Source organism: Mesorhizobium sp. YL-MeA3-2017 (genome assembly GCF_030814575.1).
Taxonomy (GTDB): domain Bacteria; phylum Pseudomonadota; class Alphaproteobacteria; order Rhizobiales; family Rhizobiaceae; genus Mesorhizobium; species Mesorhizobium terrae.
In genome coordinates this window covers 115,344-173,014 of the sequence record NZ_JAUSVH010000002.1, presented here as the reverse complement: position 1 = coordinate 173,014, position 57,671 = coordinate 115,344, and the positions used below count along the sequence as shown (strand labels likewise).

The window sequence follows — 57,671 nt, the reverse complement described above, 5'->3', positions numbered from 1 at the left end:
TATCCGCGGCTCGCGGTTTTGCCGCATCTGTATCCAATAGAGAGAGTTGGAAAGCAGGTTCTCTATGATCTGAATCACCATGCCCTTAACGAGCCGCACGCGGACGGGACTCTTGGGCTTTTTGATCTTGAGCACCACATTGTGACGCTTAAACTGCGCAACGTGGCCTTCTTGGATATCGTCGAAGAGTTCGGCAAGATCGAAGACTTCGGACCGCTGGCGGCCGGAAACGCTGAGTTGGTCAAGCACTCGTAGCCGCTTCGAGACGCTCTTCATTTCGGAGCGCAAAGTCTCGAGGCGTGCCCTGATTTCGGAAGGGAGATCCCTGCCTTTTAATGCTTCAAGCGCTTGCAGAGCGCCCTCGGTCGCGCGAGCAAGTTCGTGAGCCACGACCTCGACCATCAGCCCGACGCCAGCCATTTGAATCATTTGCTTACCGTCTGCCTCGACTTCTTCAATCCGTTTCTGGGCGCGGGCCGTAAGGTCTTGGAATTCGACGAGCGCGTGTTGGAGGTCGTCGACAACCTCTTGCTCTTCCTTGGGCACGAGACGTCGGACCCGCGCAATCGCGCCGGATGCGCGCGATTTCAGCTGCTCGATTTGCGATTTCATGTCGCCAAGTTCAATCGGGGTCCGTTTGTGGCGCCGATCCACGTCCTTGAAAAATCCCCAGAGCAGATCTTTGACCACATGACCAAGAATCTGAACAAAGGCCGTCTGTTCTGGGTTGACGCGGAGACCCTCACGATTGGTTTGATCGAGCAGATGCGGATTGCCCGCGCGCGTAATTTGAACGTGGCCGACAAACTGGTTCTTGTTCAGGATATAGCCGGTACGGCCGAGCGCGCGGCGATCGAGTCCGAGCCAGTCATCCTCCTCGTCGCCATAGGGAAAGACACGAAAGCCATCGCGAAACAGCAGAATCCCGCTCCAATTCTTCTGCAGATCGCGGACCTCGTTGCGATTCCCAATGCCGTCGATCGCCGTAAAATGCCGTCGATTGTACCAGTATCCTTCAAAGTTGAACGGCCCAACTGAGACGAGTGCACTCGACGGGATCTCGCCAGAGGTCCCGCTAAGGAGGCCCTCCAAGTCTGGCTCAGTGAGCGTAACAACGTCCGACTCTCTCGGATGGGTGTAGCCCAGATTGGTCGCATCCATTCGAACGAACAATTCCGGTCTCCCATCTTTGATTTCATAGCGGCCAGTGAACGAGGCGTGCGCGGCATCTAGGAGCGTCTTGTCCATGAAATCGATTGGGATACGAGTTCCGTTCCACGAGAGAACGATGCGGGGTCGCTTCTTAGGATCAAGGAAGGGATCCGTAAGTCGTGCAAAGTCATATTTAGCCAGCCTCTCGAGGCGCGCCTCGGTCCAGTCCTCCCGGAGGTCGCCTATCGTCAAGCGTGTGCCGCTCCACTCGGTATCGGGTTTTGGACCGCCGGGTTCGGGTTCAAACTTCACGTCTTCGATCATGGCATCCAGGTCGGCAAAGGCTCTCCAATCGATGTCAAGAACATTGATTGTCCGATCGCCGGACTTCGCGGTTTCAACCCGCAGCCGTTCACCCAGTCGCATAGCGGAGAGACGTCCAATCCCTTTCTCACCCAGATAGGGAGTAATCGTGTGGCCACTGGCGATCGAGCTATCGACCTTATGCTTGCGTGACGGGGTTCCGATCGTGAGGTAGTAGCGTGTCAGATCACCCATCGACATACCGTCGCCAGTATCGGCGACGATAATGGTGTTGGCGCGGGCGTAGCCGTCATCGAGGTTCGCAATGAAGTCTTCGATGGATTGGCTTGCTAGAGCCCGGTCAAAAGCGGCGCGAGCGTTGCCGGAGGTGGGGTCGAGGAGATTCTCCAGATCTGTCTGAAGTTCGCTGAGCACAGCATTGGTGGCTTGTATGGCGCGCGCTCGGATCTTGAGATAGGAGTTGCGTCGAAGCGCGATACCGAAAGCTAGCTCAACACCTTTCCGAGAGCGGGCGTCGATGGCGTTCTTGATCAGTTCGTAGAAGGCAATGATGTCCGAGCTAATCAACTCGGCGCCCAGTTCTAGGACTGTGCGGGCAGATATTTTGAACAAAACGCCCCCTCGGTCGGCAATAGTCAGGTAAAACGGACTGCTCTGAGCTCTGAGCAGCTTAGCAGTAAGACAAGGTGATACAAGAATGTGCCTCCGAGTTTCGCCCTGATCTTACCCGAACGTCTGCTTGGCGATGCGCACGCAACTGTCGTGGTCGCTGCTCCCACATAACACTCCTCACCCTATCACTTGTGGCAGATCACACAGCCTGCAGAGGCTTCTTCGATACCATAGACATCGTCGACGGTGAGCGCTTGGTTGCCGGCAAGGGGATTCATACGGCGACGCGCCAGCAGCCGAGTGCGACGCTGATCGAATTCGCGCTCGATCTGCTCGACCCGTGCCGGCGCGCTGAGTTCGTCCAGACCCTCGCCTTGACTCCAGGTGAAGGGGGACCCGTGGTCGCGCGCCGTCTTCTCGTAACTCTTCGCCTCGTCGAAGGCTTGGGGGTGCTCGCGCATCAGGCGGACCCACTCGATCTTCTGCTGAAAGAAGCAGAACGTGCAACCCGATCGGGTCCTCCAGCGATAGTACTCGGGTTCGCCAAGGCCGGCGCTCTCTAGAGTCTCGATCACTCCCGCCCGATTTATTCCATCGTCGCGTAGGGGGAAGTGAACCTGCATGTTGGCATGCGTCGCCTGATAACCCTCACGGCTTTGTTCGTCCGCGCGGATCGCCACGTAGGAATGCACGACGACCCCAGCATCGAGGTCGCTGCGCAGCCACTGTTCGAGCGGGCGGAGCTTGAGCTGCCGTGTGCACCAACGGGTCTTCGGTGAGGGCAGGAAGTGATTGTACTCCTTGAGCCAGAAGTCGAAGTCGCGATCGGGATTGAGCCGAGTGATTGGCTTGCCCAAGAAACCCTCGAGCTTGTCCAAAAACGAGTAGACCTCCGCCAACTCCTTTCCAGTGTCGGTGAAGAAGTATTCAAGATCGAGGTCCGGCCGGGTCTGCCGCATGTGCACGGCTAAGGCGGCACTGTCACGGCCGCCTGAAATCCCAAGGATGTGACGTTCGCGCACCGCAGCCGTCATGTTGGCTCCATCCCGTTACCGTCAGAAAGGCGTTCCACGATGCGTGCAAGGGCGGCTAGCTCGACGGCTGGCCTCATCCCTTTTCGCCGAAGCTGTGCCATCAAATCGTCCGCCGCTTTGTCTGCGTCCGCAAGCTCCTGCTTGGACACCTGGAACGCGTGGAAGAGCGGCTTTTCCTTCGGATTCAGGCCTACCATCACGGATATGGCCTGCGACGTAGGCGATCGGTCCCGCACCGCTGCAAACGTTTCAGCCTCTCGGAAGCGAAGGCATAGCTTGGCCAATTCGAACATGGCCTGTTCCTGCTCACGGTCCGACCAATTGCGCGGTGGCTTGTGCACAAGCAAGCTCGCCAAGCCTTCAACGTCGCCCCCGCCGCCCTCGAAAGCGCCGGCGCGCATGATGAATGCGTCGACGCGAAGCTCGGCCGACACTCCTGATGCGGTTGAAGATCGCGGACCGATGCCTTCAAACGTGCTGCCGTCGACGCCCAGATGCTCGGCAAGGCTCTTGCGAAGCGCGCCCAGCATTTTCGGATAGGCATACTCGGCGGTGTTGAGGGCCGCGACGACGGTCACGCCCGGGTCGGGATCGCCCTCGAGCGCCGATGCCAGGTCCGAGAATAGAAGTGCTTCCGGGTCACTTGCCTTGAGCACAATATCCCGGACCTTGCGGACTTTCTCGGGGAGCGTGTGGGTGCGCTGAGCCCACAAGGGCAGCGCATGGAACCGCTGATACAGCGCTGACGCTACAGGAAGCGCTTTCGCTTCAATGTGGACCGCTCTGTTCGAGAGAAGGGCCGCAAGCTGTTGAACGAAAGCTTCGTCGCGCTTTGAGCGCGATATTCGACGAAACTCGATTGCGGAAGGGTCTTGCAGGATCCGGTCGGCCACGATGTCGTCGATAGCCGGTTGGAAAACACCGTCGAGATAGACTGCGACCGAGTTGCGGTGGGCCAGCAGATACGACAAAACCAGGACCGGCATGACACCTCGTTTGATGCCGTATGGCCTGGCGGCCCACCTATCGAAAAGTTCTGCCAGGTTAACCCGCCGCTGGCCCAGCTCCGACCAGGCGGGCCGTAACTTTCGGCCGGCCTCATCGTTGCTTGGATCAGCGAAGCGCCACCCGCCCTTGTCGTCCTGCCGATGAAGGCCCAACGGCCGCACGATCGTGAGATAGAGCCCGCGCTCAACTGGATAGTTCTCAATCCCAAGGTCAGCGCTATCCGCCTTCGAGACCATGGCATGCATCAATGTCCGCAGGCCGGCCATCGCCGCTGTCGAAGGCTTGTCTCGGTATAGCAGCTCAGATTGGATAACAGGGGCGCTGCTGAAGGCCTCGCCTGCAAGCGCGGACGCAACGACTGTCAATTCCCGGCCATCGAGTTTCTTGCCGGCCGAGTCCTTTGCGCTGTCCCCGAACGCCCACCAACGTGCCGTCGAAAAGGCCTTCAAGAGATCGCTCCTCACAATCTCGGCGATCAATGCCTTGCGAGCCGACAATTCTCTGCGCGCGATCCGGTCGCCCTCCAGCTGTGGATGGGTCTCTTCGATCCGATCCAGTGCGTAGAGGTCTGACGCGTGGTCCCGCAGCACATATACCTGCTCGCTCGCCGCCACGCCGGCGAGCACTCCCAAGGCCTCAAGCTCGACGCTGAGCTGCTTGGCCGCGACTTTGGCCGGCGCCTCGAAGGTCCGAGCATCTGGTAGCAACATAACCAGCAGGCCGGCCGCGCGCCGCTTCGTCTTGGCCAGTGAAGCAGCGGTTCGCTTCGCCCAAGCGGCGGGGCTCTGCGGGCTGTCGTCGGCGAACTGGATGACGACATCGAAGGTGCGCAACGCCCCTGTCGAAAAGTAGTGGCTCTTGGCTGCGATCGGTCCTACACCCAATCGCGACGGCAAATCTGCGAGCACGTCCGCATCGAGCTTCAGCGCGGCTTTGGAGATGGCCTCGTCGAGGTCAAAGTCGCTGCCGGCGAACAGGGCGTAGCCGCCAAGCCGCGGTTGCCGGATAAGAATCGCTCGGTTGACCAATTCGTCGACGGCCGCAGTGACTTCAGTCTTCTTGGCTTCCGGGGCGCATAACGAAAGGATGTCGTCGGCAACCGCCAGTCCTGAGCCGTTCCGGAACAGCTCGACCACGGCTGCAGCTTTGGCGAGCTTTGCTGCCAATGGACCGAAGAGCGCCGCCTTCTCGACCGCCTCCATCGCCAATGTCATCCGATTGCTTTCGGGACCTACCGACAAGGCGCTACCGAAATTCGCGACGAGATAGTCCCAGAGCTGATCCGGGCCGTACCACGCGTTTCCGCTAAGATCGGTCCGTGCCAGATGCGCCTGAAACCCGTTTGGCTCGGAGGATGAAAGAAAGCCGAAAACACTCCGTTCGTTTTGCGCGAACCGCTGACGCGATACCGGTCCGAGCAACAGAGCCGAAACCGGGTGCAATGGCCAGGTTTGAGTCAGTACCTCGGTGAGCCCCGCAACGTCGACCGGCCGGCGATGCGAAATCGCTTCGGCGGTGCGAGCAGCGATGTCCTTGGCGCTTGCCGGCGCGTCGTCGCTGCCGATCGCCCGGGCTATGAGAGCCGCGACTTCGTCTGCCTGCGCAACGAAGGGCACGTTCTGGTATCGGCCCTGCACCTTCGCCCACTCGTTCCGACCTGTGCGGCTCAGCCGGTTGGCGTATTGTTCGAAGGATTGATGCAGGATCCCGACGACCACTAGCCGGCCGCTGGACCGGGCCGCCCGCTCCGCGAGATCCTGCAGAATATGGACGTCGCCGGCAGAACCCGTTGCATGCTCGAGGAACTTGCCGAGCTCGTCGATGACGACGAGCAGGCCGCCCTTGTTTCGAGCATGAGCCTCCAATTCGTCGATGAGCACTCGCTCGTCGCGGGCACCCTCGACGGTGGCCCAGGGCCAGTCAAATTGAGTGGCGGCCGCTTCCGCCAACGCACCCGTGAGGCTCGTACGTCGACCCGTCAGGGCGAGCACTTCCCACGCGCGGCCGCGCCCCGGAAAGGCCGACGAGAACTCCTCGCTCAGTTCGGGTCCGACGATCCCTTCTGCGAGCGTCCGTTGCTTCTTGTTGCCGGCAACCAAGTTAGCAACAAGCAGTGCAGCACAGGATTTGCCACCCCCGTAGGGACCCGTCCAAGTGAACGCATATTGCGAGCCCTCAGCGATGCCGGTCAGCATTGCCACCAATGACTTGCGCACGCTCGCCTGCAGCACGTAGCCGGTCAGCGGTGGCGTGCCATTGAGGTCGGTGTCGATCCTCGCTGAAAGCGCGAACCGGCGTTCGACCTTGACGATATCGGCGAGCTTGGTCATGCGGCCCTCGGTCGCCGATAGCCGGCCTTGATGAGTTCGAAGTCATCGATTGCGTCGAGACGACCGTTTAGAGCGACCTGACGGAGACCCGCCGTGTCGGTCCAAATCATCTTGCCGCCGGTGGGCTCGCCGATGGCCATCAGGCGCGCCACCAGGCTATCCTCGTCCAACTTGAAGACCCGCCCGGGTGAGCCGGGACCATACTGCACTTGTTCCACCGAGATGGTGGGTGACGAGTTGTGATGACGCTCCCAGAAACGCTTCAACACGAGAGCGAAGATGCTGTCCTCGAGCGAGGGTTTCTGTCCTCGAACGAATTCGAGCTGCCCGGTCGTCCGATGCTCGCGGAGAAGCCCAAGCTCGACGAGCAGGGGCTCGGCCGCGTCCTCTCCGGAGTCAGAATAGCGTGGCGCGTAGCTGCGCACGAACACTTCCACATCGCGCTTTAGCGTCTCTGGCGTCGCCCTAGCCGTGACACGGGCATCGACGATGGCGGCCATCGCTCTGACGAGGTCGTCGCGCGTAAAGGCGACCTGATTGAGCACGTTGAATGCGTAGTAGAACGTCGTTGCGGTCTGAGGCTCGCTCACGAGGTGGGCATGCATCAGCCAGAGGGTCGAGGGATGCTCCAGATACGGATCAAGCCCGGTCCGGTCCGCGAAGATCAGCCGCCCTAGGTCGGTCGCCCGAAGATGCGTCGGGCTGTCCTCGAGGACCTTCGTCGCAAGGGCCCAATGCCGCATCGAGAGGGCCATGTTCTTGCCAACGCCAAAAGTAGCGATTGCACTTTGTTCCTGAAATGTTCTACGGTCGACGCCGTCAGGGCCGGACGCAGCATCGAAAGCCTTCTTCAGCCATAGGAGCCGCAGCGCAAAGGTCTCGTGGCCCGACACGCGAATCGCGGTGGCCGGATCATAAAGGTCGTTCAACATGGGAATGAATGCTACTGGAGACCGTCGCCAGCGGCAATCCCTATCGGCGGACAATTTCGGACAAGACGATCGCCGCCTCTGCCGCTTCTGTAGGACTATTGTAGCGTCCGAAGTATAACCGCAAAGTTTCCGAAGCCTCACGTTGAGTGTATCCCATCGCGGTCAGAACGTGAGAGGCAGTAATCTGGCCGCTAGTACAGGCTGAGCCTTCAGAAATCGCAATACGATCACTTGCACGTCCGATGATCGACATCGCATCGTTACCAGGAAATCTCAGGCTGAGACTGCCCGGAACTCGCTCCTTCTCGGGAACATTTTCAAAGAATTGAACCTGCCTGCTGCGTATCTCTTCTAGAAACACCGCCGAGAGCGCCCGCGAATGTGCGGCATCCGCACCAAGCCGCGTCCTGGAGAGCTTGGCCGCGGCGCCAAAGCCGGCAACAAGCGGTGTCGGGACAGTCCCAGGACGGATGCCAGTCTCCTGTCCGCCGCCGAACAGCATCGGCAACGGCCTGACTGGAGCCGCGGACGAAACGAACAGCCCGCCGATTCCCATCGGACCGTACATCTTGTGCGATGAGAGGCTGGCTAGGTCGAATTCCGTGCAGTCGAGAGGTAGCTTCCCTAGGGCCTGCGCCGCGTCCACATGAACCAGAGCGCCTGCAGCGCGCGCGATGCGGACGACCTCGGCGAGCGGTTGAACAGAGCCCACCTCGTTGTTGACGGCCATCACCGAAACCAATAGCGTTTGCTCGCCGACCACCCGCTCCAGCACTGAAATGTCGATCACGCCATTTTCGTCGACCGGCGCTTCGATGATCCTGAAACCAGCGGTGCGAAGCGAGCTTGCCGATGAGAGAACGCTTTTGTGTTCGATGGCAGAAACGACGATCTCTCGCCGCTCGATGCTGCGCTCGACGGCTGAGAACGCTGTCCCCCTTATCGCGATGTTGTTTGCTTCCGTGGCCCCGGACGTGAAGACTACTTCCTGCGGATCGCAGCCGATAAGAGACGCCACATCGGAGCGTGCCCGTTCCACGGCCTGAGACGCTAGCATGCCGGCGAGGTGAGGGGAGTGTGGGTTGCCGACTTGCGCATGCCACCAAGGTGACATCGCTTCCAGGGCCTCGGGGGCCAAGGGAGTCGTCGAGTGGCCATCAAGATAGATCGGCGTGGGCATAAGGAACTCTGTGTCGTCGAATGGCGAGCCTAGTCAAGCCCGGCGGAAAATTCGAAGTGCGCCCCGGGTCGAGGCCGGCGCCATTTGTTGATAGATTCGCGGACAAGCGCGAGAGGAACTCATGGCGGACGGCAAGGACGTAAGCATCAACGAAATCTACAAGGAACAGTACGCTCACTTCAGGGCGATGAATGACATTCTCTATAAGATCCCCCCGCTGTTTTCGGCGGCGATCGGCGGCTTGTGGTACTTCGCGGCCTCCCAGCTCACATCGGACCGACTGATCGCGGTCGGCATCTTCGTGTTCGCGGCCGTCGTAAGCGTGTGCAGCGTCCTCATCATGGGACGCTTCAGCCTGGCGTTCAGCCGCTACATCACCAAACCTCAACAAGCTCGACGGCGACTATGCGGTTTCGCTCAGAGACCAGACGTGGCCGCCCTCGACCGTTAAAATCATCCAGTTCCTGCTGTGGGTCGCCATGGCGATTTCGTGTGCCGGTGTCATCTACGCCCTCGTCCTGCTGCTCAGCCCCGCGCCGCTTCCTACGCCGGCACCCTAAGCGTCTTGTGCCGCGATTGCCGACACGACGTCTTCAATGTCGTCATCGGATAGGAACGGCGCCTGCGCGAAGACGATGGAGGCTTCGCCGCTCAGTCGTGCCGCAAGGTGACCGAGGCCGAGGAGGTTCTCCGCGCCCTTCATGCCCAAGGCGATCTCGGAAGTGCCGACGCTTGCGACTTTCAAAATGAGCCGGTTGCCGAGATTGTCACGCAGCTGAACAGGCATCACCCCCGCATCAGGCCGCTGCGCAGCGAAGACCAAGTGGATGCCGGCCGCGCGCGCCTTCACGCCCAGCCGGGAAACGATCGATGTGACGGCACCCTTATAGTCCTCTGTCAACATCCACTCTGCGAACTCGTCGTGGACGAGGAACTTCATCGGCAGGCGTTCTTCCGGCGCCACCTTGATATTGAAAGACCTGATGTCACGGGCGCCACTCTGCCTGAATAGCTCGTAGCGGCGGTCCATCTCGACGACGAGACCATCCATCATTTCGATCGCGGCAGACTGATCGATCACGATACCGCCCTTCACATGCGGCAGGCGCTCGATCGCCGAGTAATCGACGCCCATCTTGGGATCGATCAGGTGGATGTGGACCAGCGCGCTCGGGTTGGTCGCCGCGATGTCGAGGATCAACGCTTGGATCAGAACCGACTTGCCGCTGCCCGTGGCGCCTGCGATCAACGTGTGGGGGTCGTGCTGAGACGCTCCGGCGAAGGGCCCCCCGAGATTAAGATAGAGGATCTCACCATCGAGTTCGCGCAGCCCAAGCAGGAAGCTCGTATTGAGCCCCGCGGCGTTGCGGTTCACAGCGCGCCGCGCCCAGAGGTCCCACATCGAGACGATCTGCCGCTTGGGTCGTGCGACGCCCACAACGATTTCGCCGGGCAGGGGAGAGACGGAAATCAGCCTCAGCCCATGCGTGGTCAGAAGCGCCGATTGCTTGGCCTCAATGTCCTCGACCCGAAGCCGGTCGCTACCCAAGAAACGGACGAGCGCGGCATTTGGCGTCAACCGCATGCCGGCGATCTTGGCTTGCAGATTGTATCCCATGAGCGCGGTGCGAAGACGGCTCGCGGTGGCCTCGAGCCATTGATCGTCCTCACCGGCTTCCGATTGTATCTGCCCTGCGCGGCGGGATACCAAGGCGGCAAAGCTCTCAGAACTTCCCGATGATAACTGGTCCGAGGTCTTCTCCGCAGTTTGCTCAGCAGGACCGGTGCTCGGAGGAGGTGCAACCCTGGTGTCTGCGACCGATGTTTTGACAGCGCCGCTTGGTGGCAACGGGGGCGACGAGGGCGTCGGGGGAGTCCCATTATCGTCAGATCCGGGACGGCCGGGCCCTTTCGACGGGCCGCCGTTCGTCGTCCACCGCAGACGCGGTGCCGGCACCCGGAAGTCCGCATTTTCCCATGGCCTGCGATCGCCGAGCGAACTCCTGATCGGCATCAACGGATTGGAGGCTTCATACGCCTTGATCAGCTGTCTAAGGCCTTCGCGGGTATAGACCTCCTGCAAACCATGGACCTCAGTGACTTCATCCTGATCGCCCGACGAACCCGTCGTCGCCTCAGCCGGTCCGGAGACAAAGACATGCGAATAGCCTTTAAGGTCGATCTCGACCGTCCCGTTTCGGATCCCGTTTCTGACCTCCTCGAGTGAGAAGTTGGAGCTTAGGGCCGACGGCTCATCAAGCAGGATGTCGGCAAGCCGCGAAAGCCAAAGATCGCGGTCAAGCCGTCCCGGATCTCCGAACAGCGCGTCCTCGATCCTTCGCATGGTCTGTCTTAGCTGCTGACCAGAATGGCGTTTAGCTTCGGAGAGCCCGCTCGCCTCGACATACTTTGCCTCCGTCACGATGGCACGGAGCCGCGGTCGCCCCTCCGGACCCGGATCAACGCTAAGCGCGAGGATGTCGGCGATACCTTCCTCTCGCTGGCCCAACCACTGCGCGTAATCGTCGAGCAGGAACCATGATGCAGGCCGTTTGAGAAATTCCTCGGCAACAAGCGCGCGACTAAGGACCAAGCCAATCAACTCACCAGCCGACACGCCCCGCTTAGCGGCACGCAGTATGATATCCCCGGAAATTGCCCTGGCATCGGCAATCATTCGGTCGGCCAAGGCCATCAGGCGATCGTCGCTCAGCCCCAGACTGAGCTGGTCCAGACGTCGGCGCACAAGTACCGGCAACACCCGCAGATCGGAGGTCGACGACACCACCATGTTGCGACCATGGGTACGCTCACGCCGGTATCGAATGACCTTGATTCCCTGAGCGGCAAGCTGCCGCTTGTCGAGGAGGTCGTCATAAGTGGCGACCCACTCTGCCAAGCCATGAACATCTTTGAACATGGCCTCGAGCCCATGGTCTTGCAGCGAAATCTGCCGGGCCGGCAGGTAGTGTTCGTTGTCGCGATGTGACTGTTTGCGGATCACAGCCGCCAGAGCGTCAAGATAGCACCAGCCGACGCGCGGCTGCCGCGGCGACACCAGATAGCTGGTTGCCGTGAGCTGCTCCTCGCCGATGACTCTGCGGTAGGACCAGCGGGGCGGAACGTGATCCAGGATCGAAGGGTCGGTGGCGTCGTTGCGAGGTACCGAGAACCAAGCCTCGCGCGCCTGTCTCGACACGACGTCATGCAGGAACGCGACATCGACACTGCGTTCGTCAGCGGCTCGTCGACCGGCACCACCCTCGAGCATAACCCCGATCCGCAGTTTCGACATGAAATTAAGCGACGTCTCGCTCACGACGACGGCGTCGGGATCGCTCCCGGATTGATCCAACAGGTCAGTATAGACCTTGTTGAGCTTCGAGCGATCTCGATGGCGCACGAGGACGTTGCAATGAACCTCGTCCTCATGCACGGATCCAAGCGCGTTCACGGTGGCAAGGGGCAGGCCCGCCGTGTCGCAGTTGTAGAGCATGATGCTGAGGTTAGCCCGCTCATGCGGCTGCAGATCGAGATAGCGGGCGATCAGACCGCGAATCTCGCGCGCGGCTTCGCCCGGGTCGACATCCGTGGAGGCTTCCGAGGGGTCACGAACCGGCCTTTCCATCAAGCTGTAGTCGTTGAGCGTGCTCGTCTCGGTCAGGAGAACTGCTTCGCCACCCGTGAAGCCCGTGACGGCCTCAGGATAATAGGCATGTTCGAACTCGGCGCGCAGGTCGGCAAAGAAGAGCCGCTGATCTCCGAAGTTGACCTCTTCGGCCTTGAGCAGGTGATCGAAAAGCCCACACAGAGCCCGCATCTTGACCGCGGTCGCCGCCATCCGCATAGGGTGCCAGGGCGCTACGATTGCGGCCGGCGCCGTGCCGGCGATCTGCACTGCGCCGATCCTCAGGATCGGCTCCCAAAGGTCGCGCCGGTTCAGGTCGCCCGGCGCCGACCTTCGAAGCTGCTCAAGAAGTTTGCCGTAAAGGTCGACCTGATCGAGCTGCGGCTGTCCTCCCATTCCATTGGAACGCCAGTCCTCGATGGCTGCCACGTAACTCTTGGCAAAAGCGGTCCAGGCCTCGCCAAGGTCTACTCCGGCAGGCGGAGCAATGCGACCGGCGGCGACCGCTGCCTTGATGGATCGGGGCAGCGTTTTGCCCAAGTCTTCGACATTAGTGGAACGCGGAACAAGCGATCCCGCATCCTGTCGAAACGACGGTTGTAGCGTACCAACATCGGCAAGCGAGACGGACTGCATCGCGCCCTTCTTGCTCACCAGCATGCGCGAGACTTCGGCGATGCCGAAGGGGTTCTTTCCAAGTCTGGCAAGGTCATCAGGAAGGGCAAGCCCGATTGCGTTGGGCTCACCGCGCCAAATCAGCTGAACGGTGTTTCTTTCCATCGACGAACCCTCTCCCACAGTGAGGGTCAGGTCGAACTTGATCTGGATGTTGGCGCGCGATGTCGAAACATTCTCGCGGAACTTTCGCCTCTTCCTTGCGGCCTCGAGCAGCGTCTCAAACTCGAATATGTGCGGCGTATCCCAACCGATCGCCTTTGGAAGCGTCCGAGGCAAGGCCTTGTATTTGAGGCTGAAGGCACGCGCGACATCCGCGTTCATGTCCAGCCATTGCGTCTTGGTGCGACGCGAGGATCGGATATCGATCCGGCGGGGCCTCTTGAGGGTGCCCAACTGCGCAAAGAGCCTCTCGATGCTGCGGACCAGTCCATCGAGGAAGTCTGTGCACTCGATCGGCCGCCCGTAGATGAACTTCTCCCATTTCGCCCGCAACTGTCGATTGGCGGCGAGATCTTCGCGGTGAGCCTCGAAGAACTCACGGTCATCCTCCCTCGACTCCTTGAGGGACCTGCTCTTGAGATCACCTAGATAAGACTTGTCGGCGTCACTCAGTCGATCGGGGCGCTCGTAGTCGAAGAACTGGATCGTCTCCTCTGGGAGTTTCAGTTTCTTCAGCTTCAGACCTGAGAAGACGAGCAGGATATTGTCCTGCTCCCACTCGAGCTCTGCGAGCTTTTCGGTCGCCTCCCGCCACCCGGCTGGTGATGCGATGAATGCCTCGATGGTCGGATGAAGAGCCGCTGCGATCTCATCGCGAACGGCGTCGAACTGGTCGTGCAGCTCCTCGGATTCGATGGGTTGGCGGTTAGGTCTCTGTTTAGAAAGTAGAGGTCTGCGATCGCTGATCAGCTTATCGTACAACCGGCGCCAACGGCTTTGCTGTTGCAGGTCCTTCGGCCGCTGCGATGCGAAGTATCCGGTGTCGCGCGGCAGCTGCAGTGCCGGCAATGCCCACCCGAGTGCGTCCGCGACTGGCAGGGACGTGTTCTCGATGGCATCTCGCGTCATTGCGACGTAGTTGCTGAGCTGCGCCAGCGGCCAATCGTCTACGCTGGACAACGCCTTTAGGGCGATCTGCCAGGCATCGACATGCTCCGGGGGCAACCCAAGACCGTCGGACGCGGGCAAAACCCAGTAATGCGGTCCCTCCTTGAGCTCCTTGGCGCCGATCAGCGCCACGTCGTGAAGAGATGCCCCTTGGTCGTCGTCGGTGTTGGCGATGAGCAGGGCAGGGCGGTCGCATTCGGCATGCCGCAAAGCAACCGTCCTCTCATCGGTCAGCACAGCTTCCGGCAGTCCCTGACCATCGACCAAGGTGCGAGGCACAGCGATTTTGACGCGAGACTGTATCGACGCATCCGAGACGAGCTCCCGCACGATCGCGGCGACCTGGGGGCCGGTAAGGCGATCGAGCATAAAGCGAGCTGTCCCGCTGTCAGGGCCGAGACCCTGCAAGCGCTCCTTGAGCGCAGCAGCGCCAGCCCTGCCGATGAGATCGAGCGCGTTCATGCCCTCACCTCGCGGCGAAATGGGTTTTCGACGTAGGCTGCGGAGTCCGAGAGTCGATTGAGCAGACCGAGGCTGATCAACCGTTCCTCCAATCGCCGGGCGTTGTCGGAAAAGTCCTCCTGATCGGCTTTGCCCGCGCCAATGATGCTTGCAGCTTGGTGATCCCCGATCACAAAGCCATAGCGGCCGTAGAGTTCGGCGAGGAAATCCTTGAATTCCATCCGTTCCCTGACGCAGCACACCACAAGCGTCTTGAGGAGGCGGTCTGTCGGCGCATACCGCACGCGCCGGCTTGAGCGTCGAGAGCTCAGGCCGATTTGCCGCGCCCAGGTTGAATGAACCTTGCCAACATGCTGTCCATGCCGGGTCTTCGCCCTGCTGACAAGTTCCTCAATAAGGTCCCGGGGACTGCTCATGCCGGAGGGGAGCTCGTCGGGATCCGGCCAATCGAATTGCCGGGCCAGAACCTCAGCCGCGCTGAGTATGGCATCGTCCGATGCGACGGCAACCTGCCATTCGTGAGATGCTTCGACGCTGCGCACATACTGCTCGATGGCGAGGCCCGGCAGTGCATTGTTTGCCTGAAAGGAATCCGCGGCAAGATCGCGCACCACCGTCTTTCGGGGCGAAACGATCTCGCAGATCATCGTGATAGGCACCGCGTCGAGCAGCTCACGCGCGCGGTCGAGCTGGTATCGCACCAAGTTGAGGCCCGTGATGTTCACGATGTGGGGGAGGGCATCAAAGACGGAGATCGGGCTGTCTAGAATTGCAATCCAATCCTCGGCGAGTTGATCGAAGATTGGGTGGGTCGAGCATGGTAGATACGAGCCAGGGCGGTCGCGTTCTGCCAGTTGCGCCTCGCCTTGCAGGGCAGCTACCAACCGGTCGTAGACCGTAGGCTGCTCGAACAGCTTTCCAACCAGCCGTTCCCTGAGATCAGCCGCTCGCTTGGATCGACAAAGCATGAGGTAGAGAACTTCGCCCGTTCGGGCAAAGAAGCGCCTGTCGGTCGAGACGCCGGACGCTGTCACGGCAGCATCTTCGTAGAGCGCGCTTGGTCCGAACGGGAAAACGAACTTGGAACTCCAGCGCTTGTTGCTCGCGCCCTCGATCGCCGAAGATTGCAGGAATCCGACCACCGATGCGAAGTCCTCGAAACTGTCGAAGCGGCTGCGAAGGTAACTGAAGTCGCGACTCTCCAGACCGCCAGCATTCTGTTCCATCAGATCCAACCACTTGGTCCAGGCAGCATCATCGGAGAGGCGCTCGGCTCCGATGGTCAGCAGGTACGGATTGTTGAATACAAGATTGCGCAGGCGAAGTTGGGTCTGCGGACGATAAGAGAGCGCGTTGAGCTCTTGTTCCGCCAAGGCGCGGCCGGCAAGTTGTTCCGACCTAAGCACCCCCAAGAACTCCAGCAGGATCAGCCACGGCGTCTGCTCATCGTGAAGGCGATGCCCCCAGATCGCTTCGTCGACCCAGAATGCCGGACCCGTGCGGTCCTCGTGCGAGATTGGGCGCTTCAGAATCTCCATCATTAGAGCCTCACCGTGACGCTGCGCGATGATGCTCTACCGTCAGGATTGAGGTCGATGAACTTGAGGACGATACCGTCGCTGCGATCGTCGCCATCGAGGTCGCGGCGCCGCTCCACGGCACTCAGGAGCCTCGCCTTAAACGCAAGAAGATCCTCATGACACTCGAGCGAAAAGCTCGTGGGCAGCGCACCTTCCGCCACTCTTCCCAAAAATTCGAACCGTGTCGTCGACAGCTGTAGCGTCACCGGGGGCGGGTCGTCGCGTGCGAGCTTGACCACGAGCTTCATGCCGCCGGCGCCATCACCGAGTAGGGCGACCTCCTCGCCGCCGCGGCGGCTGACTGACACAAACTCCTCAAGCAGCGGACTTGTCCGCGATTGCGATTGGCTTCCCGAACTCGCGAGAACCAACTCATCCTGGTTCTGGATCAGCATGCCGGTAAACACTCGATTGAGCCCGCGCATGAGCATGGGCATTACTTGCCGAGGCAATGCCCTTTTCTCGGATAGGGCGCGAGCGGTCTCGAGATAGAGGCCTGCGTAACGAAACACCGTCAGATCCCAAAGGTCCAAAGTGTCTGCCAGCTCGTCGGAGATGGTAAAGAAGAGGCGCTGGCGTTGGCCGCGGAGCAGCCCGAGAAAGCGCGAAACCGCGCTCGGATCGTCGCCTTCCAAATAAGACTGTTGCGCTCGCTTGTACGCCGGCGTCTCGCCATAGAGTTGGTCTGATTGGACCAATGCCCGGTAAGTCTCGACCAGTGCGGGATCGTCGGCCCCGTACACAAGCATGTTGTCGACTGTGTTGCTCGTTTCGGAACCGATTCCGAACAGGTTGAGCTTTCGAAAGGGTTCTGTTCTTTCCGCGCGGCTCGGCCGCAGATTGCCCCCGAAGACATTGCGATAGGGACTCGCGCGCTCGGCAGTCGCGGCGGAGGCCAAATCAGCGACGTCCGTGCACGACATCAGCCCGTCTCTTGCATCGGCATGGCCAAGAATGACGTTCGTGACGAGCGAGAGCACTTGGCGGATGGTGAAGTGTCCGCCGTTCTGTTCGCTGGCCTCAACGAGGGCACCTAGCCGACGCCGGAAAAGTCCGTTGTCGTTGGTCCCGATCAGCCGATCGCGGTTTTCTCGGATGGGACAGGTGCCTTCGCTCAATGCCGGACAGTCCAAGCATCCGTTCCATCCCGGATGTTGCGTGACGGCATCGATGACTTGGTCGATCATCACGGCGGCGGCCGATCGGCTAAGATCTCGCAAATCTAGCTTGATGGCGGGATTTCCGCTCCGGCCCGAGACCAAAAGGTTCTCTACGCACTCGACCAGAGCGGCCGTGGTCTCGTCGCTGCCAGCGGTCTTCAGCTTCTCCAGCAGCTGTCCATGGTTGGCGGCCAATAGATAAACTCGGGGTGAGTTTGGGTCTGCAACGTCCCATGCCATGCGCTCGATCAGCGGCTTGCTCTCATCGGAGCGAAGCTCGCTCAAATCTTTAACGACAATGAGTTGCCGGGCTCCCAAACCGAGCCTTTGGATCTTCTCTCCGCCGTTCCAGTCTTCGACGGTGCCGCCGAGCTCAAGCCAGACTCGCCGGCAATGATAGGTCTTTCCGTCACCAGCGGTGCCAGTGAGGATAATGGATAGGCACTCGTCCGACCTGAAATTGTTGACCAGCCATTCGAGATGCGGCGCAGGGAGCTCGATTGGCTGCATCTTCAACCGGGCGAGAGCCCGCTGGATGGTCTCGTCGTACATATTGTCGTTGGTGGGAATGGGCCCGTAATTCCGAAGGAATCGGATCCAATTGTTCGTCGGCATGCACTAAGCCCCCAAGACTGTCGTCCAGCGCTGACGACCGTCCTAGAATTCCAGCGCAGCCCCACGGAATCAGCAGAGGCAGACTACTTTAGAACGCGCGAAACGCAACAACACCGCGAAGCGGAAAATCCACAGCTAGGTCCCGACTGTTCCTGTGTAAAAAACTGCCCCGGGGTCGCTACATCCAGGCCGCCGATTGTGTGACTGATCGTCCGGCTCAGGACGCATGGGACATGAAAGACACTCCTACAATCGGAGTCGAAGGCAGGTCCTTGGAGCGCATTGTGGCAAGCTGTTCGTAAATGCCGGCCCATTCTCCAGCTGGCCCGATCGTAAGTCCCTCCGAAAGCTGCGTCGTCTTGTATCCGAATGAGCCTCGTCCGTCGTGGTCGTACTCGTAGATGTCCACCGTGGCAGGTTCGAGCGGGTTCCGCTCCAAGCCCCAGAAGTAGAGTGGGCTCAGGGCTAATGCGCGTCCGCCCGGCGGGTCGATGAGGTAGACGATCTCGTCCGAGAAGGGATGCTTCCCGCTGTAATCGAGCACGTCTACAAAGGTTTGAGATGGGCCGTGTAGTACGCGGAAAATTCCGGCATATGACCCCGCGTTAAATCGCTTGGCGACCACACCTTCAAAGACGCCCAGCCGTCTCGTCTCGAAAACGCGAGCGACTTGGTTGGCCAACAGGCTGAGGAAGCCAACCCAATCCACAGCTTGCCTGCGCCCGTGCTTTCCGGAATTGAGCCCAGCTATCCAACTGTCAATCTGTTCCATGTTCTCCGGCTTGATGAGGGTGGAGAGGGGGGAAGCGAAGTCAAGCCTTGCCTGGTTACCGCTTAGGCAGGTCTTTATAAGTCCCCAGAGAGGGCCGGCGGATCGCTGGGTGAAGCCCTTGAACAGTCCGCCTCCAGCTTTGCTGGAGCATAAGTCCATATAAGCGATGTAAGCAGCTAGCGTGAGGAGGGAGTCTGCGGCGTCACGACCTTTCTGCTGCCGTCGCTCCGAGTCCATTTCCGAAATGAAACGTGCCAGCGGGGCTGCCACCGGATACGGCAGGTCGGACAGCAGCTCTGAAAGTTCCCGCCAACTAGATGATCGACTCCGCTCTTGGATCATCTGCACGTCAGCACTGTCTACGAATGAACACGAGGACGCACTCGTGCCAAAGTCGAAACCGAGATACGTCGCGCTGCCCGCCTCTTCGGATGCGAACGTCATATCTATGTGAAAAGGCCTACCTTCTGCGACAACTCCATCCGAGCGATCGCTGCGGCCGTAAATGAAACGGGGGATTGCAGTGCCGTCGTCCCGCACCGTGAGTTCTACCTCGATGGCGGCTGCGAAGCGGGCATTCTTCGGGGTTACTGCGCGAGTGTCCACGATGTTGTGCCGCGCCTCAAGATCCTCCGGGTCGAAGGACGAGCGCATGAAGAAGTACTCGAGCACCTGCCTCGGCGGACTGTTCAGCCGGATCTTCCACAACAGCGGAGTGCCAACCAAGCCCCGCAAGCTAGTTGCGGATGGTAGCAAGACTCCAGCGTCCAGCCCATCAGTTGCTGCATCGGCAAGATCCGGCGTCATCGCGCGTGCTCGCCGTACCTCGACCTCGCCACCATCGGGCCGCAGTGAGAGACACAGCCGATTGTACGTAACGGCGCGGAAGTCTCCTTGGCCCTCGGTAAAGAACCGGCGGGCGCATTCCGTTGCCAAGCCTTTGGCAACGATCTCCTGGAAATTCTCGCTGAGCTGAAGAATTTGCGCGTGCGGAAGGTCGGTCTTGCCGACATCTCTTTCGAGAAGTTTGGCTAGCCATCGAATGTTAGATGAACCGCCAGATAGCAGTACGACGGATATGTCTTGGCCCTTCAGCTCCCTCGAAGCACGCTCGATCGTTTTTCTAACGGCGTCGCGCAACTTTGCCGTCCATATTCCCGACTCGAACGTTTGCCTCAACAGTCCGGCGTCGAGGTTTATATTGCCGATCCGCGATTCCGGGTCATATGGGTTCACCGGCACAGATATGGGGAATGGCGCCAAACCAGAAAGATCCGCCGCAAGGTTCCAGTTTGCTATCGAATTGCAAACGGAGAGCTTCGCAATTTCGACAGAATGCAAAAGACGTCTGTAGTGCCGATAAAAAACTTGCTGCCGTTCGGCAACCTCGGCCAAATCGTCAGGCGTCTTTATCCTATCGGCGATTTCTAGAGACTTCCTAACGTCGCCGCGGATGGTCCTGTCGACCGCCTTCATTAGGAGGTCGGCAGCGAGGAGCCGGTTGATGTAGAAGCCCCCGACCTGAACCGATTTTGCGCTGAGCGGGCGCGAATTTGTGCCAGACTGGCTGACGTCGCCAGCTTTCGTCGTTTCGATTACGGAAATGTCAAAGGTTCCGCCGCCAAAATCTAACACGAGAGCGATATGCTTGCGCTGTTCGGAGATGACCGGATGTCGGAGACCATATCGGTAATACTGGAACACTGCGAACGGCTCGGGCAAGAAGTCAATCTGATCGAAGCGCCCCTGAAGGACACGACGTATGGCGCGGCGGTAGTTGGAAAGCCAGTTCTCGTCAGCCATATTGATGCCGCTAAGAGCAAGTGGCTCTGCGATCAAAATGCTTTTTGGGAGCGGACGTCCTTGGCGCTCTAGCCAGCCATTCACTTTCGAAAGAAGCTCGCGAAAGAAATCCTGCGCTATGCCTACAACGGTCGTACGTGGAGCAAATGGCGAGTTGGCCGTGCGTCTGGTGACAGCGTCCGGATCGTGCTGACCGAGTTCGATCTTGAAATCTTCGAGGAGTTGCTCAGGTGCTTCGCACCGCTCCCGTGCATCGAAACCTATGTGCGGCCTCTTGTCCGAGCCGTAATAGATTGCAGTCGGCACAACAGTTCGGCCATCAATCTGGGCCAGGTTCACGGACGAAATAAAAGGAAGCTTCTTATTGGACAACCACTATCCCCTTGAGAATATTCGGCATTGATGAACGGACCTACTCCATCATGGGGGCCTTTGTCTTCAGAAAAAGCCCTGCAAGTTGTTTCACTCATGAGCCGAGCGTAGGCAGACGTCCCAAGCATATCGATCGCGTTCTGCATGTCGCGGCTCGCCTGCCGTCAAACGCATTCGTTGCAATAGCTAAGGACCTGCCCGTCTACTCCACGCACCGCCCAGTTTAATCCGGGTTCGGATGATTCTACCGTTGCATAAGATTGACAGCATGGGGGACGACAGTACGCCGCTAGCGGATGTTGAAGTTCTTCGAGTAGCTAATGCCATTCGGGATAGCGGGTTGCGGCACAGCTCATCCTTTAGCACGCGAGCTTTCGGCCGAGGCATGATGTTTGCTGATGCCGCCTGCCCAAGTGAAACTCTCTTTCAAACCGCAAAAGAAGGATGCTGTACCTGTCAGGTTCCGCCCTCAGCCGCCACGACCAGCGTGAGCGGGGTGCGCCGCATGACTTTCAGCGCGAGCAGCGAAAACAATGCGCTGACACCGCCACCGATGACGCGCAGGCGAGCACCAGCGGCCAGTCATGAGCGAACGCCACCGTGTCCTTGGCGACGCCGAGATAGGTGTAGCTGCCGGGCAGCTCGAGCGACTCGGGGCCGGCCAGGATATGCCGCCTTCAGCACCAGCCCGTTGGTGCGCGATTCGTAGGCGCGGTCCATCTCTTCGAAAACGATGCCGGCGAGCGGCGTGTTGAAGGTGGCGGCGAAGCCCGCCGGGATCAGGCCGCGCGCCTGCGCGATGCCGCCCCAGCACGCCGCCTGCAGCATCAGCGAAGCGCGGACCTGCACCGTGGGCCCTTCGCGGCCGATGAAGCGCCGCAGAACAGGCCGATGACGATCAGCGCGATCTCGCCCCCAACCAGCCTGAGCGGTCGGGCTCCAAGGGTCCGGTATCTCATCATTGCACGGTCGGCTTCTTCTTCGTGCGGAGACTGCGGCTGTAGCCAAACAGAATGACCATCAGGCTGAGGAGAACCACAGTAAGCAGAATGACCGCGGCGACCGCCAGCCTTGGCGTTCCGGCCGACCTGAGGGCCAGCCACATGAGAACCGGCAGGGTCTGCGTGTCCCGCGTCGTAAGAAAGAGCGCCATGTAGAATTCGTTGATCGAAATTACGAACGCAAAAAGTGCGCTCGATAGTAGCGCAACGCTTACTTCAGGGAGGACGATCTCGAAGAATGTGAGGTGCGGGCCAGCTCCGAGATCGGACGACGCTTCGAGCGTGCTCCGGTCCAGCGAAATGAAGGCGGTCTCCATCAGCATGAACACAAGCGGCATGCCCCACAACGCATGGCTCAATATAACGAGAAAGCGGGAGCCAAAAATGTCGTGGCCGAAAATCTGAACGTTCCCGAATGTAACGGCGACCCCAAGTCCCAACACCACGCCAGGCATGAAGAGCGGGAGCAAGATCAACAACGATAGAATCTTGCGCCCGGCCATGGAATGCTGAGTGATTGCCCATGCTGCGGCCGTCCCGGCAAGCGTGGAAAGGGCGGTGGCTCCAACGGCAATGACGACGCTGTTGAAGAGTGCATCAACGTATTGGGGGCTGCTGAAGAAATCGCGATACCAGCGGACCGACCAGGCTGTCACGGGAAACCGCAGCAGGTTGCCATCGCTGAAACTCGTGACGACTGCGATTACGATCGGAATGAGAACGTATATCGCCACACAAACGGCAAGGAGCACGCCGGCGGTCCAAAGCAGCTTTTGTTCCGCGCCGGTATGTTTTGTGATCCGTTCGGCTGCAACGCCCGCCTCAACCACGGCCGGGTTCCTTTCCGCCGAGCAAGCGCGCTCCTATCATCAATAGGAGAACCGCGAAGACCATCGCAACGGCCATCGCGGACGCCATGGGCCAGTTGGAACGGCCTATCATCTGTTCCTGGATCAGTTGTCCAACGGTCCACAGCGTGTCAGGACCAAGGGCGGAGGGGGTCGCGTAGATCCCCATCGCCCAGATGAAAGCCTGTGAAAGGGCCAGGACGATGCCGCGCCAAGTGAGGGGTAACAGCACCTCGCGGAAGGTGATAAGCGGAGAGGCTCCGAGATCGGACGAGGCCTCCAGCAATTGTTTGTCTTGCCGATCCATAACGGACAGCAAGATGAAAAACGAAAACGGGAGAATGACGTAAATCAGGCCGATGAAGGCGGCGCCTTCGGTGTACAGAAGGCTGATCTTTTCGTGCAAAAGACCGGTGGATACCAGCGCATAGGAGAGCAACCCGTTGCGAGGCAGGAATAACCACCAGCCGAAGATGATTGAAATCTCGGAGATCAGCAGCGGGCACAGCATCATGCCAATGATCGCTAGCCGCCATTTGGCGGGCTTCAGCCAAACAATCAACGCCAGCACGTACGCCAGAACCACCGATGCCACCGAGGCCACCACCGAGAGAACGAACGTGTTCCAGACAGCTTCCCGGATAACCGGATCGGTAACGAGGTGGGCGTAGTGCGTGGCGACGAAACCGTCGATGTAGAATTTTGGCGGAACCCAGTCGTTGAAGCTCATGCGAATGACTGAAAACATGGTCCTGCCGAAGACCAGGATGACAATCGCCAACGCCGGCGATATCAGGATCCAGGGGATGAGTTGCGGCAGAACAGAAGCTTTTGGAATTGCGCTCTTTGAAGACGAAATGCCTCTCACTGGAAGCACCTCATGTCTTCCTGAAGCCAGGATGCGACAGCGGCATCGCCCGGCCCGAAGCCAAGTTTGCTGGAACTGTCACACACCAGCGATAACCCGCTTGCCTGAACGTGGTAGCGGTAGCTGCCGCCCAGATATTCCACCATCTGGACCGTCGCCTTGAGCTGATTGGGCAGACCCTCAGAGGCCTTGGGGAGAAGACGGACGTGGCCGGGTCTGACATAGATCCGCCATTCGCCGGGGCCGGGCGGTGCACCCAAGGTCAGGGGGACAGGTTGGCCAGAGGAATCGAAGACCGCGCGACCGTCTATGCGAACGGGAAGGCGGCACGATTCTCCCATGAAGGTGAAAACGAACTCGTTTGCCGGGTGACGGTAAACCTCCTCGGGCCGGCCAATCTGTTCGATCTGCCCTTTGGCCATGACCGCAACGCGATCCGACATCGACATTGCTTCGCCCTGGTCATGTGTCACGAAAATTGCGGAAAAGCCCAATTCCTCGTGAAGCCGCTTGATTTCCGCCCGCAGTTGAAGGCGCAGCGCCAAATCGAGCGCCGACATCGGCTCATCGAACAGAAGCAGGGTCGGCCGAACCACCAATGAGCGCGCGAGCGCGACACGCTGTCTTTGCCCTCCTGACATCGCGGCCGGGTACCGGTCCTCATATCCAGAGAGAGCAACGATGGCGAGTATCTCGCGGACCCGCCTTTCGATCTCCGGCTGGGGCACCCTTCGCATGCGAAGACCATAGGCAATGTTCTGCGCAACGGTCTTATGCGGGAAGAGTGCACCATTCTGGAAAATGGTCGCGGTGTCGCGTCCGTAAGGCGGGCGATCGTTCACTGTTTCGCCGCCGATCCGGACGGTCCCGGAGGTAGGCTTTTCAAACCCGCCAACGACGCGAAGCGTGGAAGTTTTTCCCGATCCCGAAGGACCGAGGAGAGTAACGAACTCTCCCCGTTCGACCCTCAGCGACACGTCGTTGATAGCGACGATGGTTCCATATGTCAGGCTTATCCTGTCAAGCTCGAGCGCGGCATGGTTCATTTGTGGTGCTCATTCAGCCTGCGGTCGTCCTGCTGATGGTCTCCTTCATGCGGTTCGAATAGACATCCCAATTCGCACCGAAGACTTCCCAGCCCTTGAGGGTGAACAAGCTGAACGTCTTGCGTATCGCCTCGTCCGACGTCGGGTAGTCGGGCCAATGCTTGGGTGCCGTGAGGTCTCGCCTCGACATGAAGTCAGTGGAATTTTCAAGGAACCTCTGCTGGGTATCCTTTTGAAGAAGGTAGGCCTGGAATTTGTCGGCCAGGTCGGAGTGCTTGGTGCCGCGAACCTTCATGAACCAGTTGGTATACGAGGACGTGCCCTCTGCCGGGATCTTGATCTCGAAGTCGCTGCCAAATTCCTGCATGAAGCCGTAGGCGTCAGCCGAGTAAATGGAGGCGACCTGGGCCGTCTCCTGGACCAGCAGGTTCGAGAGTTCGGCGCCATCCTTGTACCACTTGGCGACCTTGAGCTTATCGAGTTCCTGAAACAGGGCCTCGACATCCGCCTGGCTGCCGAACAGTTCGTCGATGCCGGGCTTCTGTTTGGAAAGAAGGGCAGGAATGCACAGGTCCCAATAGAAGGACGCTGCATCAAGCGTGGTTTTTCCGCTCGCCGCCGGATCCCAGAAGCCCTTCCAGCTGTTTGCGTTGATGCCGGATGATTTCGCGACCGCCATCCACAGGGAGCCGCCGCCGAAAGGCACGCCGAATTTCTTGGCGTCGCCGCGGAACTCGTCAAACCATGGCAAGACTGCATCAAAGCCGGGAATTTTTGAGCGGTCTGTCTCAAGAAAGAGCTTTTCCGCCAGACCGGCAGCGGATGTATACTCATCGGCTATCGTCAGATCGAACGGCGGATTGTCGGCCGGCGCCGCCTTGATTTGCGCAACCATCTGGTCCCATCCGCCGGTGGTTTCGGCCTTTGTGCCGAACTGTTCGTTGAAAGGATCGATGACGCTTTCGCGGAAACTCCGCTCGTGATTGCCTGACCATGAGACGACAATCAGGGATTCGCCGGCGAATGCCGATTGCGCGGCCGCCGGCGACGCGCGACCGATCATGGCCGGTGCGGCCAGAGCGGTGGCGCAAACCAGTGTGCCCTGGAGTACACCGCGTCGTGTGACCTTTTGATCGAAGTCCATTATTTTCCTCCCTTGGAATTATCAAGGACACGCCCCACGCGAGCCCCGATTCACCGAACAGACATTGCGAGCGGGCGATCCTCCGCTTCACACGTCACTAAGCGGCCGCGGTCAAAGAGCTTCAGCCTCCTTGCCGGAGCCGCCTCTTGATCACGCCTAGAGCGCGGCCCCGATCTTAAGACCGTCATAGACAGCCTCCTCCGCGGTGCGTGGCGCCAGGCAATCCCCCGCCATGTGAACCTCGATTCCCAACCCCGCGAGATCCCGTTTGAGGCCGTCGACCGGCCGATGTCCAAGACACAGGATCAGCATGTCCATGTCTTCGAAGATGATCGGTTCACCGCTTGCGGTGTGCTGCATGTAGACGGTGCGGGTGTCGGCGCCATACACACGCGCATAAGGCGTGACCCGGACCTGCAGCTTGTGCAATTCGGCAGCGATGTTGTCGCGCACGTAGAGGGGAAGCATGGCGCCCGCGTTGGTCCCGTTCAGGGCCAACTCGACAATGCTGCCGTCCTTGGCCAGCATTTCCGCAAGCCCTGGGGCTATCCAGTCACCACGCCAATCCGCGATCACCACCCGTCGGCCCGGTTTGACTTCCTTCCTCAGGATTTGCCACGCATCGACAACCTGGATGGAATCGTCGACGGGAAGCTCCGGAACATAGGGCCTGGCGCCGGTGGCGAGGATGACGACGTCGGGGGCCTCTCGCGCGACCAATTCACGATCCACTTCGACGCCGCGGACGACGCGCACCTGCTGTTGTTCGAGTTCGCGACTAAGGTTGGTTATGATGCCTCCGAATTCGGCGCGGCGAGGAAGAAGCTGCGCCAATTTCGCCTGTCCGCCGAGCTGGCTCTCCGCTTCATACAATGTCACCTGGTGGCCGCGTTTAGCTGCCGTTATGGCTGCTTTCATTCCGGCCGGGCCACCGCCAACAATCATGACGTTTTTTGTCGGCCGGGCAGGCTCGAGCGATCCGAAACGAAGCTCCCGACCCGTCTCCGGGTGCTGGATGCATGAGATCGGGTAGCCTCGGTGAAAATGGCCGATACAGGCCTGGTTGCAGGCAATGCAGGCGCGGATATCATCCGGTCGGTTTTCGCGCGCCTTGTTTGGCATTTCCGGGTCGCAGATCAGTGCGCGGGTCATGCCGCACATATCTGCCGAGCCACTGGCAATGATCGCCTCCGCTTCGTGCGGCTGATTAATGCGACCGGCGACAAACACCGGTATCGTCAGCGCGTCCTTGATCCGCTTGGCGTCCGAGGAAAGGTAAGCGTTCTGATAGGCCATTGGCGGCACGATGTGGATCGCCCCTCCGACCGAGGCGGACGTGCCTGCCGTTACGTTGACATAGTCGAGCAAGGGCTCCAGATCGATGCAACATTCAAGGACCTCGTCGGCGACCAGGCCAGCCTCATCCCGTTCGTCCGCGCTGATGCGCATCCCGATCACGAAATCGTCGCCGGTTGCAGTTCGCATCGCGACCAAAGCCTGCCTGAAGAAGCGAAGCCGGTTGTCGAGGCTGCCTCCGTATTCGTCGGTGCGTAGGTTTACCCTGGGGTTCAGGAATTGCGCGGGCAAATAACCATGGCTGGCGACAAATTCGACCCCGTCCAGGCCTGCCTGGTACATGCGCCTGGCAGCCGATCCATAGCCATCGATAATGTCCTTGATGAGCTCCTGATCAAGCGCGCGAGGCATGACGTGGAACCGCTCATTGGGTGAGACCGACGGTGCATAGGCGACGGGAAGAAGGCCGTCGCTGCTTTCCATGATTTCGCGACCGGGATGAAAGAGCTGCGAGAAGACCGCACATCCCTCCGCATGGCAGGCATCCGCCAGCCTGCGATAGCCGTCGACGCATTCATCATCCGTCGCCATGAGCATGTGCGAGGTGTAGCGCGCCGTCTCATGCACGCCGGCGACCTGCGTGATGATAAGTCCCGCACCGCCCTTGGCTCGAGCCTTGTGATAGGCGATCAAAGCGTCATTGACAGTGGCATCGGTCGGCATCGTGGTATCGTGGCCGGTCGAAAGAATGCGATTTCGAATGACCTTTCCGCGAATTTCCAGCGGCGAGAAGAGGCCCGGAAAAAGCTGGTCAGCCATTGTCCGCTCTTTCGGCGCGCTGCCTCCAATCGACGGGAGAGAGCGCGTAGAAGACGGTCGCGCCGTCGCCCTCATAGTGAAGCGGAGTGTGAGCCGGAATCCACAGAACATCGCCGGGCGCACATTCGTGAACGGCATCGCCGACCCGAAGTCTGAATGTGCCTTCCAGGGTGACGATCAATTCATCGTAGAGAACCGTCCAGGCGATCGAGCAGCCATCGAAGCGGGCAACGCCGGCGCCCATGGATTTGCTCAGTCCTGGCCCAACCAGGCGGCTGATCGACGCCTTATCCGAGCTTTCCCCATACGGCTCGAAAACACGATCGCTGCTTTTGAAATGGACAACGGCGGACACGCCTAACTCCCAGCCCGACGATCAAACTTTTGGCATCTAACGTAGCTGAGAGTAAAAAATCAACAGAAATATTTACTAAACTGACAGATGCAGCAGGATGTGCGGAGGTGCGCATCGTGTCGGGACCGCGCTGCGCGTCACGCACTTTGAGATCGCTGACAAGGCAATCGCCCATCAGCCTGGCAAGGCTCTCAGAGCCGGAGTGCGGCCCAGCAGGCAGATCCATGGTGACGGACCTTGCTCGCCGCCGTATGTCTAACTCGATACAATGTCGCGATTCCGTACTTTGGATCAAAGCGCGATGGGGTCGCTTATGCGGGAAACGGGGATGCGCGCATGAAAGAAGAGTCCGAGCCGAGCGGCAATCCAATTCTCGGGGATCGCATCCGGGGATTGAGAAAGCGTCGTAAGCTGACCCTTTCCCAACTGGCCGAGCAGTCCAACCTTTCGCCCGGATATATCAGTCAAATCGAGCGAAGCCTCGCCTATCCGTCGATTCCCGCGCTCGTGAAAATCGCGTCGAGCTTGGGCGTGACGGTCCAGTGGTTTTTCTCCGGCTCCCTGGAAGTACCGGCAGCGGAACGCGGCTACGTTGTGCGTGCCCAAAACAGATTGAAAATAGAATATGAAAAAGGATTTGTTGACGAGCTCCTGACCCCGAAAATGAGCGCCCAAGTCGAGATGATCTACTGCCGAATGCCTCCCGGTAGCGAGAGCGAGGAAGCCTATACACACGATGGCGACGAAGTAGGCTTTGTCCTGGTCGGCGCGCTCGATATCTGGATCGGCGAACGATATTTCCAACTGGCGCCGGGAGATAGCTTCTCGTTCTCGTCCAAAGAACCCCACAGATATCGAAATCCAGGCGAGGTCGAGACAATCGTTCTCTGGGCCATCAGCCCGCCAGCATTTTAGCCAAGTCTGCGGTCCGAACGCCGCGAGTCAGCGCGGAGAGACCGGCTGCGCAGGCTCTCCACGGAAGTACCGGCGGGGTGGCGCGCGAACGGGCTGCAGCGCCACGCAGCGCCCTGTTGGAAGGCGCCTATGCCGATCGTCCGAGCCCGTCGGTCTAAGCGCATACCATGGAAACTGGTTTATGCGCCGCGCTTCAAGTCATTGCCTGACGCATGTCGTCGGCGCAAACCGAGGCCACGTTTGCGCGGCATTTATTATGCGCCAACTTCGGCAGACAAGTCAGAGCGCCTTTTCAAGCTCTGGCAGCACGTCGAAGAGGTCCGCGACCAGCCCGTAGTCGGCGACCTGGAAGATCGGCGCGTCCGCGTCCTTGTTTATCGCGACGATGACTTTCGAATCTTTCATGCCAGCCAGATGCTGGATGGCGCCGGAGATGCCCACTGCGATGTAGAGATCAGGGGCAACGACCTTCCCGGTCTGGCCGACCTGCCAGTCGTTCGGCGCGTAGCCTGCATCGACCGCGGCGCGCGAGGCGCCGACGGCAGCTCCGAGCTTGTCCGCGACCGGCAGGATGACCTCCTTGAACTTCTCCGACGAGCCCAGCGCACGGCCACCCGAGATGATGATCTTGGCCGATGTCAGTTCCGGGCGCTCGGACGAAGCGATCGCATCGGAAACGAAGGTTGAGAGGGAGGGATTGGCTGCCGCCGAGACGAGCTCGACGGCAGCCTGGCCGCCTTGGGAGGCTGCGGAAAACGAGGCTGTGCGGACGGTGATGACCGTTTTGGCGTCGCTCGACTGAACGGTCTGAATAGCGTTGCCGGCATAGATGGGACGCTTGAAGGTGTCGCTGGAGACGACCTCGACGATTTCTGAGATCTGCATGACGTCGAGGAGAGCGGCTACCCTTGGCATGACGTTCTTCGCGGAGGCGGTGGCCGGAGCGACGATCGTGTCGTAGGCGCCCGCCAGGGAGACAATCAGGGCGGCAAGCGGCTCGGCGAGATTATGCGCCAGATCCGCGTGATCGGCTAGCAGCACCTTGGACACGCCGACAAGCCTGGCGGCGGCATCTGCGATCGGCTGCGTGTTCGATCCAGCGACGAGAATGTGGACGTCGCCACCGATTTGCGACGCTGCCGTCAATGCCTTGGCGGTCTGATCGGAGAGCGAGCTGCCATCGTGCTCTGCAAGAAGAAGAATTGCCATTGTGCGTTTTCCTTTTTCGACCTGATTACAGAACGCCGACCTCGTTCTTGAGCTTCTCGACGAGCTCAGCCACGGATTTGACCGCTATCCCCGGCTTTCGTCCCGATGGCTCTTCGGTCTTCAGGACCTTGAGACGGGCCGCACCGTCCACGCCGAATTCGGCCAGCGTCTTCTTGTCCAGGGGCTTCTTCTTGGCCTTCATGATGTTCGGCAAAGAAGCGTAGCGCGGCTGATTCAATCGAAGATCGGCGGTGACGATCGCCGGAAGCTTGACGGTGATGGTTTGCAAGCCGCCATCGACCTCGCGTGTAACCGTTGCGGCGCCATCGGCGAGTTCAACCTTCGACGCAAACGTTGCCTGACCCCACCCGAGGAGGGCCGAAAGCATTTGACCGGTCTGGTTGGCATCATCGTCGATCGCCTGTTTTCCGAGGATGACGAGATCCGGCTTTTCGGCCTCCACGACCGCCTTGAGGACCTTGGCGACCGCGAGTGGCTCCATGACCTGGCCGGTCTCCACCAGGATCGCGCGATCCGCTCCCATGGCCAGCGCCGTGCGCAGCACCTCCTCGCATTTCGGCTCACCGATGGAGACAACGACGATTTCGACCGCCTTGCCTGCCTCCTTGAGCCGCAGGGCTTCCTCTACCGAGATTTCATCGAACGGGTTCATCGACATCTTGACGTTGGCGAGCTCGACGCCCGATCCATCCGGTTTGACCCGGATTTTTACGTTGGCGTCGACAACCCTTTTGACGGGGACGATGATCTTCATGGACTTCTCCAAACCTTGCACAATGTCATTTCCGGTGCCTAGGCTTAGGGGCGCGACCTGCGTAGCGCCCTGGCACCGGTCTTTGTCAGCCCCATCTCTATCGCTCCAGCATTCTTTGGCGTTTCAGGCGGATACGACGAGACGGCTCCCAAGCGTAAAGCCCAGGACTGTTCCGCCCCAACCGGTAGAAGGGCAGGGGTTCTCTGCCCCTTTCCAGGTCGGTCACACGTTCAGGCACAAATATTTTATCTCGATGTAGTCTTCTATTCCGTATTTCGAACCTTCCCGGCCCTGGCCGGACTGCTTGATACCGCCGAAGGGCGCGACCTCGGTGGAGATCAGGCCGGTATTAATGCCCACCATGCCGTATTCCAGCGCCTCGGCCACACGGAAGATCTTCGAGACATCTTTCGAGTAGAAATAGGATGCCAGGCCGAATTCTGTGTCGTTGGCCATTTCGATGACCTGCTCTTCGGTCTCGAATCTGAACAGCGGGGCGACTGGACCGAATGTTTCCTCACGGGCGATCTTCATCTGCGCGGTGACGCCGGTCAGGACTGTGGGTTCGAAGAACAGCCCCCCCTTTTCATGCGGCTTGCCGCCGACCGCAACCTTGGCACCCTTTTCGGTCGCGTCGGCGATGTGCTCCTCAACCTTTTCAACAGCCGCCCTGGTGATCAACGGGCCGGCATTGACGCCGGCTTCGAAGCCGTCGCCGACTTTCATTGCAGTGACCTTTTCAACCAGTCTCCTGGCGAAGGCATCGTATACGCCGGCCTGAATGTAGAGGCGGTTGGCGCAGACGCAGGTCTGGCCGTTGTTGCGGTACTTTGAGACCATGGCGCCTTCGACGGCGGCATCGAGATCGGCATCGTCGAACACGATAAAAGGCGCGTTGCCACCGAGTTCGAGGCCGAGCTTCATGATCTGCTCCGAGCCCTGACGCATCAGGATCTTGCCAACGCCGGTCGAGCCGGTGAAGGTCAGTTTCCGGACCTTACCGTTTTCCGTGAATTCCTTGCCGATCGACGAGGAATCTGTGGATGTGATGACGTTGAAGATGCCGGCAGGGAGGCCGGCGCGTTGAGCGAGAAGCGCAAGTGATAGCGCCGAGAGCGGCGTTTCGGCGGCAGGTTTAGAGACCATGGCGCAACCCGCGGCGATGGCTGGTGCGAACTTGCGCGCCAGCATTGCGTTGGGGAAGTTCCACGGGGTGATCGACGCAACGACGCCCACCGGCTGCTTGATGACAATGATGCGCTTGTCCTGCTGGTGGCCCGGGATGGTGTCTCCATAGACGCGCTTTGCCTCCTCGCCAAACCACTCGACATAGGATGCGCCGTAGAGGATTTCTCCCTTGGCCTCGGCCAGCGGCTTCCCCATTTCCATCGTGAGGATCGCGGCCAGATCATCCGCGTTGGCAACCATCAGGTCGTAGAGAGCACGCAGCGCCGCTGCGCGCTCCTTGCCCGTCTTGCTCGCCCATTGCTTTTGCGCCTTGTAGGCGGCGTCGATGGCGCGGGCGGTTTCCGCGCGGCTCATGTCGGGCAGAACGGCGATCACTTCACCGTCGGCCGGATTGGTCACCTCGAAGGGCCTGCCACTGTCACTTTTGTCGACCCATTCGCCCGCGATCAGCGCCCTGTCGATGACGAGCGAAGGGCTCTTGAGCTTGGAAAGCAGCTTATCGGAGATGGTCATCGATGGGGTCCCGTGCTGGCGTTCCACATCTCACTTGCCATAGCCGACGATGCTTTTGATTTCGAGGAAATCATGAATGCCGAAGTCAGCATACTCACGGCCGTTGCCTGATTGTTTGTAGCCTCCGAACGATGCGGACGTATCCCAATCAGGATAATTGATATAAACCGACCCGGCTCGCAGCTCCGCCGCGACGCGGCGTGCCGTTTCAATGCTGCTCGACTGAACATAGGCGGCAAGGCCGTAAACAGTATCGTTGGCGATCCGGATGGCGTCCTCCTCGTCTTGATAAGGAATTACGGACAGAACGGGCCCAAAAATCTCTTCGCGCGCGATTGTCATCTCCGGTGCAACGTTGCCGAATATAGTCGGTCGAACATAGTATCCGCGGTTGAGATGCTCGGGACGCCCAAGTCCACCAGTAACGAGGGTCGCGCCTTCCTCAATGCCGGTCTGTATCAGGCGTTGAATTTTCTCGTACTGAACTTCGCTGACAACTGGGCCAAGGTCGCTTTCTTCCGCCTTCGGATCGCCAGTCCTGAGAGCCTCCGCGGCTACACGCGCGACGTCCAGGGCCTCATCATGTCGTTCCTTCGGCACCAGCATTCGGGTCGGAGCGTCACACGATTGACCGGTGTTGCTGAAGCATCCCTGAACCCCCTTGGCGACTGCGATCGAGAAATCGGCATCTGGCAGAATGATGTTGGGGGACTTGCCACCCAATTCCTGAGCCACGCGTTTGACTGTGTCGGCCGCGGTCTTGGCAACGATGATCCCTGCCCTGGTCGATCCGGTAAAGGAAACCATGTCAACGTCCGGGTGACCTGCCATCGACTGGCCAACATCTGGGCCAGTACCGTTGACCAGATTGAATACGCCCCTTGGAACGCCGGCGGCATCCATGACCTCGGCAAAGATAATGCCGCTGATCGGAGCGATTTCGGACGGCTTCAACACAACCGTACAACCCGCGGCGAGAGCGGGCGCGACCTTGCAGACGATTTGGTTGAGAGGCCAATTCCAGGGCGTGATCAAAGCGCACACGCCGATCGGTTCCTTCACAACGGTCGTGGTTCCACGCTTTTCCGCGAACTCGTAGGCCTCAAGTGCTGCAATGGTCGACTCCATGTGAGCCTGCCCAGCCGCGGCCTGGGCCTCGCGCGCGAATCCGATTGGCGCACCCATCTCATCGGAAACTGCGCGGGCGATGTCTTCGAAACGCTCGTTGTATACCTGTAGAACTCTTTTCAGCAGAATGAGGCGGTCGGCTTGCGACGTCCTTGAGAAGGTTGAAAATGCCGCCTTGGCGGCAGCTACGGCTTTGTCGACGTCCGCCTTGCTGCCAGCGGAAATCTTCGTAAACGCCTCTTCAGTCGCCGGATTGACGACGTCCAGTGTTGCAGCTGAGACGGGATCGACCCAAGCGCCATCGATATAGAATTTGAGGTGGTTTGAACGCATGTGAAGCTCCTGTTGTTCTGAGAAATTGTCGACGTTGAAGTTACTGCGTCCTGGGGGTCAACCACCTGCAGCGGCTGCAAGGTGAGCGTCGCGCTCTCGCTGTCGTTCGCTCCGAGCCATCAATATGCCAGCAATGCCAGCGCAAACGCCTACGATCACAATGATTAGCGATGCGAGCGCATTAATATCGGGCGTTACACCAAGCTTCACCTTCGACCAGATCAGTATGGGCAGCGTGGTGGCGCCGGGTCCTGTCGTGAAGTTGGTAATGACCACGTCATCCAGTGAGATGGTAAACGCCAAAAGCCACCCTGACACGATTGCCGGCGAAATGACTGGGAGCGTCACGTCCTTGAGGACCTGCCAAGGCTTGGAGCCGAGGTCCATGGCCGCCTCCTCGATGGATATGTCCATCGAGGAAAGGCGAGATTGTACGATCGTGGTCACGAACGTGAGTGAAAATGTAATGTGGGCGATGGTGACCGTCGTAAAGCCCCGTCTGCCTGGCCATCCGATATACTGTCCCATGAGAATAAAGAGCATCAGCATGGAAATACCGGTGATGACCTCTGGCATTATCAGGGGCGCCGTGACAAAGCCCGAGAAGACGGTGCGGCCCCGGAAACGTCTGAAACGGGCAAGCGCGATCCCGGCCATCGTGCCAAGGATAGCGGCCACGGTGGCGCTGACCAAAGCAATCTCCAGCGATAGGATCGCTGCGTTTATGATTTGCTGGTTGGCAAAGAGTTTGAAATACCACTCGGTCGAAAATCCGCCCCAAACTGTCACCAGCCTCGACTTATTGAACGAAAAGAAGATCATCGAGAACATTGGTACGTAGAAGAAGATAAAGCCGACGAGCAGACAGACCTTCAAGAAGTGATGCTTCTGCTGCATGGTTTAATCGTTCTCTTGCCTGGCTTGCGCCTTCGCCTCAAAATGGGTGTAGGCCATCATTGGAAGGACGAGCAGGAGGAGGAGTGCCACTGCCACGGCCGCCGCCATTGGCCAGTCGCGCGCCGACGAGAACTGGTCAGAGATCACCCGGCCGATCATCGGGTCGTAGGCATTGCCCACAAGGCTCGGGATTACGAGCTCGCCTGAGGCGGGGATGAAGACGAGCAGCCCTCCCGCAACGATCCCTGGGATGGATAGTGGCAGTGTGACGTCGCGAAACACCTGGCTCGGACGAGAGCCAAGATCCATCGCCGCCTCGTTCAGTGTGTTGTCGAGCTTTTCGAGGTTGGCGTAGACCGGCAGGATCATGAAGGGGAGGTAGGTGTAGACCATCACCAGGACGACCGCGAAATTCGAGTTCATCATGGGGATCGAGGTCAACTCCAGGGCCTGCGGAGCCATGGAATTCCAGATCGCGGTCATGCCCTTGTTGAACCAGCTGTTTGACCCCATCAGTCCTATCCAGGCGTAGACGCGGAGCAAAAATGAAGTCCAGAAGGGAAGAATGATCAGGACCAGTAAAAAGCGACGCCATTCACGGCTAACCCGCGTCAGGCCAAGGGCCATTGGATAGCCCAATATCAAGCAGGCAAACGTCGCAAGCGCGGCATTGTAGATAGAAATGAAGTAGGCGCGTATATAGAGAGTGTCAGTAAAAAGTCTCGTATAGCTGTCCAGATATGTCCAGGGAAATTCCGGCTTGAACGCGAATGGCGGTGATGCCGGAGCTGTTTTACCCAAGCTGATTCCGACAATTATTAAAAAAGGAACGAAGAAAAAGACAAACAACCATAGGTAAGGTGTGGTGATGATTATCTGTCGCCAGCCATTGCCGTTAAACCAACGGGACAGCATAGATGTTCTGCTGATGTCTCTCATGGCTTCATTCTCGCAGCAGGACGACCGACGAGGATTCAAAGGAAAGCCAGACTTCGTCCTCCCATTGCGCAACCCGCACGCTGTCCGCCGGTCGCCGGACATTGACATTGTTGACCTGCACGACGGCGCCCGTGGCAAGCTTGATGCGGTAGAGCGAGTCCTTGCCAAAATAGGCCAGGTCATCGACGGTACCCTTGACCGCATTAACGCCGCCGGTTGGCGCCTCACCCGTGATGTGGATCTTCTCCGGCCGGATTGCCACCTTCACCGCCTCACCTGCCGTAAGGCCGGGGTGCTCGCGCGCCTCAAGCGTCACGCCCAGTTGCGGCACCTCCACGCTCGCGGTTCCGTTGACGGACTTGATGCCGCCGTCGAACATGTTGATCGAGCCGATGAAGCCCGCGACAAATGCGCAATTGGGATACTCGTAGACTTCGGTCGCCGAGCCGATCTGGCGGACGACTCCCTTGTCCATCACTGCTATACGGGTTGCGAGCGTCATTGCTTCTTCCTGGTCGTGGGTAACAACCACGAAAGTAATGCCGGTCTTGTATTGGATGTTGGAGATCTCGAACTGGGTGTGTTCGCGCAATTTCTTGTCTAGCGCGCCAAGCGGCTCATCGAGCAAAAGGACCTTCGGCTGCCTGGCGAGCGAACGGGCCAACGCCACCCGTTGTCGTTGGCCGCCCGAGAGCTGATGCGGTTTACGGTGTCCGAGTTCGGAGAGCTGCACCAATTCCAGCATCTGCCGGACACGGTCCTTGCGCTCGAGATCGGTCATTTTCTCGTGCTTCAAACCATACCCGACGTTCTTGTCCACCGTCATGTGCGGAAAGAGCGCGTAGGACTGGAACATCATGTTCACCGGCCGCTCGTAAGGGGGGACGCCGGTCATATCGCGTCCGTCGATCAAAATGCGGCCGCTGGTGGGGGTCTCAAAGCCGGCGAGCATTCGCAGCAGCGTGGTCTTGCCGCATCCTGACCCGCCGAGAAGGGCGAAAAGTTCGCCCTTGGCTATGTCGAGCGAAACGTTTTTGACCGCGGGGATTCCTGCGAAAGATTTCGTGACGTTGTCTATTCTGAGGAACGCGTTGTCCGGGGTTTGAACGCTACGCTGAATCATACTTGCCTCTACGCCTGGGGAACTGGGTTGGGCGGTTCAGCCGGATTTCACGTCTGTCCAGATGCGGGTCATCAAGCGCTCTTGCTCTTCAGTGACCTTCCGCAGTGTGGTGAGCCGGGTCATCGTCGCGCTATCGGGGTATATCGCCGGGTTTGACGAGATCGCGTGATCGACCAGAGGCAAGGCCATTTTGTTGGCGTTGGCGAAATGCGTAAGGTTCGTGCACTGCGCAGCAACTTCAGGTTCGAGAAGATAATTTAGAAAGGCATGCGCGCCGGCCTTGTTGGACGCATCGGCTGGCATTGACCAACAGTCTACCCATGCCAGCGATCCAGTGTCTGGGACAAAGTAAGCAAGGTGGAGGCCTATTCCAGCTTCCTTGGCTCGAGCCTCCGCGGTGGCATAGTCACCTGACCATGTGTTGAAAACGCAAAGCTCCTTGTTGGGGACGGCGTTGAGCAGATTCGTGTTGTCAAAGGTGCGAATATATTTCCGTATCGGCTTAAGAACCTCCGCGGCAGCTCTATAGTCCGCTTCGGTGGCCGTGTTGGGATCTTTCCCGAGGTACTTAAGCACCATGAAGAAGACGTCGGTCGGAGAATCCAGCAGCGAAATGCCGCAATCTGCAAGCTTCTCGGCGTTCTCGGGCTTGAGCAGAATATCGAGTGAGCGCATGTCGGCGTTGGGCAGCCGTTCCTTGACCATGTCAACATTGAAGCCAACGCCTGCCGAACCCCAAAGATAGGGAACGCTGTGCTGGCTCTCGTGATCCCATCCTTCCGTAATTTTGAGTATTTCTGGATTCAAATTGCCCCAAAGGGGGAGGAGAGACCTGTCCAACTGGCCGTAGACTCCGGCCTTGATCATTTTTGGTAACGTTTGGCCACTTTGCACGACAAGGTCGTAGCCTGTCTGACCCGCTAGCAGCTTTGCTTCCATTTCTTCGGTCGACGAGTAGGTGTCGTAGTTGACCGAAATGCCGGTCTTCCTTTGGAAATCCTCAACAGTCGTTGCACCGATGTAGTCGGACCAATTGTAGACGTTGATCGTCCCTTCTGCGCGCGCTTTGCGTACGAATGGCGCGCTTAGCAGTGTTCCGCCGATCAGCGACAGTGCAGTCCGCCTGGTCAAATCTTGCATTTTTCGTTCCCTCCTTTTGCTTCTCGCTTTGCCGCTAAGTCAGGCGCGCTACTTCCGAGCGCGAGCTGCATAGGACGCCGGGATCAGGCCCTTCCGCTTCCGTCCTTGGTTGGCGATGAAGGCTGCCATTTGCGGACGAGGTGTCTTGGCGCGACGTATCAATGGTTCCTCCGACGGCAAGTCATCTTTTCCGCTAGCTATTGCGATCACACTTAAAGTCATATTAAGTGAGGGAACCTGTGGCAAGGAAAATTTTTGATCTGGCTACGCGACGCCGAAAGAGATGCAGAATCCCGTTCTCAACTTTTCACCGGCGGACGTTGGAGAGCCGACTTCGGACCGTGAGGAGCGACGGCTGAAAAAGAGGACGCGCTTGAGGGCAAGAGGAGTGAGGTCAATGACGCAGGCTGAATTGGCGAATAGTGTCGGTGGCTTTTTCAAATTCCTGGATAAGGAGTTCGATCGGAGGTCGCGGGAAAAGGCTGATGTGAAGTCCATGTATCAGCGCGTTTTTCGCGGCGTGCCCGATACGTTTTCCGCATTCCAGAACGTGAAGCCGATCCGCCAGCCGGTATGCAGTCACCTGGAGGAATGCTATCGCAGCTTGGACAAAGCGGGCGAAAATATCGAAGGGCTGGTTGCGAGCTTCCGAACAATCGAACCCTATCTCAATTGGTATACCCATTTCGTTCACAGCGATTCACCAACGCCAACGGACGAATATGCCGAGGCGATTATTTTGGGGCCTACCGGGCTCGTTTGGAGCGATAAGGTTGAAGTGGGTATCTCGGTGATGGCGCCGAGGGCGAGGTACCCCGACCATCGCCATCCTCCCGAGGAACTATACATCGCGCTGTCGAAAGGCGACTGGCGCCAAGAAGACATGCCCTGGTTCGAGCCTGGCATAGGAGGGCTCGTCTACAATACTGGCAACATGAGACACTCGATGCGCTCCGGACCGGTGCCGCTGTTTTCGGTCTGGTGCATGACGTTGTCAGCCGAGCTGTAACCACCGTGCGATTAAAGAAATAGCTTGCTAGAGAGACTTCTACTTAATATGGTGTTAAGTCCAGTTTGGGGTAATGTCGGACTATGAATGAAATTCGCGCCAAGGTTTCCCGAGATGAGGTGGATGGGGATCCCGCCACTATTGGTCAGCGCGTCAAAGCGTTTCGGACCATGCGCCGCATCACATTGCGGGAATTGGCGGAAGCCACGCAGACCACCGCGAGCTTCATCAGCCAATTCGAACGAGGGCTTAGTGGCGCCAATACAAGCACGTTGATGCGGATTGCCACTGCGCTTGGTGTGAGCATCGCTGATTTTTTTGATAGCGGGGCAATCCCATCGCATCAAGTGCTTTCCCGCGCGATGCGGCCAGCACTGCCGGTTTCCGAAGGCTATCGCAAGACATTGTTGTCTAGGAGGCCAATTCGGGAATTTGAGGTTTATGTGGGCGAGTTCGAGCCGGGTGGCTCAACCGGCGACCAACCGTATAGCCATGGGAATGCTCACGAAATGTGCCTCGTGCTGCAGGGCGAGGTTGAGCTCACAATCGGCGAATCTGTGTACCGCATGAAGGCTGGAGACAGCATCGAGTATTCTACAGCGATCCCACACAAGATCAGAAATGTGGGGCATGCCCGGGCTGAGGTTCTCTGGGTTATCTCACCGCCGACGTCCGCGATCAAGGATCTCAATCAGTACCGATAATTTGGCTACGGCGCGACCGGATTCTGTAAGTGTGGCAGGCGACGACCGGAAATAAGGTCCTGCACGCGAGTGAATAAATTCGAAATGCCGTGAATTCTGGGATCGATCATGGTCGCGAGTGCAAAAGTCAATGGAAATATCTCCTTTTGGTATACAGACATGGGAGGAGTTCCCTCTTATCGTGGGGCGCTTCCAGGCGATACCACAGCCGACGTGTGTATCGTTGGCGCTGGATATACTGGTCTTTGGACCGCGTATTACCTACGCAAGGCGGACCCATCGATAAAGATTATTATTGTTGAAAAGGAGTTTGCGGGTTTTGGCGCGTCCGGCCGCAATGGCGGCTGGTGCTCCGGCGGCTTCAGCTGGTCGAAAGAGAAATATCTGAAGAGTGCAAACCGTGCAGCCGTGATTGCAATGGAGCGCGCCATGGCTGCCGCGGTCGACGAGGTATGTACTGTGGCCGAGTTGGAAGGCATCGATGCAGATATCGTCAGAACAGAACACCTTATGGTGGCGACTAGTCCTGCCCAGCTTGGACGTCTGACCGCCAGGTATCGAGATGCGCTGGACTGGGAAGCGCCTCAGGAGAAGGTGGCTTTGTTGGCGGCCAGCCAGGCCGCCGAGCGGATCGCGGTCCGGAATGTGCATGGGGCAATGCTCACCAGGGGTGTGGCGCGCCTCCAACCGGCGAAACTGGTTCGAGGGCTGGCGGCAACGGTCGAACGGCTTGGCGTGTCCATCTTCGAGAAGACAGAGGTCACGAATATCAAAAAAGGCCAGGTAACGACGAGGCGGGGAACTGTAAGGTCGCCGGTCATCATCCGGGCGACAGAAGGGTTCACGGCAGGACTACCTGGCCACAAGCGACTGTGGTTGCCGCTCAACAGCGCGCAAATTGTCACCGAGCCACTGCCTGAGACCCTGTGGAAGCAGATCGGTTGGCAAGGTCGAGAGCTTCTTGGGGACATTTCGCATGCCTATTGCTATGCGCAGCGCACGAGGGAAGGCCGGATCGCGATGGGCGGGCGGGGCGTTCCCTACCGCTTTGGGTCCGCGACCGACGAAGGCGGCAGGACCCAGAACCAAACGATTGCGCAGCTGCGCACGATCCTGCACCGCCTATTGCCACAGACAACGCATCTGAAGATCGATCACGCCTGGTGCGGAGTCCTCGGCGTGCCGCGGGACTGGTGCACCACGGCAGGCCTTGATCGGTCATCAGGAATTGGCTGGGCCGGCGGCTATGTCGGCAATGGTGTGTCGAGTTCAAATCTCTCCGGCCGAACGCTGCGTGATCTCATTTTGAATCGCGACACAGATCTTACGCGCTTGCCGTGGGTCAACCGAACCGTGAGGAAATGGGAACCGGAACCTTTCCGATGGCTCGGGGTGCATTCGATGTATCAGCTTTATCGGATGGCTGACGAACGAGAGGAAGCTGGATTGCCACGCACATCCAGGCTCGCCGCTTTCGCCGATGGCCTGACCGGCAAATGAACATTGTCGTACTATAGGAACAGATGATGATTAGGTTTGAAAACTTCGAGCAGCTCGCACAGATTGATCTCGGATCGCCAGAGCCAAAGCCCACCTCCGTGGAGGGAAACCAGCTAGAAGCTGCCAAGAAGCTTTGGACATCACCGGATGGCAAAGTGGAAGTTGGTGTGTGGGAATGCACTCCGGGCCGATTTACTGCCAATCGTGAGAACAATTCAGAGATCTGTCACATCGTCTCCGGCCGCGTCTCGCTCCATGACCTCGATGGTCGGACCCGGGATTTCCAGGAGGGAGAGCTGGTGGTCCTCCCGATTGGGTGGCGAGGTGAGTGGACTATCCATAAGAAGACTCGCAAGCTCTACATGCTTCAATTCAAGTAGCTTCAGTATAATCTCCCCCAAAGACCTAGACGCGATGCGATCGTAACCGCTGTGATGGCGGGAGGATGTTTGCCATCCGAGGGCTGGCGGGTTTCTTCAAGAAACGATCCTCGAACAGGTCATGTCATGATTAATAATTAAAGGAGGACGCAGATGAGCGCCAGAGATCCAAGGTACGATATTCTGTTCGAACAAGTCCAGATTGGGCCAAAGAAAACAAAGAACCGTTTCTATCAGGTGCCGCACTGCAACGGTATGGGACATCGCTATCCCAGGGCAATGGCGGAAATGCGCGGGGTCAAAGCTGAAGGTGGGTGGGCCGTCGTAAATACCGAAGAATGCTCGATCCACCCTTCGAGCGATCTTTCGCCCGGAGCGCTTATGCGCTTGTGGGACGATTCCGACCTTCCGGTTCACGAGTTGATGGTGGACAAGGTTCATGAACACGGCGCCCTAGCCGGCATTCAGCTCGTTCACAACGGCATGTCGGTGGCCAATTATTATTCGCGGCTCACGCCGATCGCACCATCGAACATACCCGTCAACAACTTCCCTCATCTCCACGCGAGAGCGATGGACAAGGCCGACATTCGCGAGTTCCGCGGCTGGCACGTCGATGCTGCCAAAAGAGCTCGGAAAGCCGGTTACGACATCGTCTACACATACGCCGCTCACGGCGTGATGACGCTGCTCTTTCAGTTTCTGGTGAAAAGGTACAATCAGCGAACAGACGAGTACGGCGGATCGATCACCAATCGTGTGCGCCTTATTCGCGAAGTGCTCTCCGACACGAAAGATGCGGTCGGTGACACGTGCGCCGTCGCCTTCAGATTTGCTGTCGACGAACTGATGGGCGAGGTTGGCATGCACGTTGGCGAGGCGGAAGAGGTTGTAGGCCTTCTGGCCGAGATACCCGATCTTTGGGACGTGAATGTTGCTGACTGGGCCAACGATTCCTTGCCGTCGCGCTTTGGCCAGGAAGGCTTCCAGGAAGATTACGTCAGGTTCGTGAAGAAGCTTACGACCAAGCCGGTGGTGGGCGTCGGCCGTTTCACATCGCCCGATACGATGGTGCGGCAGATCAAATCCGGTGTGCTGGACCTGATTGGTGCGGCACGGCCCTCGATCGCAGATCCTTTCCTGCCCTACAAGATCGAAAACGGGCTGGTCGACGAGATCCGCGAGTGCATCGGATGCAATATATGCACGTCGGGCGACCATTCCGCCACGCCAATGAGGTGCACTCAGAATCCGACTATGGGGGAGGAATATCGCAGCGGCTGGCACCCGATGCGTATCGACAAAGCGCACGCCAAGGAAAAGGTCTTGATTGTCGGTGCGGGACCCTCGGGATTGGAGGCCAGCTTGGCATTGTCCAATCGTGGCTACGACGTCACCTTATCGGAGGCAGGCGAAGAGCTTGGGGGACGTGTTCTCAAGGAGAGCCGGTTTGCCCCCTTGCGTGAATGGCGGCGTGTCATCGATCATCGCACATTCATGATCAGCACCAGGCCCAACGTTGAGACCTTCGTTCAGAGTCTGCTGTCATCGGATGATATTCTGGAGATGGGAGCCGATCACGTCGTAATCGCGACGGGTTCGAAGTGGCGCGGAGACTTTGTCGGTCATACGCATAGTACCGCCGTGCCGGTCGAGCGGGGGACGGTTGTTCTCACGGCGGACGATATCATGCAGGGTACGAGGCCGACCGGTCGCGTGGTCATCTATGACGATGACCACTATTACATGGCCAACGTCATTGCCGAGGTGCTTGCCGGCGAAGGATGCCAAGTCGTTTTCGTGACCCCGGCAAGTGATGTCGCTTATTGGTCCGCAGCCACCCTCGAACAGCAGCACGTCAAAACAAGACTTCTTAAGGGCGGCGTCGAGGTTATCCGCGACAGAGTGATTTCGAAAGTGGGCGCCGAGGCAATCGATCTCGAGTGCGTGTATACCGGCGCGATCCGCCAGGTCGAGGCGGATGCCGTGGTTTGTGTGACCTCACGAATTCCAGATGACAAACTGATGTTGGAATTGACGTCGGTTCAAGATCGATGGGCAGACGCCGGATTGAAATCCGTTACCGCTATCGGCGACTGCTTCAATCCAGCCACGATCGCCATGGCAGTTCAGTCCGGTCACCGGTATGCAAGAAACCTTGGCCAGCCAGTCCAGTTGCCGAGGCGGGATCTCGGGCTAGGCGGAGAATGACGGTCTGGCAATGCGGTCGATAGCGGGGGGTCCGCACCGCCGGCGATATTTGGTAGCCGCATTCCTCGTAACTGTCTCGACTGCATGACCGCCCATCGTGTTTGGTGGCCGCTGTGACGCATTGCTCAGGCAGCGACAAGAAGGGCGGCCGCGGTGTTCAGTCGGCCTCCGCCTGCGTTTGAAGGGATCGTGTCTGAACGGTCGGGAGGTCAGTCAGTGGGATGGGCAACATTCGGGTTCAAACAGGAATGTCGCCTATGCCTGTCCACAGCACGGTCAAGGTGCTTGTTGCCGATCGCAATCCTCTGGTTGTTGCCGCGCTCGCCGACATGATCCATCGCGACAGCCGGTTCGAGCTGGTCGGAACCCTTCAGAATGGCGAAGCCTTCGTGGATTCGGTGGCCCAAGGCGAGCCGGCATTCGACATCGCGGTGCTGGCATGGACGCTCGCCGACATGGACGCCGGCGCCGTGCTGGCGCAGTTGAACAGGATGCAGCTTTTCGCGCGTATCATCATTTTCTCCAGCGATCGTGATATCGCTATACTGAAACTATGCTTACGCCTGGGCGTACAGGGGTTCTGTTACCAGTTCGAGGATCCCTCGATCCTTTTCGAGACATTGATAGCGGTAGCGCACGGGCGAATATGTGTTCCGTATGTCGACGTTTCAAAGATCAACGAGACTCCCCTTTGGAAGCTCACGCCACGCGAACTGGAGCTCCTTACCTTTCTCGGCGATGGCTGGACCAACCTTCAGATTGCCACTCGCATCGGTATTTCGGAGAATACTGTAAAGTATCATCTAAAGAATATCTACGATAAACTTGACGTCCGCAACCGCGCAATGGCGGTTGGCCTGCTTGCAAGGGAGAACAGTTACAGCTTCCCACGGAATTACTAAATATCAAGTCTCGGCAATTAAGCCCTTTAATCTTGCCGAGGCGTCAAAAGCGACAAAGCGCACTACAGCTTGTCCTCTTTGAGCGGGCCAAAGGACGAAATTCGTGCCGACAAAAATCACCGAAATATTCGACGTGGACACCCGATTACCCAAGGTGGAAGGCATTTTGTCTGCTTTGCGGAACTCGCAGCCGCCGTGTCGAGCCCTGGCGGCCTTGGCATAATCCCCGGTCTCACCCAGCGCACCCCGGAAGATCTCGGCAGGGAAGTCGCCCTGCCATGAGATGACAGACAAGCCGTTCGGCGTGAATCTTACGTTCCTTCCCGCCTTCACTGCGTCGCCGACAGAGCTCTCGGTGATGGCCCCGACCGCCTCCCGCTAGCTGCTGAATGCAGCCGTGATCCTGCCAACGCAAGGGCATTTCCGGTAAGCACCAGGATGCTACGGCTTCCCTCGCAGCAACGCACCGTTCGCAAACGAAAGACGTGGCCTCTTATGAAGCTACTCGCTATTCAGCTCCGGCGACACGCCGCGAGCGACGAAGTCTTACGTGGCATCGCCGTTCAGCCAAGGACGGATCAGGACTTCGATGAGCGTGCGCAGATGCGCAATCATTGCGCCGCGATCTTTGTAAGTTCCGCAGATGTATTCCTGGAACTCCATAGAACAAACGAAATAGATGATGTCGACAATGTGTTCGATCGGCGCATCGCTGCGCAAATGGCCGGTGCCGTGGAGCTTTTGGAGCGCGTCGCGCATCTTCGTGCAGTACAGCGCGCGATCTGCCCGCATGTCTTCGGCAGCTGGCTCGTGCGCGGTGATAAGCACTGATGCGGCAACGATTTCGCGCCACATTGCGCGAAACTCAGGTTCTTCAGGTGGATCGAGAGAAGCCAGGATGATTGATATGAGGTAGTCGGTCGGATTGGCCACGGATGCGCCTATCGCTGCATTCACGGCTTCCGATATGAGTTCGTGCTCGTTTCTGAGCAGGGCAATGAGGATGGCCTGCTTGGAATCGAAATACTTGTAGAAAGTGGCGATGGACACGTTCGCCGCTTGGCGGATTCGTGTGATCGTTGCCTTCTCGTAACCAATATCAGCGATCAAGGCACGGGAAGTATCCAGGATCTTCCGTCGGAGCGTTTCGGCGTTTTTCTCCCGCTTGCCCTTGCGGGGTCGCTCGCCCCCGGCCTTTTTTTCTTCTGCGTACATTCGCCTGCGTGCCTTCGATCTTTCATCAGAAAAGAAGAACATATTCTGTTTATGCGAGATGTGTGACGAACTATAGCAAAGGAGCGCGCTAGTCGACACTTTCCACGAAGGTTCCCACTTCGTGCCGGATCGGCGCTCCGCCTGTCGTGGAATCGACATTCTGGAAAGTCAGCCCTTGCCGTGTACGGCGAAGCCGAGAAGGCAAATCATGGCGATCGTCGACTTCATCGAGAACATCAGCGCTCCAATCAGGCGCGGGGCCGGTCATATGGACGGGGCTGGCGCGAACGGGGCCGCGCGACCCGGCGGTTCTTTGGACGACAGAGGCTTTTATGGTCGGAACCCTGCCACATCGGCGTCGGAACCGTCGGCGATGCGGACGACGCATCTGGTCAGATCCTACGATCCCCTTCGGCGACTGGTGGCGCGCACCGACGATACCTCTAGGCGTTAGGCTTCAAATCGGCGGTTTGCCGGGTCCCCGCAGCCGTTGGCTGTATCGGAAAAAATAGAACCAATTCTGTTTTCTGTTGACTCAACTACCAATTCCAGAATACGTTCTGTTTTCAGTGATGTTCTGCACAGCTGATAGGGGGGAGTCATGAGGTGCCTTGCGCTAGGGTCTATCGCGGTTTTGTTGGCTGCCTGCTTGCCGAGCCACGCGCAGGAGAAAGTCCTCAATCTCTATAGTTGGGCGGGAATATTCGATGATGTGACGCTCGGCGATTTCACGAAGCAGACCGGCTATACGGTTCGCTACGATACGTTCGATTCCGACGATATGTTGAATACCAAACTCCTCGCTGGCTCCACAGGCTATGATCTTGTGACCCCGGCGGCAGTTCCATTCCTGCAAATGCAAATCAAGGCGGGCGCGATGCGAGCGTTCGATGCAAAGGACATTCCCAACCTGTCCAAAATGGATCCGACCGTCGCAAAACTCCTAGCCGTCAGCGACCCCAGCCTCAATCATGCAGTCGTCGTGGCGTGGGGGACAACCGGATTGGGGTTGAACATCGCCAAGATCAAGACTGTCCTGCCAAATGCTCCGCTGGAGAGCTACGACCTCATCTTCAAGCCTGAAAACGCGGAGAAGCTCCAGCAATGCGGGTTGGTGATGGTGGATTCTCCTGCGGACATCATTCCCATCGTCGTCAACTATCTCGGGTTGGATGCAAAAGATTTGAGCAAGGAGACGGTTGACCGGGCAATGGAGGTCCTCAGATCCATCCGGCCCTATGTCAGTTATATCGACACGACCAAGTACCAGATTGAGTTGGCCAATGGCGCAGTGTGTGCCGCTATCGGCTGGTCGGGTGATATCGTGCACGCCAACATGAGCGCCAAGGCGGCGAAAAACGGGGTCGAGGTCAACTATGTCATCCCGAAAGAAGGGTCGCTGGCCTGGTTGACGACCTTTGCGGTGCCGTCCGACGCGCCCAACCCGGCGGCCGCTCTGGCATTCATGAACTATATGTTGGAGCCGAAAGTTGCGGCCCATATGGCCGAAATCACCGGGTATCTACCGCCGGTCCCGGAAGCGCGCGCATTCATGCCGCCTGAAATCGCCAACGACAGCGCGTTGTTCCCAGGTCAGGACGTTCTTAAGCGCCTGTTTATTGGCTCTGCGCAGAGCGATGAGCGAATGAAATATCTCAATCGTCAGTGGGCCCGGTTCCGCGCGGGCGACTAAATTCCGCTGGAAGCCCGCCTTGGGCCCTGCAACCACCAAGCAGTCATTGAGCGGCATGCGCGCAAGGCGCCTGCCGGGAGGGATTCATATGTGTTTCAAATCTGATACTGACATCGTTCAAACGAGTTCCGGGCCCGTTGTCGGGCTGCGTGACGCCTCGAATCGAGTGGAACGGTTTCTGGGAATACCTTACGCGGAACCGCCGCTCGGCAGCCTCAGATTCAAGCCGCCGGTTCCGAAGGCGCCCTGGGCCGAAGTTTACTTCGCCCGGCAATTCGGCCCGGCGTCGATGCAGATCTCCTATCCAGATCAGGACACTTCGAAGTTCTCGGATGATCCTGCGCAGTGGGAACTTCCGTATTTCGGTTCGGAAGACTGCCTTTCGCTAAATATCTGGCGCCCGGCGGAACGAGGGGGTGGCAAACGGCCCCTGTTCATCTGGGTACATGGTGGAGCCAATCACCTGGAGGGTAGCCGCTCACCTGACTACGATGGGACCGCGCTGTGCAAGACCGGCGATATCGTCTTTGCGTCATTGAACTACAGGCTTGGCCCGTTCGGATTCCTCGACGTCAGCGCACTTGGAGGCCCACAGTACGCCGGCTCATCCTGCAATGGTTTGCGCGACCAGTTGCTAGCCATCGAATGGATCATCGAGAATGCTTCGGCGTTTGGTGCCGATCCGGACAATGTGACTTTGGCGGGCGAGTCCGCCGGCGGCATAGACGTGAGTTGGCTGCTGGCAAGCGGCCACCTTAAAGGGAGGATCAAACGCGCGATCCTGATGAGCAACGTCAAGGGGCCCGCGGGCTTCGGCGAGAGCGCGACGTCGGGGTCCCGCCACGATCCGAAGATTTCTCAGAAGATCGCCGCCGATTTGCTGGAAAGACTTGGCTTCGCCGACTTCGAAGCCTTGATGCAGGCGGACGGTGGCAAGATCTTCGAGAGGCTCGCTGGGAGTGCCGCCAATGAGGACACGATCTTCGGCCTGGATTCTCTGTTCTATCCCTGTGTCGACGAGACGTTCGTTCCGGTCGAGCCATTTCGTGCGATCCGACAGGGCGCCCTGGACGGCCTTCAACTCATGATCGGCTATACCAATTATGAAACCGGCCTTTGGCTGGCTTACAATCCCGACATGCTCCAATGGCCGCCTGAAAAGACGGCTCGCCGCATCGGCTATCTGAGCCCTCAAGTCGAGGCTGAAGTGGTTGGCGCCTACCGCAAATTCTTTCCTGAAGAAGCCGGCGGCGAACTCGGCATGCGCATCATCAACGATTTCGGCTTTGTAGGCCCCGTGTCGCAGTATGCGGAGGAAGCGGCTGCCCGTGGTGCCAAGGTGTGGATGTATCGCTTCGACTGGCAGGTCGATGACCGGCTCAAGGCCATGCACTCGGCGGAATTGCCCTATTTCTTCGCAAGGCCGAACGACGACGCGGCCTGCAACCTCATTGGACCTCCACAAGATGCTGAGGATGCAGGGCTGCGCGAACGATTGTCACGGATCTTCTCCGGATATGTTTCGTCTTTCGTTCATACCGGGGATCCCGACACGAGACGGTTGCCGGACGCCCCGACGTGGCCGGCGTTCAAGCTCGACGACCGGTCCGTGATGCACCTTGCCGAGCACTGCTACGTCTCCATCGATCCGGACGGAGAACGGCGCGGGTGGTGGCACGACCGGGTCTACGCTCCCATCATGGGTTCCACTGTCGCCTCTGCACCGGCCTGAAAATGGCCGCTGCGTTACCTTTGTGCGATCCCACACAGGGTTTCCCATGGTGCCAGCGTCCGATTGGGCCAATGCGCTGGCAGACCGGGCTAGGGCGCGCGTATGGCTGCCTATCGCGCTCATCTAGCTGAAATAGATCATAAAATAGAGGGGACAGAAATGACGCGTTTGAAATGTTTTGCACTTGCCTTTTGGCTCGTCTGCTTGAATGGCAGCATCTCGCATGCGGCGGATGTCGGAGACTCGAACGCTGCATCGCCAGTCGATGCCGCACAACAGCCATCTACACCGAACTATGGGTCGCTCTATGTGGGCGTCACGACAACGACCAACTATCTCGTCGGAGGCGTCACGCAGACAAATGGAAAGCCCGCGGTTCAGCCCTATGTGGAATACGATGCGCCGTTTGGCGTTTACGTGGGTGTGTGGGGTTCGACCGTGGATTTCGCTCCCTTCAACGAGGATCGATGGGAAATCGATGGCTATGTTGGTTACCGCAATACTTTCGGCGCGTTCTCCTTCGATGCCAGCTATTGGCGTACATACTATGATAACACTGGCTACTATGGCGATTATATAGTTGCCGGTGCTGATTACGCGATTTCCGACCAGTTGAAGGTGGGCGCCCAAGTTAAGTGGGATTTTGCGGTCAAGGATGAGATTTATTCACCAAGGGTTAGTTTTTCGCCATTTGAAAGCTGGAAAATTAGCGGGAAATACGAGTTCGCGAAAGATAGCCCGAATACAGATTGGGATTTTGGGGTGAGCAAGTCCTTCTATGACGAGGCTCTAACGGTCGATCTACGATACTACGATTCCAACTTCGACAAACCCAAGATTGTTCTCTCGGTATCGGCGGCGATCGATGCGCTGAGCCTGCTGCCAAAGTAGGGAATATCTCCGCCCGTCTGTTTTGTACCTGGCAATGGCGTGGGCTTTGGGGCCGTCAAAGTCCACAGCAATCTCAAGACGTTTGCCGCTCAAGTTCGCAGACCTGCCGTCGTGTTTGTTCGCTTTAGCTCGCAGCGCGTCCAAAACCGCCGTGCGATCAACCTTTACAGAAAGAAGAGCGCGTTCTAGTTTTTTCGCAAAGGCTCACTGCCGCAAGAAATTATGCTGAACAGCAGGAACCGGGGAACAATCCTTGTCAAACGCCACCGTAACCGGACCACGGCCCGGACAGAAGTTCGCACCTTGGGAAGACAGCAGCGCCAAACCACTGGCTGAGTTTCGGTCCGTGGCGAAGCGTTTTGGCGACTTCACGGCGATCTCCGATTTCTCGTTGAAAATATACGAGAGGGAATTTTTCGCGCTTCTGGGCCCATCGGGCTGCGGCAAGAGCACGGTGATGCGCATGCTGGCCGGCTTCGAAACCCCAAGCGCCGGGGAAATCCTTCTGGGAAACCAAAACATCGTTCCGGTCGAGCCACATGAAAGGCCCGTGAACATGATGTTCCAGTCTTACGCACTGTTCCCGCACCTTACTGTAGAGGACAACATCGCTTTCGGCCTAAGGCGCATGAAAATGCCGAAGGTGCAGATCGAGCAACGTGTGTCCGAAATGCTTGCCCTTGTGCAAATGGACAAGTTCCGCCGGCGAAGACCGCACCAGATCTCCGGAGGGCAGAAGCAGCGGGTGGCGCTTGCTCGCTCTTTGGCGAGGCGTCCGAAACTCCTCCTTCTGGACGAGCCGATGGCCGCGCTCGACAAAAAGCTCCGCCGCGAGACGCAGCTTGAACTGGTCGATATCCAGTGCCGCCTGGGAACGACCTTCATCATCGTTACCCACGATCAGGAAGAAGCCATGACGGTGGCTAGCCGGATTGCGGTTATGGACCACGGCAAGCTGGTTCAGGTTGCGACACCGCTGGAAACCTACGAGAATCCGGCCAATCGGCATGTGGCCGAGTTCGTGGGCGATACGAATATCTTCCCGGGAACCATCGAGCCGGCTGGGCAGGGTATGTGCCGCTTGCGCGATGATGCTTCCGGATGTTCGTTTCTGGCCACGCAAAGCAAACCGTTTGTGGCCGGCAAGCGCTACTTTCTAAATATCCGCCCTGAGAAAATGGAGATGACGGCAGGGCATCCGCAGGACGGCGACAACTGCATTGAGGGCAGGGTGCTGGACATCGCCTATCTGGGCAATCTTTCCACCTATTATGTCGATATCGGTCAACCGAAGCCCCTTCTCGTGCAAATGACGAACAGCCAGCGCGTACAGTCGGGTCACTTTTCCTACAACGACCAGGTTTGGGTATCGTGGCACCCGAACGATGGCCTGCTCCTCGATTGCTAGGCGCCCGGATGACCACTCAAAGACAACGCCTGCTCATCAGCATCCCCTATCTGTGGCTCATCGTATTTTTCCTGTTGCCGTTCGCGATAATCGTCAAGATCTCGCTCTCGCACAGCACAATGGCAATGCCGCCTTACCTTCCGGTCCTTAATGCGGCCGGCGGATGGAGCAGCCTGAAGGTCTACTTCGCTGAGCTCAATCTCGAAAACTACGTTTTCGTCCTCAAAGACAGCATTTATGTCGTTGCTTATCTCAACAGTGTGAAGATTGCCGCGGTGGCGACAGCAATCACATTGCTGCTAGGCTATCCGATCGCCTACGCGATCGCTTCCGCCTCTTCGGGATGGAAGCCGATCCTGATCATGCTGATCAATTTGCCGTTCTGGACATCCTTCCTTATCCGTATCTATGCTTGGATTGTCGTGCTGTCGAAAGAAGGTGTTCTCAACCATCTGCTGATCTCTGTTGGCGTCATCAGTGAGCCACTGACCATTCTCAACACCAACTTTGCGGTCTATCTCGGTATCGTCTACGCTTACCTGCCGCTGATGATCTTTCCTATTTACGCAACATTGGAGAAGCTCGACATCAGCGTTTACGAAGCTGCGCGCGACCTAGGCTGCAGCCGCGCCAGCGCGTTTTTTCGCGTCACGTTGCCGCTGTCGCGTCCCGGGATCATCGCTGGCTGCTTTCTCGTTTTCATTCCTGCGACGGGGGAATTCGTCATTCCCAGCCTGCTTGGCACCGCGAAGTCACCGATGATCGGCCGCCTTCTCTGGGAGGAATTTTTCGTCAACAACGACTGGCCGCTTGCATCGGCGATTTCGGTCCTGCTGCTTGCGATCCTGATCGTTCCTATCGTGCTCTACCAGTTTTACCGCCAGTCGGTTGAAAGGAGGGGCGGATGAGCCGTGACACAACGTGGGTCGGGCTCCTCGCCCTCGCCCTTGGTTTGCTGTTTCTCTACGTTCCAATGCTGGTCCTTGTTGCCTACAGCTTCAACGATTCCGCGTTCGTAACCTTATGGAGCGGGTTTTCCTTTCGCTGGTATGTCGCGCTTTTCAGCAATCACGCCTACTGGGTGGCCGCGACAACAACCTTGGAAATAGCCGTCGTGTCGTCCGTCCTTGCCACCGCCCTGGGGACCATGATTGCCAGCGCCCTGTCACGTGTTCGCCACTTCGCCACACGCAGCCTCTTTGCGGGACTTGCCGTCGCTCCGATGGTGCTGCCCGAGGTAATCACTGGTCTGGCGTTCCTGTTGCTCTTCATCGCCGCCGGAGTGGAACGCGGCTTTGTGACTGTCGTGGTTGCACACACCACCTTCTCCATGTGTTTCGTGTCGGTTATTGTGTCGGCACGGCTCGCCGAGTTCGACATGTCCATGGAAGAGGCCGCGCGCGACCTTGGGGCGGGACCCTTGGCGGCATTCTTCCTCGTGACACTTCCCGTCATCATGCCGGCCATCGTGGCAGGCTTTCTGTTAGCCTTCACCATCTCCCTCGATTCTCTGGTCATATCGTCGTTCACGACCGGCCCCGGGACGACAACCTTGCCCATGCGCGTCTATTCGGAGGTGCGGCGCGGTGTGACACCCGAGATAAACGCGCTGTCAAGCATCGTAATCGTTGTGGTCGCGGTGGTGACGGTCGCCGTTTCACTTCGATTGAAGGCACAAGCTGCCAGGCGCCGTCGCGACGAACGACTTGCCCAGAGTTGACCTTGATCTACGCCTGGGCTGAACGAAAGCTCGAGAGCCTCGACCTGTCGCTCGCGGCAAGAGCTCCGCGCACCGGATCCTTAATGTCCATCACGGCGGCCCGCATTGCCACTGGCCAGCCACACTGATTCCGGACTGAATGGACCTGGATGAGCGGCGACAGTTGGTGAGCCTTCGGCCTTGGTCAGACGGACCGAACCGATGCGATTGTCGTGGGGAAGCGAGTTGGCGCCCGCGACAGCCATTCTCGAGCTGGAGACCATAGCTTGCGTTCGACCATTAGGTCGTTGTCCGTAGCCGCGCAGATGCACCGGTAATGTCAATTGAGGGGGAGCCTCACAAGGAGGTCGCCATCCGCTTCACTGGCCTGGTCACTGTCTAATCGCTCGGCGGTATCCGGTGGACCCGGCTTTAATTGACGGACCAGCGGTCTAAAACAAATCCGATTTGCTTCCGAGCCAACTCTCGTACTTTTTCCGGAGAGCTTCGCTCCGATGAGGCGAGGTGGCGCAGATTCTGAGAATTGATAGCAAATATAACGTCCGCGGCAATGTCCAGCGGTAGCTCAGGGCTGAGCTTTCCCGCTTCAATGAAGTGCCGGAGAAGACGATCTATATATCCCATGAAGACCCGATGGTTTGCTTCGAACGAATCGTCTTCACGATCATGGCTTTTGGCGACCGCCGAGAGGATTTCCCTCCAAAGCCGCTTATCTGCCGGCCGCCGAATGATAGCGACGTTGGCGTGGATCAAACTAGCAAGCGCCTCCGCGGGCGACTGAGGAGGGTTAGCCAGAACCTTGTCGTAAAGGGGCTGAGCATCGTGACGATCTTGCTTTAGGAGCTCGACCAGGACTTCTCGCTTGTTGGCAAAGTAATTATAGACCGTGGGGACTGACACCTCCGCGATTCGCGCGATGTCTTCCATTCTCGCATTCTCAAAGCCTTGATCTCGAAACAAGCGTAGGGCGATCTTGAGCAAAGCTGCGCGCTGCTGCAATCTCTTGCGATCACGCAAGGGCAGGCTGTTTATGTCCTGGTTGACACTTACCTCCCTGAGAGGGAGCCTCGCTCTTCGTGCGCCGTTTGAATTCGTCATGTACTGAAGCGTTACCTGATTGGGTTAAGACTCGGATTGGGCCGAGGCTCGCGGCTGGTGGGTGCAAAGGAGCGATCAACTTCGTTTTTGAGATTGAGATCCGGTGACATCTTGATCGTGTCGCTCCTTCTTGACCAGGGTGATGGTCGCAGCGCTCCTTCCTCTAAAACAAGGGCGGCTATGCCGAGCGCGCCGAAATCTCGCGCTCAGCGACCGATCGCGCAAGACTGCATCCGCCGTGGGCTCGCCCCCGCCCGAAGAATGCGGCCTGATTTCGTCGCCATGGTGACGGAGTTGTAGTGCTCCCAGCGTCCGTGGATTTCCAGTCTGTGGCCGCGGCGGTCGAGTTCGGCCAGCGTTTCCGCCGAAAAGGTGCTCTCAACCGCGAGATGCCCGGGAGCCCATTCGCGTGGGTAGAAGGAACTGGCCAGGTGCTTCGTATAAAAACTCGGCGCGTCTATTGCTTCCTGAAGGTTGAGGCCGTGATGGATATGTCGCAGAAAAGCATGCAGTGACCACTGATCTTGCTGGTCGCCGCCCGGCGTCCCAAAGGCGATATAGGGAACGCCCTTGCGTGTGGCCAGACTGGGCGTCAGCGTGGTGCGTGGACGCTTCCCGGGTTCGATGCAATTGGGGTGCCCTTCATCCAGCCAGAACATCTGGCCGCGAACCGAAACCGGGATACCGATACCTGGAACGACTGGGGAGCCGCTGAGCCATCCACCGCTCGGCGTTGCCGAAACCATGTTTCCCCATTTGTCGATGATATCAAGATGACACGTATCGCCATGTTTTCTGGCGACATATTGCGCATAGGTTCTGGGGCACTCTTCGTCGGCTCCGGCAAGGACATCCCGGTGCGCCATTTTCGTCGAGCCAAGGGCATGTTGAGGAATGCCGCCGCCAAAATTTCCGATCATGCCCGGCCGTAATTCGAGCGATGCCGTTGAGGTGACGAGTTTCCGACGCTCGGCATTGTATTCCTCACCGAGGAGGACGCGAATTGGCACATCGGCAAACTTCGGATCCCCATAAAATGAATCGCGATCGGCAAATGCCAGTTTCGCACATTCCTGAACCGTATGAACAAAATCGGCGCCGGCGGGGTCCATCGCATCGAGGTCGAAGCCCTTCAAAAGTGTCAGTTGTTGAAGCATGACGGGGCTCTGCGCCCATGGGCCAGGCTTGAAGACCTCGTAATCATGATATCTTGCCGAGATTGGCTCCTCGACGGTCGCGCGCCAGTTTGCAAGGTCCTGCCCCGTCATGAATCCCGCATGGGCTTCGCCTGATGTGTCCATGACCGGCTGCCGAAAGAATGCGTCAATGGCCTCCGCGACGAAACCCTCGTACCAAGCGCGCCGGGCTGCCTCGATCTGCCGATCACGGCTTCCGCCGGCGGCTTCAGCTTCGCGGATGATCCGGGCGTAGGTCTCTGCTTGGGCTGGCAGCGCCAGAAGGCTGTCGGCCTCCGGCACTTGGCCGTCCGGCAGATAAACGGCGGCGGAACTTGGCCAATGCTCCTTGAAGAACGAGTTGAGATTGCGGAGCGTGAGAGCGACTTCCGGTTTGACGTGAAAACCGTTGCGCGCGATTTCGATAGCGGGCGACAGGACGTCGCGGACGCTCATCGTTCCATATTCCTGCAGCAGCAGCATCCACGCTCCGAAAGAGCCGGGCACGACTGCTGGGATGTGGCCGATCCCCGGCATCATGTCGAAGCCGAGCGCCTTGATCTTGGCAGCGGTCGCGCCAGCGGGAGCGACGCCTTGGCCACATATGACCTCTACCTTCTGGTTCTGTGCCGACCACAGGACAATCGGAACGTCGCCGCCGGGACCGTTCTGTTCAGGCTCGACGATGTGCATGACACAGCCTGCCGCAACGGCCGCATCGAACGCATTTCCTCCGCGCTCCAGGATTGCCATGCCTACGGTAGTCGATAACCAGTGGGTGGTTGTGACAATGCCGAATGTGCCGACGATTTCGGGGCGTGACGTAACCATGGCGATGCGAGCTCTTTCTGCGTATGCGGTTTTCAGTGCAAACTGGACGAATGAATTTTGGGTTGGGGACGCAGTTCCTACCGGCCCGCGGCGTAACACTGAGCGTCCCGTGGGCTTGCGCCTGCTTTTAGAAGGCCCCCATCCGCGGCCGCGGCGGTCACGTAGCCCAAGGCATAGTCGTCGTAGATTTCGAGGCGGTGCCCACGCCGGCGCAAGTCATGCAGGACGGCCTCGCTGAAGCGTCCCTCAATCGCGAGATGGCCGGGATCGTATTCACGCGGGAAGAATGAATCCACCAGATGATATGTGTGGAAGGTGGGGGCATCGATCGCTTGCTGCAGATCGAGACCGAAATGGACATGGCGTAAGAATGCCTGCAAAGCCCATTGGTCCTGGCAATCGCCGCCGGGTGTTCCGAAGGCCATGTATGGCTTGCCATCGCGCATGGCGATCGTCGGCGTCAGCGTCGTGCGCGGACGCTTTCCCGGCACTAGCACGCCAGGGCAGTCCGGCTCGAGCCAGAACATTTGAGCGCGCGCCGGCATGCCGAAACCGAGACCCGAAACAACCGGCGCCATGTGCAGCGACGATCCACTCGGCGTCCCCGAGATCATGTTGCCGAAGCGATCGATGATGTCGAAGTGCGTGGTGTCGCCCGTCGCCAGTTGTTCAGTCGGTTGCCTTGGACGCGGATAATTGAAATCGAGGGATTCCGGCGTCGCGATCGCGGTAGAGCCTTTGGGCCTGATGGGGATATTTGGATGAAAGCCGTCGACTTGGCCGGGACGAAGCGAAAGAGAGACACTGTCCGTCACGAGACGACGCCGCAGAGCGTTGTAGTCGTCGGACAACAGAGCTTGTAGCGGCACATCGACGAAATCTGGATCACCGTAATAGGCGTCACGATCGGCGAAAG

General features: G+C 58.6%; 41 protein-coding genes and 2 pseudogenes (2 of these 43 cut by a window edge). 15 read left to right on the top strand and 28 right to left on the bottom strand.

Features of this window, described 5'->3' with window-relative positions; all coding sequences use genetic code 11:
• From QFZ88_RS26930 to QFZ88_RS26910, 5 genes are all read right to left on the bottom strand, one after another.
• Positions 1-2,088, bottom strand: the 5' portion of a protein-coding gene (locus QFZ88_RS26930; protein WP_179654273.1) for a sensor histidine kinase. The gene continues 276 nt to the left of window position 1, outside the view; the window shows 2,088 of its 2,364 coding nt (coding positions 1-2,088); its start codon is at positions 2,086-2,088; its stop codon lies beyond the left edge, outside the window.
• 185 nt (positions 2,089-2,273) lie between these two features.
• A complete protein-coding gene (locus tag QFZ88_RS26925; protein ID WP_210271200.1) occupies positions 2,274-3,122 on the bottom strand; it encodes a phosphoadenosine phosphosulfate reductase family protein in 849 nt (282 codons plus the stop codon).
• Positions 3,119-6,460 carry an ATP-binding protein gene (locus QFZ88_RS26920; protein ID WP_179654275.1) on the bottom strand — a complete coding sequence of 1,114 codons (3,342 nt, stop codon included), beginning with the start codon at positions 6,458-6,460 and terminating at the stop codon, positions 3,119-3,121. Before QFZ88_RS26920 ends, QFZ88_RS26925 begins: the two co-directional genes overlap by 4 nt.
• Complete coding sequence (locus tag QFZ88_RS26915; RefSeq protein ID WP_179654277.1) at positions 6,457-7,392, bottom strand: DUF4007 family protein; 936 nt, start codon at positions 7,390-7,392, stop codon at positions 6,457-6,459. Before QFZ88_RS26915 ends, QFZ88_RS26920 begins: the two co-directional genes overlap by 4 nt.
• A gap of 40 nt (positions 7,393-7,432) precedes the next feature.
• Complete coding sequence (locus QFZ88_RS26910; protein ID WP_179654279.1) at positions 7,433-8,572, bottom strand: cysteine desulfurase family protein; 1,140 nt, start codon at positions 8,570-8,572, stop codon at positions 7,433-7,435.
• A 121-nt stretch (positions 8,573-8,693) separates the two neighbouring features.
• On the opposite strand from QFZ88_RS26910, the gene QFZ88_RS26905 reads away from it, so the two are divergent.
• Positions 8,694-9,023, top strand: a complete 330-nt coding sequence (locus QFZ88_RS26905) for a hypothetical protein (protein WP_179654281.1) — start codon at positions 8,694-8,696, stop codon at positions 9,021-9,023.
• Between the two features lie 105 nt (positions 9,024-9,128).
• Here the strand turns inward: QFZ88_RS26905 and QFZ88_RS26900 are convergent, their stop codons facing one another.
• From QFZ88_RS26900 to QFZ88_RS26850, 11 genes and pseudogenes are all read right to left on the bottom strand, one after another.
• Positions 9,129-14,447, bottom strand: coding sequence for an FtsK/SpoIIIE domain-containing protein (locus tag QFZ88_RS26900; protein WP_179654283.1), 5,319 nt, complete (start codon positions 14,445-14,447; stop codon positions 9,129-9,131).
• Positions 14,444-15,988, bottom strand: coding sequence for a hypothetical protein (locus tag QFZ88_RS26895; RefSeq protein WP_210271201.1), 1,545 nt, complete (start codon positions 15,986-15,988; stop codon positions 14,444-14,446). Before QFZ88_RS26895 ends, QFZ88_RS26900 begins: the two co-directional genes overlap by 4 nt.
• Entirely contained in the window at positions 15,988-17,802 is a 1,815-nt protein-coding gene (locus tag QFZ88_RS26890) for a hypothetical protein (RefSeq protein WP_307420777.1), read from the bottom strand. Before QFZ88_RS26890 ends, QFZ88_RS26895 begins: the two co-directional genes overlap by 1 nt.
• Positions 17,803-18,019: 217 nt before the next feature.
• Positions 18,020-20,749 (bottom strand): molecular chaperone, encoded by a 2,730-nt coding sequence (locus QFZ88_RS26885; RefSeq protein WP_179654287.1) that lies wholly within the window; start codon positions 20,747-20,749, stop codon positions 18,020-18,022.
• Between the two features lie 498 nt (positions 20,750-21,247).
• Positions 21,248-21,678 (bottom strand): annotated as a pseudogene (locus QFZ88_RS26880) (chloride channel protein); the annotation flags it as partial.
• A 29-nt stretch (positions 21,679-21,707) separates the two neighbouring features.
• Positions 21,708-22,580: an ABC transporter permease gene (locus tag QFZ88_RS26875; protein WP_179654289.1), complete on the bottom strand. Its 873-nt coding sequence runs from the start codon at positions 22,578-22,580 to the stop codon at positions 21,708-21,710.
• On the bottom strand, positions 22,573-23,466 hold the full coding sequence (locus QFZ88_RS26870; protein WP_065997309.1) for an ABC transporter permease: 894 nt from the start codon (positions 23,464-23,466) through the stop codon (positions 22,573-22,575). Before QFZ88_RS26870 ends, QFZ88_RS26875 begins: the two co-directional genes overlap by 8 nt.
• Positions 23,463-24,512: an ABC transporter ATP-binding protein gene (locus QFZ88_RS26865; RefSeq protein WP_179654291.1), complete on the bottom strand. Its 1,050-nt coding sequence runs from the start codon at positions 24,510-24,512 to the stop codon at positions 23,463-23,465. Before QFZ88_RS26865 ends, QFZ88_RS26870 begins: the two co-directional genes overlap by 4 nt.
• 13 nt (positions 24,513-24,525) lie before the next feature.
• A complete protein-coding gene (locus QFZ88_RS26860; protein ID WP_065997312.1) occupies positions 24,526-25,656 on the bottom strand; it encodes an ABC transporter substrate-binding protein in 1,131 nt (376 codons plus the stop codon).
• A gap of 156 nt (positions 25,657-25,812) precedes the next feature.
• Positions 25,813-27,771, bottom strand: coding sequence for an FAD-dependent oxidoreductase (locus QFZ88_RS26855; protein ID WP_179654293.1), 1,959 nt, complete (start codon positions 27,769-27,771; stop codon positions 25,813-25,815).
• Positions 27,764-28,126 (bottom strand): AraC family ligand binding domain-containing protein, encoded by a 363-nt coding sequence (locus QFZ88_RS26850; protein WP_179654295.1) that lies wholly within the window; start codon positions 28,124-28,126, stop codon positions 27,764-27,766. The genes QFZ88_RS26855 and QFZ88_RS26850 overlap by 8 nt, the downstream gene beginning before the upstream one ends.
• Before the next feature lie 336 nt (positions 28,127-28,462).
• Here QFZ88_RS26850 and QFZ88_RS26845 point away from each other — a divergent pair, with 336 nt between their 5' ends.
• Entirely contained in the window at positions 28,463-29,041 is a 579-nt protein-coding gene (locus QFZ88_RS26845) for a helix-turn-helix domain-containing protein (protein WP_179654297.1), read from the top strand.
• A gap of 279 nt (positions 29,042-29,320) precedes the next feature.
• Here the strand turns inward: QFZ88_RS26845 and QFZ88_RS26840 are convergent, their stop codons facing one another.
• The 8 genes from QFZ88_RS26840 to QFZ88_RS26805 form a co-directional block, all read right to left on the bottom strand.
• Positions 29,321-30,250, bottom strand: coding sequence for an electron transfer flavoprotein subunit alpha/FixB family protein (locus QFZ88_RS26840; protein WP_179654299.1), 930 nt, complete (start codon positions 30,248-30,250; stop codon positions 29,321-29,323).
• A gap of 25 nt (positions 30,251-30,275) precedes the next feature.
• Positions 30,276-31,025: an electron transfer flavoprotein subunit beta/FixA family protein gene (locus QFZ88_RS26835; protein ID WP_179654300.1), complete on the bottom strand. Its 750-nt coding sequence runs from the start codon at positions 31,023-31,025 to the stop codon at positions 30,276-30,278.
• Between the two features lie 222 nt (positions 31,026-31,247).
• Entirely contained in the window at positions 31,248-32,726 is a 1,479-nt protein-coding gene (locus tag QFZ88_RS26830) for an NAD-dependent succinate-semialdehyde dehydrogenase (protein ID WP_179654302.1), read from the bottom strand.
• Between the two features lie 30 nt (positions 32,727-32,756).
• Positions 32,757-34,187 (bottom strand): aldehyde dehydrogenase family protein, encoded by a 1,431-nt coding sequence (locus QFZ88_RS26825; RefSeq protein ID WP_065997328.1) that lies wholly within the window; start codon positions 34,185-34,187, stop codon positions 32,757-32,759.
• A 57-nt stretch (positions 34,188-34,244) separates the two neighbouring features.
• A complete protein-coding gene (locus QFZ88_RS26820; RefSeq protein WP_065997330.1) occupies positions 34,245-35,084 on the bottom strand; it encodes an ABC transporter permease subunit in 840 nt (279 codons plus the stop codon).
• A 3-nt stretch (positions 35,085-35,087) separates the two neighbouring features.
• Positions 35,088-36,023 (bottom strand): ABC transporter permease, encoded by a 936-nt coding sequence (locus tag QFZ88_RS26815; RefSeq protein WP_307420770.1) that lies wholly within the window; start codon positions 36,021-36,023, stop codon positions 35,088-35,090.
• 4 nt (positions 36,024-36,027) lie between these two features.
• Positions 36,028-37,146 (bottom strand): ABC transporter ATP-binding protein, encoded by a 1,119-nt coding sequence (locus QFZ88_RS26810; RefSeq protein ID WP_179654306.1) that lies wholly within the window; start codon positions 37,144-37,146, stop codon positions 36,028-36,030.
• 36 nt (positions 37,147-37,182) lie between these two features.
• A complete protein-coding gene (locus tag QFZ88_RS26805) occupies positions 37,183-38,286 on the bottom strand; it encodes a polyamine ABC transporter substrate-binding protein (RefSeq protein WP_179654308.1) in 1,104 nt (367 codons plus the stop codon).
• 397 nt (positions 38,287-38,683) lie between these two features.
• Here QFZ88_RS26805 and QFZ88_RS26800 point away from each other — a divergent pair, with 397 nt between their 5' ends.
• The 7 genes and pseudogenes from QFZ88_RS26800 to QFZ88_RS26770 form a co-directional block, all read left to right on the top strand.
• Entirely contained in the window at positions 38,684-39,295 is a 612-nt protein-coding gene (locus QFZ88_RS26800) for a dimethylsulfonioproprionate lyase family protein (RefSeq protein ID WP_179654310.1), read from the top strand.
• 83 nt (positions 39,296-39,378) lie between these two features.
• Positions 39,379-39,999, top strand: a complete 621-nt coding sequence (locus tag QFZ88_RS26795; RefSeq protein WP_065997337.1) for a helix-turn-helix domain-containing protein — start codon at positions 39,379-39,381, stop codon at positions 39,997-39,999.
• Between the two features lie 108 nt (positions 40,000-40,107).
• Positions 40,108-41,499, top strand: coding sequence for an NAD(P)/FAD-dependent oxidoreductase (locus QFZ88_RS26790; protein ID WP_179654312.1), 1,392 nt, complete (start codon positions 40,108-40,110; stop codon positions 41,497-41,499).
• A gap of 23 nt (positions 41,500-41,522) precedes the next feature.
• On the top strand, positions 41,523-41,879 hold the full coding sequence (locus QFZ88_RS26785) for a cupin domain-containing protein (RefSeq protein ID WP_307420766.1): 357 nt from the start codon (positions 41,523-41,525) through the stop codon (positions 41,877-41,879).
• Positions 41,880-42,032: 153 nt separating this feature from the next.
• Positions 42,033-44,090: an NAD(P)-binding protein gene (locus tag QFZ88_RS26780; RefSeq protein WP_179654314.1), complete on the top strand. Its 2,058-nt coding sequence runs from the start codon at positions 42,033-42,035 to the stop codon at positions 44,088-44,090.
• Positions 44,091-44,347: 257 nt separating this feature from the next.
• The gene (locus tag QFZ88_RS26775) at positions 44,348-44,992 is read left to right on the top strand and encodes a response regulator transcription factor (protein WP_179654316.1); all 645 of its coding nucleotides are present in this window, start codon (positions 44,348-44,350) and stop codon (positions 44,990-44,992) included.
• Between the two features lie 103 nt (positions 44,993-45,095).
• Positions 45,096-45,335 (top strand): annotated as a pseudogene (locus QFZ88_RS26770) (nitronate monooxygenase); the annotation flags it as partial.
• 203 nt (positions 45,336-45,538) lie between these two features.
• Here the strand turns inward: QFZ88_RS26770 and QFZ88_RS26765 are convergent.
• Positions 45,539-46,207 carry a TetR/AcrR family transcriptional regulator gene (locus QFZ88_RS26765; RefSeq protein ID WP_179654318.1) on the bottom strand — a complete coding sequence of 223 codons (669 nt, stop codon included), beginning with the start codon at positions 46,205-46,207 and terminating at the stop codon, positions 45,539-45,541.
• A 649-nt stretch (positions 46,208-46,856) separates the two neighbouring features.
• On the opposite strand from QFZ88_RS26765, the gene QFZ88_RS26760 reads away from it, so the two are divergent.
• From QFZ88_RS26760 to QFZ88_RS26735, 6 genes are all read left to right on the top strand, one after another.
• The gene (locus QFZ88_RS26760) at positions 46,857-47,900 is read left to right on the top strand and encodes an extracellular solute-binding protein (protein WP_179654320.1); all 1,044 of its coding nucleotides are present in this window, start codon (positions 46,857-46,859) and stop codon (positions 47,898-47,900) included.
• Positions 47,901-47,919: 19 nt separating this feature from the next.
• Entirely contained in the window at positions 47,920-49,632 is a 1,713-nt protein-coding gene (locus tag QFZ88_RS26755; protein ID WP_179654322.1) for a carboxylesterase/lipase family protein, read from the top strand.
• Between the two features lie 102 nt (positions 49,633-49,734).
• Positions 49,735-50,523 (top strand): TorF family putative porin, encoded by a 789-nt coding sequence (locus QFZ88_RS26750; RefSeq protein WP_083237669.1) that lies wholly within the window; start codon positions 49,735-49,737, stop codon positions 50,521-50,523.
• A gap of 253 nt (positions 50,524-50,776) precedes the next feature.
• The gene (locus QFZ88_RS26745) at positions 50,777-51,931 is read left to right on the top strand and encodes an ABC transporter ATP-binding protein (protein ID WP_065997352.1); all 1,155 of its coding nucleotides are present in this window, start codon (positions 50,777-50,779) and stop codon (positions 51,929-51,931) included.
• 8 nt (positions 51,932-51,939) lie between these two features.
• Positions 51,940-52,839: an ABC transporter permease gene (locus tag QFZ88_RS26740; RefSeq protein WP_179654324.1), complete on the top strand. Its 900-nt coding sequence runs from the start codon at positions 51,940-51,942 to the stop codon at positions 52,837-52,839.
• On the top strand, positions 52,836-53,651 hold the full coding sequence (locus QFZ88_RS26735) for an ABC transporter permease (RefSeq protein WP_065997356.1): 816 nt from the start codon (positions 52,836-52,838) through the stop codon (positions 53,649-53,651). Before QFZ88_RS26740 ends, QFZ88_RS26735 begins: the two co-directional genes overlap by 4 nt.
• 411 nt (positions 53,652-54,062) lie before the next feature.
• Here the strand turns inward: QFZ88_RS26735 and QFZ88_RS26730 are convergent, their stop codons facing one another.
• From QFZ88_RS26730 to QFZ88_RS26720, 3 genes are all read right to left on the bottom strand, one after another.
• Positions 54,063-54,668, bottom strand: a complete 606-nt coding sequence (locus QFZ88_RS26730) for a TetR/AcrR family transcriptional regulator (RefSeq protein WP_179654326.1) — start codon at positions 54,666-54,668, stop codon at positions 54,063-54,065.
• Between the two features lie 287 nt (positions 54,669-54,955).
• On the bottom strand, positions 54,956-56,755 hold the full coding sequence (locus QFZ88_RS26725) for a gamma-glutamyltransferase family protein (protein ID WP_179654328.1): 1,800 nt from the start codon (positions 56,753-56,755) through the stop codon (positions 54,956-54,958).
• A gap of 77 nt (positions 56,756-56,832) precedes the next feature.
• Positions 56,833-57,671, bottom strand: the 3' portion of a protein-coding gene (locus QFZ88_RS26720) for a gamma-glutamyltransferase family protein (RefSeq protein WP_179654329.1). 952 nt of this gene lie beyond the right edge of the window; only the last 839 of its 1,791 coding nucleotides appear in the window; its start codon lies off the right edge, out of view; its stop codon occupies positions 56,833-56,835.

Coding starts and splice junctions, on each gene's coding strand:
- QFZ88_RS26925 (WP_210271200.1), bottom strand. CDS start 3,122: ATGACGGCTGCGGTGCGCGAACGTCACATCCTTGGGATTTCAGGCGGC.
- QFZ88_RS26920 (WP_179654275.1), bottom strand. CDS start 6,460: ATGACCAAGCTCGCCGATATCGTCAAGGTCGAACGCCGGTTCGCGCTT.
- QFZ88_RS26915 (WP_179654277.1), bottom strand. CDS start 7,392: ATGTTGAACGACCTTTATGATCCGGCCACCGCGATTCGCGTGTCGGGC.
- QFZ88_RS26910 (WP_179654279.1), bottom strand. CDS start 8,572: ATGCCCACGCCGATCTATCTTGATGGCCACTCGACGACTCCCTTGGCC.
- QFZ88_RS26905 (WP_179654281.1), top strand. CDS start 8,694: ATGGCGGACGGCAAGGACGTAAGCATCAACGAAATCTACAAGGAACAG.
- QFZ88_RS26900 (WP_179654283.1), bottom strand. CDS start 14,447: ATGAACGCGCTCGATCTCATCGGCAGGGCTGGCGCTGCTGCGCTCAAG.
- QFZ88_RS26895 (WP_210271201.1), bottom strand. CDS start 15,988: ATGATGGAGATTCTGAAGCGCCCAATCTCGCACGAGGACCGCACGGGT.
- QFZ88_RS26890 (WP_307420777.1), bottom strand. CDS start 17,802: ATGCCGACGAACAATTGGATCCGATTCCTTCGGAATTACGGGCCCATT.
- QFZ88_RS26865 (WP_179654291.1), bottom strand. CDS start 24,512: ATGAACCATGCCGCGCTCGAGCTTGACAGGATAAGCCTGACATATGGA.
- QFZ88_RS26860 (WP_065997312.1), bottom strand. CDS start 25,656: ATGGACTTCGATCAAAAGGTCACACGACGCGGTGTACTCCAGGGCACA.
- QFZ88_RS26855 (WP_179654293.1), bottom strand. CDS start 27,771: ATGGCTGACCAGCTTTTTCCGGGCCTCTTCTCGCCGCTGGAAATTCGC.
- QFZ88_RS26845 (WP_179654297.1), top strand. CDS start 28,463: ATGAAAGAAGAGTCCGAGCCGAGCGGCAATCCAATTCTCGGGGATCGC.
- QFZ88_RS26840 (WP_179654299.1), bottom strand. CDS start 30,250: ATGGCAATTCTTCTTCTTGCAGAGCACGATGGCAGCTCGCTCTCCGAT.
- QFZ88_RS26835 (WP_179654300.1), bottom strand. CDS start 31,025: ATGAAGATCATCGTCCCCGTCAAAAGGGTTGTCGACGCCAACGTAAAA.
- QFZ88_RS26830 (WP_179654302.1), bottom strand. CDS start 32,726: ATGACCATCTCCGATAAGCTGCTTTCCAAGCTCAAGAGCCCTTCGCTC.
- QFZ88_RS26825 (WP_065997328.1), bottom strand. CDS start 34,187: ATGCGTTCAAACCACCTCAAATTCTATATCGATGGCGCTTGGGTCGAT.
- QFZ88_RS26820 (WP_065997330.1), bottom strand. CDS start 35,084: ATGCAGCAGAAGCATCACTTCTTGAAGGTCTGTCTGCTCGTCGGCTTT.
- QFZ88_RS26815 (WP_307420770.1), bottom strand. CDS start 36,023: ATGAGAGACATCAGCAGAACATCTATGCTGTCCCGTTGGTTTAACGGC.
- QFZ88_RS26810 (WP_179654306.1), bottom strand. CDS start 37,146: ATGATTCAGCGTAGCGTTCAAACCCCGGACAACGCGTTCCTCAGAATA.
- QFZ88_RS26805 (WP_179654308.1), bottom strand. CDS start 38,286: ATGCAAGATTTGACCAGGCGGACTGCACTGTCGCTGATCGGCGGAACA.
- QFZ88_RS26800 (WP_179654310.1), top strand. CDS start 38,684: ATGACGCAGGCTGAATTGGCGAATAGTGTCGGTGGCTTTTTCAAATTC.
- QFZ88_RS26795 (WP_065997337.1), top strand. CDS start 39,379: ATGAATGAAATTCGCGCCAAGGTTTCCCGAGATGAGGTGGATGGGGAT.
- QFZ88_RS26790 (WP_179654312.1), top strand. CDS start 40,108: ATGGTCGCGAGTGCAAAAGTCAATGGAAATATCTCCTTTTGGTATACA.
- QFZ88_RS26785 (WP_307420766.1), top strand. CDS start 41,523: ATGATGATTAGGTTTGAAAACTTCGAGCAGCTCGCACAGATTGATCTC.
- QFZ88_RS26780 (WP_179654314.1), top strand. CDS start 42,033: ATGAGCGCCAGAGATCCAAGGTACGATATTCTGTTCGAACAAGTCCAG.
- QFZ88_RS26775 (WP_179654316.1), top strand. CDS start 44,348: ATGCCTGTCCACAGCACGGTCAAGGTGCTTGTTGCCGATCGCAATCCT.
- QFZ88_RS26765 (WP_179654318.1), bottom strand. CDS start 46,207: ATGTACGCAGAAGAAAAAAAGGCCGGGGGCGAGCGACCCCGCAAGGGC.
- QFZ88_RS26750 (WP_083237669.1), top strand. CDS start 49,735: ATGGCTGCCTATCGCGCTCATCTAGCTGAAATAGATCATAAAATAGAG.
- QFZ88_RS26740 (WP_179654324.1), top strand. CDS start 51,940: ATGACCACTCAAAGACAACGCCTGCTCATCAGCATCCCCTATCTGTGG.
- QFZ88_RS26735 (WP_065997356.1), top strand. CDS start 52,836: ATGAGCCGTGACACAACGTGGGTCGGGCTCCTCGCCCTCGCCCTTGGT.
- QFZ88_RS26725 (WP_179654328.1), bottom strand. CDS start 56,755: ATGGTTACGTCACGCCCCGAAATCGTCGGCACATTCGGCATTGTCACA.